A 56,676-nucleotide genomic window follows, 5' to 3' on the forward strand; every position below is an offset into this window, starting at 1 on the left:
GGTGCAGATGCCGGCGCTGTCCGTGCGCCCCGTGCGCGAATCGACGAGCACGTAGCGGAAATGCTGGGCCAGGGTATCGGCAAAGCAGCGGAACAGGGCCGGGCAGCTGTCGAACAGCTGATCCCAGCGCATCTGCGCCAGACGTTCGCTGTAGCTGGCGTCGAAGCGCCCCGCGCGCATCAGGTACAGCGGACTGCCCTGGTCGACGCGCACCACGTACTGCTGCCAGTCGATGGCGTCGAGCACGCGCTGGGCCAGCGCAACGTCCTCGCGGCCCCCATCTTCGCGCCCACCGGCCTGCCCGCCGGCGCGCGCGCCCGCCGTTTCCAGGCTGATGCGCTCGATCTGCTGGCGGCACGCCTCGAAGAACTCGAGCACGCCGGGCCGCTCCTCGTGCTGCTCGAAATAATGGTGCAGGCCCGGCGCTTCCATGTCCCAGTCCAGCATCAGCACGGGCACGCTGGCGTTTTCACGGCGCGCCAGCAGGACGGCGATGTTCGACAGGGCCATGGTGCGGCCGGTGCCGCCCTTGTAGGAATAGAAGGTGACGACTTCGCCAGGGGCGCTCAAAGGTGGCAGGGAGAGGCGTTGGCATTCCATGACGGGACCTTTTACGTGATTAACGTGGAAAGTGGGGAGGCGGAATGGCGCGCCATTCCGGTGGAATATCGGGCAACACGAAACGGCTGCAATCGTGGCCGGGCGGTGTTGACCGCTTGAGCAAGTGGTAATGCGTGGCGATGCGCTGCACGATGCGTTCGATATCGGGCAGGTATTGCGGATTCGACTTCAGGTCGCCGCTGGCCAGCGTATAGCCGGAAAAATCGACGTACAGACCCGACTCCGTGATTTGCGGCGGCAAGCCGTCCGGATGGCGCGTCATGATGATGGGAATGATCAGGTGGCTGGGCAGCTCATACCAGGCGCGGCGCTCCTGTTCGATCAGCTGCATGGCGGCAAATTCGCGCCGCGTGTAGCCATGCGCTTCATATTTGGGCGTGTACAGCACGATCATGCAGACGCTCTGGCACATGGCGCGCGCCACGCGCTGGTCGATATCGTCGCCGCCGCCCAGTTGCTCGCTGTCGATGAACAGGACTTCCTCGCGGTCGAGGTGCGGCTCCAGATAGCACGCCAGCGCCTCGATGAGGTCATTCTTGAACTTGTTCATGAACGCATATTGGCCGTGTGCATAACTCAAGAAACAGCCGTAGCGGATCTCCATGGCATCCCCCTGTTCCCCGTGCGGCCCTGCCATCGCCGCGCCTCATCCTGCAAGGCATGAGCTCACTGTAGACTGCCCGGCAACAAGACTGTTTGCGCTGGCACAAAGATGTGTCTGGCGTCCTGGACACGCGTCACAATGCCAGAAAATGGCGTGATCGCGCCGCTTTCTGGCATGCCGGGCGCGCAGGCACGCAGCGCGCGAAAAACGCTACTCGCTTGATAACAAAGGGAAATAAGCCGGCGCGCGGATGGCGCCGGCAAGCAAGGCTAGGCGCCCTTGGCGGGCAGGTTGCGGAAGAACTCCACCACTTCAGCCGTGTCGCGCGTGCGCTTGAACGGCGGCAGGCTTTGCCAGATGCGCTTGCCGTATGGCTTGGAGATGAGGCGCGGATCGCAAATCATCAGCACGCCCCGGTCGCCCTCGTCGCGGATCAGCCGGCCCGCGCCCTGCTTCAGGTTGATGATGGCTTCCGGCAGCGAGTGGTGCATGAAGCCATTCTTGCCCTGCTTTTCCATCACTTCGATGCGCGCGGCCAGCACCGGGTCGTCCGGCGGCGCGAACGGCAGCTTGTCGATGATGACCAGGGACAAGGCATCGCCGCGCACGTCGACGCCTTCCCAGAAGCTCTGGCTCCCGATCAGCACGCCGTTGCCGGCCGCGCGGAACTGGTCGAGCAATTCCGTGCGGCCCCTTTCTCCCTGCACGAACAAAGGGAAGTTCAGGCCACGCTGCCTGAATTCGTCGGCCAGGCGCTCGGCGGCCCGCTTGACGGCGCGCAAGGTAGTGCACAGGAAGAAAGTGCGCCCGCCCGCCGCCTCGATGATGGGCAGGGCGCAGTCGATGACGGCGTCCGTGTAGCCCAGCGAATTGGGTTGCGGCAGGTTTTGCGGCACGAACAGCAAGCCCTGCTGGCCATAGTCGAACGGGCTCGGCCACGTGTGCGACGGTTCGCCCGTCAAGCCCATCTGCTCGGAAAAATGCTTGAAATCGTTCTTCACGGCCAGGGTGGCCGACGTGAAAATCCAGCTGCGCGGCGTGCCTTCGCGCTGGTTGTTGAAGATGGGCGCGATCGACAATGGCGTTTTATGCAACTGCAAAGAGCTGGAAAACGCTTCCACCCAGAACACGGCTTCTTCGCCTGCCGCCACTTTCGCCTTCGGGTCAAACTTCCAGCCGCTCAGCTGCTGCGCCAGTTCGACGCCGCGCACACGGCACTGCTCCAGCGTCTCCGCCCGTTCCGCCTGCGTTTCCAGCACGGCCACCATGCCGTCAAGCTCATCTTTGAGGGTGTCGAGCGCGGGGAAAAAGTCGCTCGACGGGGCGATCTGCGGCAGGGACAGGCGCACGATATCCTGCGGGAACGTCAAACGCAGGTCGCGCGCCGCCTTTTCCACCACGGTGACGGTCTTGGCCCAGTCGATGCCGCGCGCGTGCGCGAGCCCCTCGGCCAGCACGTCGCGGCACAGTTCCAGGATTTGCGAGGTCGACACCGTGTTACCGAAGAACAAGGTGGCCGTATCGGGCAGCTGGTGCGCCTCATCGAAGATGATGGTATTGGCCGAAGGCAGCAATTCCGCCACGCCCGTGTCCTTCAGGGCCACGTCGGCAAAGAACAAATGGTGGTTGACCACCACCACGTCGGCCTGCTGCGCTTCCTTGCGGGCCTTCATGACGAAGCAATCCTGGTAATACTGGCATTCGGCGCCCATGCAGGTGTCGCGCGTGGACGTCACCAGGTTCCAGATCATGGCGTTTTCCGGTACCTTGGTCAGCTCGGCCTTGTCGCCGGAACTGGTCATCTTGATGAAACGCGAGATTTCACGCAGATGGCCCACGTCGTCGCGCGAGGTCATGCGCCCGTTCTGCAGCGTGCGTTCCAGGTGATAATGGCAGACGTAGTTCGAGCGGCCCTTCAGCAGGGCGACGGAGACGGGCGCCTGCAGCGCGGCGCGCACGGTGGGGATATCGCGCAGGAACAATTGATCCTGCAAGTTCTTGGTGCCGGTGGAAACAATAGTCTTGCCGCCCCACATCAGGGCCGGTACCAGGTAGGCGAAGGTCTTGCCGGTGCCCGTGCCCGCCTCGGCGATCAGGGTCGTCTGGCTGTCGATGGCGCTGGCGATGGCCTTGGCCATGTCCGTTTGCGAACGGCGCGGCTTGTAGCTGCCCACGGCCGGACCGAGCGGGCCGCCGGCGCCAAACAGGCGCTCGATGTCGGCATCGTGCTTGCCAGGCGCCGCCTGTGGTTCGGCCGGCGGACTGGCTTGCAGATCGGTCGGCTGGCCATCCGGGTTTACTGGCAATAAATTGTGATCGGTCAAAATATACTTAGGTGAAGGCTGGACTGGACGCTACTGGCGCCCCTCAGGCGGGAACGTCGGGCACCAACTGCATTTTCAGCAAGGTGATGTGATCCTTCAATTGCAATTTGCGCTTTTTCAGGCGGCGCAGCTGCAGCTCATCATGGTGGCCATCGAGTATCAGCAACTCGATGACGGCATCGAGGTCGCGGTGCTCCACGTTGAGTTCAATCAGGCGCCGCTCTATTTGCTGTGCATCGCTCATGTGTTGCGTTCCAGGCAGTGTTGGTAACAGTGTTGGGAAACCGGCGCGGCGCGCGCAGGCAGCCATGGTGCATAGTTTAACCTGCCGCGCGCGTTAGGGCACGCCATTTCCGGCGTGCCCCTGCGCGGCGGTGTTATTTGACCGGCGGCACAGGCACGGCAGCCGCCGGCGCGCTGGCAGCGGCGGCTGCCTTGGCGGCCTTGGCATCGGCTTCGGCCTGGCGCTCGGCCAGGCGCTGGGCCACGCGTTTCTGGCGCGCCACGGCATCAGCCTGTTTCTTCGCATAGGCTGCTTCGCGGGCGGCGCGGCGCGGCGCCTCGGCCGCATCGTCGGCGGCTTGTTTCGCCACCTTCGCCGCTTGCTCAGCCTCGCGCTCGGCAACGCTCTTGCCTTGCGGCTTGGGCGGCGCCGGATCGGGCGTGACCACTTTCACGGGCTTGGGCACGGCCGCGGCCCGCTGCTCGGCATCGAGGCGCGCGCTTTCCTGCGTCCTGGCCAGGTCGATATCGCGCAGGCGCACGGACTCGGCACGCTTGAAATAATTCGCTTCCGCGTCGATGGCGCGCAGGCGCACGAGGATCAGGCGGCGCTTTTCCTTGGCCTTGTCGAGGCAATTATTCACGAAAAACTTGTTGTAGCACTCGATTTCGCGCGCGGCAAACTCGTTTTCCGCCGCTTCGCGCTCGCTGGCCGACTGCTTCAGCTTGGCGTCCGCCTCTTCCACGGACAAGGTGGCGGGCACCTGCGGTGCGCCGACCTCATCCAATGCCGCGGCACCCTTGTGCGCGCAGGCGGACAACGCCAGAACCAGGCCCAGCACCGCACCCAGCTTGTATAGTGTATTTGCCATCATGTTCCTTATCCCTGCCTCAAACGATCGCGTCGGCCGCGCCGCGCTGTTCTTTTTCCATGTATTCGCGCGATTGCATCTCGATGATACGCGAAACGGTGCGGTGAAACTCGTTGGCCAGCATGCCGTTCGTGTACAGCTCATCAGGCGGCACTTCGGCCGACATGATCAGCTTGACCTTCTGATCGTAAAACACGTCGATCAGCCAGGTGAAGCGGCGCGCCTCGGACGACTGCGCCGCCGACATGGCCGGTATGCCGGACAATATCACCGTATGGAAGCGGCTGGCGATTTCCAGGTAGTCATTTTGCGAGCGGGGCCCGCCGCACAGGGTGGCGAAATCGAACCAGATGATGCCGCCGGCGCGGCGCAGGCAGTGGATTTCGCGGCTTTCGATGCGGATGCGCGCATCTTCGTCGGCCGTCTCGGCGATGCGCGTGTAGGCGTCGCGCAGGGCCCGGTCCGTGTCCGCGCCCAGCGGCGTGTAGTAACTCTCCACCTGCTCCAGCGCGCGGCCGCGGTAATCGACGCCGGCGTCGACGTTGATCACGTCGAGCTTGTCCTTGAGCAGCGCGATGGTCGGCAGCATGCGGTCGCGGTGCAGGCCGTCCGGATACAGCAGGTCGGGGTCGTAATTCGAGGTCATGATGAAGGACACGCCATTGGCGAACAGGGCCGACAGCAGGTTGTACAGGATCATCGCGTCGGCGATGTCCGAGACGTGGAATTCATCGAAACAGATGAGGCGGTATTTCTTGGCGATGCGCTTGGCCACCTCGTCGAGCGGATCGGCCACGCCTTTCAATTCATCGAGCTGCTGGTGCACGCCGCGCATGAATTCGTGGAAGTGCAATCGCGTCTTGCGCACCAGGGGCACGACCGAGTAAAAACTGTCCATCAGGAACGATTTGCCGCGCCCCACCCCGCCCCACATGTACACGCCCTTCGGCACGGCGGGACGGTTGATCAGACGCTTGAAGGTGCTCGAGCGCTGGCCCTTGTAGGCCACCCACTCGTCATAGCACAGCTGCAGGCGGTCGACCGCGCGCCGCTGGGCGGCGTCGGCCTTGAAATCACGCTTCTGCAACGCGTGCTGGTAAAACTCTTCTACGTTCATGGGATTCGCTTTAACGCACAAGGGCGCCGGCGGAAAAAATCCGCGAGCGCCCCTGCTGGACTAACTACAATTAGAAGTTCAAGGTACGCTTGTCAACCGCCAGTGCCGCTTCCTTGGTCGCTTCGGACAGCGATGGGTGAGCGTGGCAGATGCGCGCGATGTCTTCGGCCGAGGCCTTGAATTCCATCGCCACGACGGCTTCGGAAATCAGTTCGGACGCCATCGGGCCGACGATGTGCACGCCGAGGATTTCATCGGTGGTCGCATCGGCCAGGAATTTCACCATGCCCGAGGTGTCGCCCAGCGCACGCGCACGGCCGTTGGCCATGAACGGGAAGGTGCCGGCCTTGTAGGCGATGCCTTCCGCCTTCAGGGTTTGCTCGGTCTTGCCGACCCACGCGATTTCCGGCGAGGTGTAGATTACCCAAGGAATCGTGTTGAAGTTGGTGTGGCCATGCTGGCCGGCGATACGCTCGGCCACGGCAACGCCTTCTTCTTCGGCCTTGTGCGCCAGCATCGGGCCGCGCACGACGTCGCCCACTGCCCACACGTTCGGCAGGTTGGTCTTGCAGTCGCCGTCGACGGCGATGAAGCCGCGCTCGTCCAGCTGCAGGCCGACCTTGTCGGCGCCCAGGCCGTTCGTGTTCGGCGTGCGGCCGATCGAGATGATCAGCTTGTCGAACACGGCTTTTTGCGCTTCGCCCTTGGCGTCCACGAATTCCACGGTGACGTCTTTCTTGCCTGGCGTGATCGTACCGATCTTGCAACCGAGGTTGATCTTCAAGCCTTGCTTGGTAAACAGCTTCGACGCTTCCTTGGCGATCTGCTCGTCCACGGCGCCCAGGAAGACCGGCAGGCCTTCGAGCACGGTGACGTCGGAACCCAGGCGGCGCCAGACGCTGCCCATTTCCAGGCCGATCACGCCGGCGCCGATGACGCCCAGCTTGGCGGGTACGGCGTCGATGGCCAGTGCGCCCGTGTTCGACAGGATCAGTTTCTCGTCGAATGGCGCGCCCGGCAGTTCGCGCGCGTTCGAGCCCGTGGCGATGACCACGTGCTTGGCCGACAAGGTTTCGTTGGCTTCGCCCGTCACGCTGATTTCATACGCGCCAGCGGCGGCGGCAGCGAAAGCGGCGCGGCCGTGGAAGAAGGCGATCTTGTTCTTCTTGAACAGGTACAGGATGCCGTCGTTGTTCTGCTTGACGACGGTGTCTTTGCGCTTGAGCATCTGGCCCAGGTTCAGCTTCAGGCCGGCGACGTCGATGCCGTGCTCGGCGAAGCTGTGGCCCGCGTGTTCGAAATGCTCGGACGATTGCAGCAGCGCTTTCGACGGGATGCAGCCGACGTTGGTGCAGGTACCGCCAGGAGCGGCGCCGCCCTTGGCGTTCGACCACTCGTCGACGCAAGCGACGGAAAAGCCCAGCTGCGCTGCGCGGATGGCGGCGATGTAGCCGCCAGGGCCCGCACCGATGACAACTACGTCAAATTGTTTAGTACTCATGTTTTGTTATTCCAATCTCTTCGTCTGGTACGAAAATCCACAATAGAAGGTAAATCACCACGCCGAAGCCGAAGGTCAATGTAAACAGGACGAAGACGAGGCGCCAGATCCACGCTTCCATGCCGGAAGCGCGGCCCAGGCCGCCGCAGACGCCGCCAAGCCAGCGGTCGTCGCGCGAACGGCGCAGGCGGTTGAATTCCTGCACCAGGTCGTTCGCCGGGCCGGAAGCGGCACCGGCGCCGGACGTGCTGTCCGGCTTGTCCAGATTGATATTGCTCAGAAGCTTGGCTTTCGCTTGCGCGAATTCCGCGTCGCTCAGGGCGCCCGCCAGGTGCAACTCGTGCAGACGCTTGATTTCTTCAGAGATGTTCATAGGAATCCTCTTTCATTGAGATCAGCCAGCTGCGTCTTCTGGCAAGGGGTATCAGCTACATTGCCCCGGCGGCTACGCCGGGGGACTACAGTGCTTACAGGTCCAGCAGCAGGCGTGCAGGATCTTCCAGCGCTTCTTTCATCGCCACCAGGCCCAGGACGGCTTCGCGGCCGTCGATGATGCGGTGGTCGTAGGACATGGCCAGGTAGTTCATCGGACGCACCACGATCTGGCCGTTTTCCACGACAGCGCGGTCCTTGGTCGCATGCACGCCCAGGATGGCCGATTGCGGCGGGTTGATGATCGGGGTCGACAGCATGGAGCCGAAGGTACCGCCGTTCGAGATCGAGAACGTACCGCCCGTCAGGTCGTCCAGGGTCAGCTTGCCTTCCTTGGCTTTCGCGCCGAATTCACCGATTTTTTTCTCGATGTCGGCGATCGACAGCTGGTCCGCGTTGCGGATGATAGGCACGACCAGGCCGCGCGGCGAACCGACGGCGATACCGATGTCGAAGTAGCCGTGGTAGACGATATCGTTGCCGTCAACGGAAGCATTGATGATCGGGTACTTTTTCAGGGCGGCGACGGCGGCCTTGACGAAGAAGGACATGAAGCCCAGCTTGACGCCGTGCTCTTTCTCGAACTTGTCCTTGTACTTGTTGCGCAGGTCGATGACCGGCTGCATGTTCACTTCGTTGAACGTGGTCAGGATGGCGTTCGTCGATTGCGATTGCAGCAGGCGCTCGGCGATACGTGCGCGCAGGCGGCTCATCGGCACGCGCTCTTCAGGGCGGTCGCCCAGATTGGCGGCCGACGGCGTGGCAACTTGTTGCAGCGCCGGCTTGGCAGCGGCTGGCGCCAGCGGCGCAACGGCTGGCTTGGCGGAAGCGGCCAGGGCGTCGCCCTTGGTCACGCGGCCGTCTTTGCCCGAACCGGCGACGTCGCCGGCGGACAGGCCTTTTTCGGACAGGATCTTGGCGGCGGCAGGCATGGCGACATCGCCTTTGGTCGCAGCAGCTGGCGCCGAAGCACTGGCGGTATCTTGGGCAGCGGCAGCCAGGGCTGGCGCAGGCACGGCGGAGACTTCCATCGGGCTGACCTTGGCCGAGCCGTCGGTATCGATGATGGCGATGACTTCGCCGGCAACCACGGTGGCGCCGTTATCCTTGATGATTTGCACGATCACGCCAGCGGCCGGCGCCGGCAGTTCCAGCACTACTTTATCGGTTTCGATGTCGATCATGTTTTCGTCGCGCGCGACTGCTTCGCCGACTTTCTTGTGCCATGCCAGCAGGGTCGCTTCTGCAACCGATTCCGACAACTGGGGAACTTTGACTTCGATTTGTGCCATGTAAAACTCCGTTTATTTTGTTATTGCGGCGCCGCCCCTGCGTAGCAAGGGCGGCGCTCCGTCATGATGTATGCGAGCAGGCGCCATGCACTCGCATGGCGCCCCTTATCGAGCCACTTACTTGGTCAGGATAAAACCTTTCAGCTTCGAGAATGCCGTTTCCAGCAGGTCTTTTTGCTGGGCGTAGTGCTTGTCATAGTAACCGACAGCAGGCGACGCCGAAGCAGGACGGCCGGCGTAGGCCAGACGCTGACCCGATTCCAGGCCTTCGAAGATGTTGTGCTGGATCTGGAACCAGGCGCCCTGGTTTTGCGGCTCGTCCTGTGCCCAGACGACTTCGACCAGGTTCGGGAACTTCTTCAGTTCAGCAGCGAACGACTTGTGCGGGAACGGATACAGCTGTTCCAGGCGCACGATGGCCGTGTCGGTCTGGCCACGGGTCTTGCGTGCGTTGACCAGGTCGTAGTAGACCTTGCCCGAGCAGGCGACCACGCGCTTGACTTTCTTGGCGTCGATTTTGTCGTCGACTTCGCCGATGACGGTCTGGAAACCGCCCTTGGCCAGGTCGGTCAGCGGCGAACCGGCATCCTTGTTGCGCAGCAGCGACTTCGGCGTCAGGATGACCAGCGGCTTGCGGAACTGGCGCACCATCTGGCGGCGCAGCAAATGGAAGATCTGCGAAGCCGTCGTCGGCTGCACCACTTGCATGTTGTTGTCTGCGCACAGCTGCAGGAAACGCTCGGGACGCGCGGACGAGTGCTCAGGACCCTGGCCTTCGTAACCGTGCGGCAGCATCATGACCAGGCCCGAAGCGCGGCCCCACTTCACTTCGCCGGAGCTGATGAATTGGTCGATCACCACTTGCGCGCCGTTGGCGAAGTCGCCGAACTGGGCTTCCCAGATCGTCAGGGTGTTCGGTTCAGCGGTCGAGTAGCCGTATTCGAAGGCCAGTACGGCTTCTTCGGACAGCACCGAGTCGATGACGGTGAACGGCGCCTGGTTGTCCGACACGTTTTGCAGCGGAATGTAGGTACCTGCATCCCAACGCTCGCGGTTCTGGTCATGCAGCACGGCGTGGCGGTGCACGAAGGTGCCGCGGCCGGCATCCTGGCCCGTCAGGCGGATGGCGTAGCCGGACGATACCAGCGATGCGTAGGCCAGGTGTTCGCCCATGCCCCAGTCCAGGTTCATTTCGCCGCGGCCCATGGTGGCACGGTCGCCCAGCACTTTTTCCACCAGCGAGTGGACCTTGAAGTCTTCCGGCACGGTGGTGATGCGGGTGGCCAGGCGTTTCAGTTCCGTCATCGGCACGGCGGTGTCGGCCGAATCGGTCCATTTCTTGTTCAGGAACGGCAGCCAGTCGACGGCGTACTTGTTCTTGAAGTTCGAGATGACGGGATCGACGGTGTGCTTGCCGGCGTCCATGGCGTCGCGGAACGCGGCCACCATCTTGTCGCCGCCATCGGCAGGGATCACGCCTTGCGCTACCAGCTTGTCCGCGTACAGCTTGCGGGTGCCTGGATGCTGGCCGATCTTCTTGTACATCAGCGGCTGCGTCAGTGCCGGCGTATCTTGCTCGTTGTGGCCAAGCTTGCGGTAGCAGATGATGTCGAGGACGATGTCCTTCTTGAATTCCATGCGGTAGTCGAGCGCGATCTGCGTCGCCAGTACCACGGCTTCCGGATCATCGGCGTTGATGTGCAGGACCGGTGCTTCGATCATCTTGACGACGTCCGAGCAGTACAGGGTCGAGCGTGCATCGCGCGGATCCGAGGTGGTGAAACCGATCTGGTTGTTGATCACGATATGCACCGTGCCGCCGGTATGGTAGCCACGGGTTTGCGCCAGATTCAGCGTTTCCATGACCACGCCCTGGCCGGCGAAAGCGGCATCGCCGTGCACCAGGATAGGCAGCACTTGCGCGCCCTGCGCGTCGCCGCGGCGGTCCATGCGGGCCTTGACGGAACCTTCGACCACAGGGTTGACGATTTCCAGGTGCGACGGGTTGAACGCCAGCGACAGGTGGACCGGGCCGCCTGCGGTGGAGATGTCCGACGAGAAGCCCTGATGGTATTTCACGTCGCCGGCAGGCAGGTCATCGCCATGCTTGCCTTCGAATTCTTCGAACAGTTCCTGCGGCGCCTTGCCCAGGGTGTTCACCAGCACGTTCAGGCGGCCGCGGTGGGCCATGCCGATCACGATTTCCTGCACGCCTTTTTCGCCGGCGCGCTGGATGGTCTCATCCATCGAGGCGATGAAGGTTTCGCCGCCTTCCAGGGAGAAGCGCTTCTGGCCCACGTAGCGGGTGTGCAGATAGCGTTCCAGGCCTTCAGCCGCGGTCAGGCGGTCGAGGATGTGGATTTTTTTCTCTGGGGTGAAATTCGGGGTGGAGCGGATCGATTCCAGTTTCTCTTGCAGCCAGCGCTTTTCGGCCGGATCGGAGATGTACATGAATTCGGCGCCGATCGAACGCGTGTAGGTATCGCGCAGATAGTTGAGCAGATCGCGCAGGGTGGCGGTCTCGGGGCCAAAATAGGTATTGCTGATGTTGAACACGGTGTCCATGTCCGCATCGGTGAAACCGTAGAAGCTCGGCTCGAGCTCAGGGATCATCGGACGTTCCTGGCGTTGCAGCGGATCCAGGTTGGCCCAGTGCGAACCAAGGTAGCGGTAAGCGGCGATCAACTGCGTGGCGGCGACGCGCTTGCGGCCCATTTCAGCATCGAAGGAAGCGGTCACTGTGCGGATCGGACCTGCTTTTGCGCGCTCGGCGAACGAGGCGACGACGGAGGCATGCGCCACGTCAGGCTTGTTGGTGCCATCGACGGCAGGCACGTGCTGCATTGCGTCGAAGTAGGAACGCCAGTTATCGGGTACCGAGCCTGGATTGTTCAGATACGCCTCGTACAGGTCTTCCACGTACGGAGCATTCCCACCGAACAGGTAGGAGTTGGTCGTTAATTGCTGCATATATTGCTCACCTTTCTTCGCGCTTCGCGAGGAATTAGCGGGTTAATCTAACCTTCCGCGACACGGCCTGACCGGTTAGCGGATTGCACATCAAGTTGTGGGGAAGGGCTTTTTTATTGCACCAGCATTCTGCATACCGTCATTTAGAATAGCACGCGGTATTGTAACGCAACAACTGCAAGTTGAATTTTATTTGGCAAGCAAATGTAAGCTGTGTTGTTGATTTTCCCGGGCTTGCAAGCCTGTCACTGTTGTGCTTACGGCACATCGGCGGCCCTGCCGGCATGCCGCTTGCGCCCGACTGGTCTGCCCGGCAACGGCCCCGCCGCGATGGCCGCCAGCCAATCGGGATCGCCGGCAAACCACTCGACCAGGAAGTCGAGCATGGTGCGCAGCAGCGGCGACATGTGCTGGCGCGAAGTGTAGACACCATAGATGCCCATGTCCTGCGGCACGTAAGCGGGCAGCAGTTCCACCAGCTGTCCGCTGGCGATCAGCGGCGCGGCCGAATAGCGCGGCTGCATGGCGATGCCCGCCCCCGCCACCGTGGCCACCAGCAGGACCAGCGACTCATTCGCCGACAGGCGGCCGCTGACGGGGACAGTGAGCGCTTCCCCGTCGTGCGTAAATTGCCACAGGCTCTTGCCGAAATACGTGTACGTCAGACAGTTGTGCAGGGCCAGGTCTTGCGCCCGGCGCGGCGTGCCGTGCACGGCCAGATACGATGGTGCGGCGCACACCACCGACGCGCAGCTGGCCAGCTGGCGCGCGATCAGGTTCGGTTCGAGTGCGTTCGTGATGCGGATCGCCAGGTCGATGCGCTGCTCCACCAGGTTGACGGCGCGGTTCTCCATCTGCAGGTCGACGGCGGCGCGCGGGTAGCGCCGCAGGTAAGCGGTCACTGCGCCAGCGAGCGCCGTCTGCGCCAAGGATTGCGAGCAGGTGATGCGCAGCAAGCCGTGCGGCGTGTCGAGACCCTCGGGCGACGTGACGGCCATGGCGCCGGCCACGTCCAGCATCTGCCGGCAGCGCGCCAGGGTAGCCTCGCCCGCATCCGTCAGGCTCAGGCGGCGCGTGGTGCGATGCAACAGGCGCGCCCCCGCCCACTCTTCCATCTCGGCCAGGTAGCGCGTCACCATGGCGCGCGACATGTCGAGCGCCTCGCTGGCGGCCACCATGCTGCCCCGCTCGGCGATGGCGACGAATACTTGTGCGGCGGTGATACGGTCCATGCGCTACTCCTTGATTCATCCGATCCATGCAACTAAGTATTGCAATCTACCCTATTTGTCGCGCCTGGTCGAAAGGATAATATGCGACATGAGCACCTAATGCAGAAAGAATAATATGTTTGCACGCGCCGCCCTTCCCTCCCGTACCTTGGAAACCTTCCAGCTCGATGTACTGGGCCGCGCACCGTCCACTTCGCTGCTGCTGAGCGGCGTGGCCGACGCCATCCTCGTCAATGCCCAGTTCCTGCGCGACGATGCGGCGCAGTTAGCGCACACCATCGCCGCCAGCGGCAAGCGCCTGATCACCATCTATATCAGCGCGGCCGAACCGCAAGCGTACTTCGGCCTGGGCGTGCTGCGGCTAGCCTTTCCGCAAGCCCGCATCCTCGCCAGCGGCGCCACGGTCGAGGCGATCCGCCGCCAGGCCGGCGCCAGGGTCGCCCACTGGGGCGGCATCCTCAAGCACAACGCGCCGCGCTGCATCGTCATGCCCCAGCCCTATGAGGGCAGCAGCCTGCAGCTGGAAGGAAGACGGGTCGCGCTGCGCCAGCTGGAAGCGGCCTTGAACTGAGGCCGCACCAGCAGCCTTACAAGGCGGCCAGGAAGCGCTCATACTCTTGCGCGCTGCGCGCCAGCCGCTCGGCATAGCCCGTTTCCTTCGGCCCGTCTTCCGCGCCATAGAAGGCAAAGAAGCGGCCATTGTCGGCGCCGATATACGCCAGGGTGACATCGAACGGCGCCAGCAGCTGCGCCAGGGTGACGTTCCACTTGCCTTGCGGCGTGAAGTCTTCCTCGCGGATGCCTGCCGTGACGGCCAGCGCCACCTTGCGGCCCCTGAAGGCGTCGCCGCCCGAGCCATAGGCCCAGCCATACTCCAGCACCTCGTCGAGCCACCGCTTCAGCAGGGGCGGGCAGTTGAACCAGTACACGGGGAACTGCAAGACCACGTGGGCGTGCGACTCCACCAGCGCTTGCTCGCGCGCCACATCGATCTTTCCGTCAGGATAAGCCTGGTGCACGTCGTGGATGGTATAGCGGTCCGGATACCGCGCCAGCTCCTGCAGCCAGCGCTTGTTGGCCACCGACGTGGCGATGGACGGATGGAAGACGATCACAAGGGTTTTCATCATGCTGCTTTCCTGAAAATGAAAGGGATGCACCGGCCCCGCCTTTTCAAAAAAGCAGGCAAGCCGATGCCCTGCCCCGTGGCGTGCAGCACGTGGCCGCACGCCTCCAAGGGCAGAAACAGCATAGCCATGCCGGGTACTTTTCACAAGTACGCACATTAACTACCCATACCATACAAAAAGTAAGCTAATAGACTATGGAAAAGCGCCTTGCCAGGTGCATCCGCATCAGACTGGCTGGTGCCGCTCGCCCCACTCGCACAGGGTATGCAGCACAGGGATCAGCGAGCCCCCCTTGCTGGAGAGCGAGTATTCCACCTTGGGCGGCACTTGCGGATACTCCTTGCGGACGATCAGCGCGTCCGCTTCCAGCTCCTTGAGCACGACGCTGAGGGTCTTGAAGGCGATGCCGCCCAGATGGCGCTTGAGTTCGTTATGCCGCAGCACCTTGTTTTCCGCCAGCGCGTACAGGATCAGCATCTTGTATTTCCCGCCGATCAGCGACAAGGTATAGCCAAATGCAGTATCGCCGAGGGCCACGCCGCCGGGGGCGCAGGTTTCTTCATTCATCGCGTTGTGCTTCCTGTTGATCAGAGTACGAGCATAACAGCCCGGCGGCCCCGGCTTGCGTCGAACACGCGCATAAAAAAACGGGCCGAAGCCCGTTTTTTTGTTTGCTCGATACCGCTCTGGATTAACGCTTGTCCAGTGGCAGCACTTCACGCGTGGTCGAACCGACGAACAGCTGGCGCGGACGGCCGATCTTTTGCTCTGGGTCGGCGATCATTTCGTTCCACTGGGCGATCCAGCCGATCGTACGGGCCATAGCGAAGATACCGGTGAACAGCGATACAGGGATGCCCAGCGCCGATTGCACGATGCCCGAGTAGAAGTCGACGTTCGGGTACAGTTTGCGCGACACGAAGTATTCGTCGTTCAGTGCAATCTTTTCCAGTTCCATCGCCAGCTTGAACAGCGGATCGTCTTGCAGACCCAGTTCTTGCAGCACTTCGTAGCAGGTTTCACGCATCAGCTTGGCGCGTGGATCGAAGTTCTTGTACACGCGGTGGCCAAAGCCCATCAGCTTGACGCCCGAGTTCTTGTCCTTGACTTGCGCGATGAAGGCAGGGATGTTCTCGACGGTGCCGATTTCTTTCAGCATGTTCAGTGCCGCTTCGTTGGCGCCGCCGTGGGCAGGGCCCCACAGGCAGGCGATACCGGCAGCGATACAGGCGAACGGGTTGGCGCCCGACGAACCGGCCAGACGGACGGTCGAAGTCGATGCGTTTTGCTCGTGGTCCGCATGCAGGATCAGGATGCGGTCCAGGGCGCGCACCAGCACGTCGTTGACCTTGTACTCTTCGCACGGGTTGGCGAACATCATGTGCATGAAGTTGGCGCTGTACGACAGGTCGTTACGTGGGTACACGAACGGCTGGCCGACCGAGTACTTGTAGGTCATGGCGACCAGGGTTGGCATCTTCGCGATCAGGCGGATGGCCGACACTTCGCGGTGACGCGGGTCGTTGATGTCCAGCGAGTCATGGTAGAACGATGCCAGCGCGCCGACGGTGCCCACCAGGACCGACATCGGATGCGCGTCGCGGCGGAAGCCGCGGAAGAAGAATTGCATCTGTTCGTGCACCATCGTGTGCTTGGTGACGGTGTCGACGAACTTCGCCTTCTGCGCCGCGTTCGGCAGTTCGCCGTTCAGCAGCAGGTAGCACGATTCCATGAAGTCGGCGTTGACGGCCAACTGCTCGATCGGGTAACCACGGTACAGCAGCTCGCCCTTGTCGCCGTCGATGTAGGTGATCGACGAGTTGCAGGCGGCCGTCGACATAAAGCCTGGGTCGTAGGTGAACTTGCCGCTACCGGCGTACAGTTTGCGGATGTCGATGACGTCCGGGCCAACTGTGCCTTTGTAGATTGGAAATTCAAGCGATGGGCTGCCATCGGAGAACGACAGGGTAGCTTTTGTGTCAGAGATATTCATGGGCTCTTCCTTCTCGGGAGTGAGTCGAAATTAAAATCAAAAATTCTGGCTGCAATTCGCACCGCATTCGGCAGTGCTACAGCGCGCCACTCGCACCGTTTGCAATATATCGCCCAGGCGTCTAGGCAATGCGCAGTCGTTGCAGCAGTGCGCGCACATGCGGCAGATCGACTTCGCCTTCCGGCTCTTTACGGGCCAGTACCAGATCCATTAACGCATTGTCCGATAAATCCAGCAAACGCGTCAGCGCGTCAACTTCTTCATCGGTCAATTCGGTTTCATACGCATCGAGAAAACGGGTCAGGATAATGTCGTTTTCCAGCAGGCCACGGCGTGAACGCCAGCGCAGGCGGGCGCGGTTGGCCGGGTCGGCCTGATGCGAGGACAAAATTGATTCTGTCATTTGGTTTACCACTTTACGTGTGCCTTGCGGCACGGTGCTGCTTTGCAGGCGCCGCCTGCAGGCAAGAGAGGATACCCTCTTCCGGCAAACGGCGCCCGGCGGACGCGATCAGGAGGATCAGATCGCGCGGCGGACCATCAATTCCTTGATCTTGCCGATCGCCTTGTTCGGGTTCAACCCTTTCGGGCAGACGTCGACGCAGTTCATGATCGAATGGCAGCGGAACAGGCGGTACGGGTCTTCCAGGTTGTCCAGACGCGCGCCCGTGGCTTCGTCGCGCGAATCGGCGATGAAGCGGTAGGCTTGCAGCAGGCCGGCAGGACCGACGAACTTGTCCGGATTCCACCAGAACGACGGGCACGACGTGGAGCAGCATGCGCACAGGATGCACTCGTACAGGCCATCGAGTTCTTCGCGCTGTTCCGGCGATTGCAGGCGCTCTTTTTCAGGCGGGATCGAATCGTTGATCAGGAAAGGCTTGATCGAATCGTACTGCTTGAAAAATTGCGTCATGTCGACGATCAGGTCGCGGATGACCGGCAAGCCTGGCAACGGACGCAGCACGATAGGCTCCGACAGTTCGTTCAGGTTGGTGGTGCATGCCAGGCCGTTCTTGCCGTTGATGTTCATCGCGTCCGAACCGCACACGCCTTCGCGGCACGAGCGGCGCAGGGCCAGCGAGTCATCGACGTCCGCCTTGATGCGCTGCAGTGCGTCGAGCAGCATCTTGTCGGTGTCTTTCAGTTCGACCGTCAGGTCTTGCATGTACGGCTTGGCATCCTGGTCAGGATCGTAGCGGTAGATTTTGAATTTAAGAGTGCGTGCCATGGTATAGCCTTAGAAAGTACGTGGTTTCGGTTTGAAGGTATCAACCGTCAGCGGCTTGGTCACGACCGGCTTGTATTCCAGTCGGTTGCCTTCCGAATACCACAGAGTGTGCTTCATCCAGTTCTCGTCGTCGCGTTGCGGATGGTCGTCCTGGGCGTGCGCGCCGCGCGATTCCTTGCGGGCCGCTGCCGAAACGATGGTCGCTTTCGCCGTTTCGATCAGGTTGTCCAGCTCCAGCGCTTCCACGCGGGCCGTGTTGAAGACCATCGATTTATCCTTGAAGGAGACGTGCTTGCGGCGCTCGTCGAGCTTCATGATTTCTTCGACGCCCTTGTTCAGCATCTCGTCGGTACGGAACACGCCGCAGTACTTCTGCATCGTTGCGCGGATGTCGTTGGCCACGCCCTGCACGGTTTCCGTGCCGGTCGAGTTTTCCAGGCGCGCCAGGCGGCCCATGGCGAAATCGGCAGCGTCGGCTGGCAAAGGCTTGTTTTCCTTGGCTTTCAGGCCGCTGTTGACGATGTGGTTGCCGGCCGCGCGACCGAAGACCACCAGGTCGAGCAGCGAGTTCGTGCCCAGGCGGTTGGCGCCGTGCACGGAAACGCAGGCGCATTCGCCGATCGCGTACAGACCGTTGACGACCTTCGCCGAATTGTCCGGACCGGTCGGGGTGACGACCTGGCCGTGGATGTTCGTCGGGATGCCGCCCATCTGGTAGTGAATCGTCGGCACGACAGGAATCGGTTCCTTGGTGGCGTCGACGTTGGCGAACTTGTGGCCGATTTCCAGGATTGACGGCAGGCGCTTGGCGATGGTGTCGGCGCCGATATGGCGCAGGTCCAGCATCACGTGGTCCTTGTTCGGACCGCAGCCGCGGCCTTCCTTGATTTCCTGGTCCATCGAACGCGAAACGAAGTCGCGCGGCGCCAGATCCTTCAGGGTCGGCGCATAGCGCTCCATGAAGCGTTCGCCTTCGCTATTGATCAGGATGCCGCCTTCGCCGCGCACGCCTTCGGTGATCAATACGCCCGCACCGGCCACGCCGGTCGGGTGGAACTGCCAGAATTCCATGTCCTGCAGCGGCAGGCCGGCGCGTGCCGCCATGCCCATGCCGTCGCCGGTATTAATGAACGCATTCGTCGACGCGGCGAAGATGCGGCCTGCGCCGCCCGTTGCCATGACCGTGGTCTTTGCTTCCAGGATCATGCATTCGCCGGTTTCCATTTCCAGCGCGACGACACCGATCACGTCGCCTTCGGCGTCACGGATCAGGTCGAGCGCCATCCATTCGACGAAGAAGTGCGTACGCGCGCGCACGTTGCGCTGGTACAGCGTGTGCAACAGGGCGTGACCGGTACGGTCGGCTGCCGCGCAAGCGCGCTGCACCGGCTTTTCGCCGAAGTGGGCCGTGTGGCCGCCGAACGGACGCTGATAAATGGTGCCGTCAGGGTTGCGGTCGAACGGCATGCCGAAGTGTTCCAGTTCGTACACGACCTTCGGTGCTTCGCGGCACATGAATTCGATGGCATCCTGGTCGCCCAGATAGTCGCCGCCCTTGACGGTGTCGAACATGTGCCAGAACCAGTTGTCTTCGGCCATGTTGCCGAGCGACGCGCCGATACCGCCCTGCGCTGCCACGGTGTGCGAGCGGGTCGGGAAGACTTTCGACAGAACTGCGACGTTCAGACCGGCTTCAGCCAGCTGCAACGACGCGCGCATGCCGGAACCGCCGGCACCAACGATGACCGCATCAAAGCGGCGGGTAGGGATTGCAGATTTATATGCTGCCACGATTACACACTCCAGAGTATCTGTACCGTCCAGCCGGCACAAGCGATCAACCACAGCATGGTGGCAATTTGCAGGGTCAGACGGAGGCCAGCGCTTTTCACGTAGTCCATCCAGATGTCGCGTACGCCGACCCATGCGTGGTAGAACAGGGCGACGAAGGTCACCAGGCTGAACAATTTAAACCACTGCTGTGCGAACAGACCGGCCCAGCCTTCATAGCTGAAGTTGCTGCCAGTCAAGAAAGAAATAAGCAGGATGGCCACATAAGCCACCATGACGATGGCGGTGACGCGTTGCGCCAGCCAGTCGCGCAAGCCGTAATGGGCACCGACGACGAGGCGTTTCGGTCCGATATTATTGTCTGCCATGTTTAAAATACTCCAAACAGTTTCAAAGCAACCAAAGCCGTCAACACCAGGCTCACGACCAGCACGGACGACGCGGTCTTGCGGGCCGAATCTTTTTCGATGGCAACGTGCACATCCATGAACAGGTGACGGATACCGGCGCAGAAGTGGTGCAGGAAGGCCCAGACCAGACCCAGGGTGATCAGCTTGACGAACCAGTGCGAGGCGATGCCCTGGAAGTAGGCATAGGACATTTCGGAACGCAGGCTCAGTTCCAGCATGTACAGTATGCATGGCAGCAAGGCGAAAATGATGAAACCGCTGATGCGATGCAGGATCGATACGATGGCGCCGACAGCCATACGGTAGTTCGACAATTCGGTAACATGAATGTTACGGAATTGCGGCCGTTCTTTTTTTGGTACTTCTCTTACGGCTTCAGACATAACAAAAACCTCCCCTTTGAATTTCAACTAAATATTGAAGCCGCGATTTTCGCCGATTTTCGCAACCCATACCAATATCTATTGTTACATATAACCAAAATGGTTTTTTACTACAAAATACCGCGCTACTTTCCGTAGTTCACGTAATTTAATTACAGAATCGCTGGCAAAACACGGCCCGCCGGGGGCGGGCCATGTTGTCGCTGCGCTTTCCGTTGTCTCCGTAGCCCGCCTTGCGGCAGGCATCTTGCAAGCGATGCACTTCAGCCTTGCCGCTTGTGCGGACACCCGCAGGCGCCCCGCAGCTTCAGCTGAGTTCATTCTGATAATGGTGGCGACTGGTCAGGTACAAGCCCCGGCGCAGTTCGACCGGCTTGTCGCCGTAGGTAAACGACACGCGCTCGGAACTGAGCAAGGGCGTGCCGAGGTCGATATTCAACAGTTGCGCGGCACCCGCGTCGGCGCACACGGCGCGGATCTGCTCGGACGCGCGTATCATGCGCGTGCCGAATTCCGTTTCGAACAGGCCGTACATGGGCCCCTTGTATTCCACCAGGCGCTCGGCCGTCAGGCCCTTGAAGATCAGGCCGGGCAGCCACAGCTCTTCGACGATGGTCGGCACGCCGTCGAAATACTGGACACGCTTGATGAAGATGACGGCGTCGCCGGACTTCAGGTCCATCAGGCGCGCCACGTCGGCCGGCGCGCGCACGCGCTTGACTTCGATGAATTTGCTTTCGGGATAATGCGGCACGCCTTCGTCCGGCACCAGGCGCAGGAAGCGGAAATGCGCGCGCGCCTCATGGTGGGTGGAAACGAAAGTGCCCTTGCCCTGGCGGCGCATGACGAGATTCTCGGCGGCCAGCTCATCGATGGCCTTGCGCACCGTGCCCTGGCTGACCTTGAAGCGGCCGGCCAGCTCGACCTCGCTGGGAATGAGCTCGCCCGGTTTCCATTCGCCCGATTGCAGGCTTTGCGTGATGAGCGCCTTGATCTGCTGGTACAGGGGACTGAAGGTGGGCGAAGCAGTGACTGCAGGCACGGCGGACGCAGTGGTATTGCTGGCGGCCGTCACGGTGACTGGGGTACTGGCCGCCGCGGGGACGGGCGTGGCCGGGGTGCCCGCGGTCGGACTGACCGCCCCGCTTGCAGCAGTGGCATTGTTGGTCAGATTGGACGAGGCGGAATTCATAGTCCGACATTTCAACACAAATCACTGCCCGCGTCCAGTAAAACAGACGCGGTTATCTGTCTTATATAAGACATAAGATATGATTGACAGATAGAGATCGGAGGCCTAAACTGCCCTCGATAAAACATGTGAGCCCGCGTTTTATGTTGTCGGCCAGCCACTCTGGCTTCGTGCAGCACGAGCGTGACGGCAGCGTACACCAGCAATTCGGTGGCGCGGGCCGGTTTTGGTATCATTATAGTTTTTCCGGATAAGCGTAAGCCCAGCTTCAAGCCCGTTTTCTTTCCCATTTTTGGAGATTCATCATGGCTAAAACCCCAATGCGTGTTGCAGTGACCGGCGCCGCCGGCCAGATCGGCTACGCCCTGTTGTTCCGCATCGCCAATGGCGACATGCTCGGCAAAGACCAGCCTGTCATCTTGCAACTGCTTGAAATCCCGGACGAAAAAGCCCAGAAGGCGCTCAAGGGCGTGATGATGGAAATCGACGACTGCGCCTTCCCGCTGCTGACGGAAATGACCGCCCACTCCGATCCGCTGACCGCCTTCAAGGATGTCGACGTGGCCGTACTGGTTGGCGCGCGTCCACGCGGCCCAGGCATGGAACGCAAGGACCTGCTGGAAGCGAACGCCCAGATCTTCACGGTGCAAGGCAAGGCGCTCGACGCCGTCGCTTCGCGCAACGTCAAAGTGCTGGTGGTCGGCAACCCTGCCAACACCAACGCCTACATCGCCATGAAATCGGCGCCATCGCTGCCGGCGAAAAACTTCACCGCCATGCTGCGCCTGGACCACAACCGCGCGCTGTCGCAAGTCGCTGCCAAGACCGGCACCGCCGTGAAAGACATCGAAAAGCTGACCGTGTGGGGCAACCACTCGCCAACGATGTACGCCGACTACCGCTTCGCCACCGTCAACGGCAAGGCTGTGAAAGACCTGATCAACGACCAGGAATGGAACGCCAACGTGTTCCTGCCAACCGTCGGCAAGCGCGGCGCGGCCATCATCGAAGCGCGCGGCCTGTCGTCGGCAGCGTCGGCAGCGAACGCCGCCATCGACCACATCCATGACTGGATGCTGGGCACGAACGGCAAGTGGACCACCATGGGCGTTCCTTCGGATGGCTCGTATGGCATCCCGGAAGGTACCGTGTTCGGCTTCCCGGTCACCACCGACAACGGTGAGTACACGATCGTTCAAGGTCTGGAAATCGATGCATTCTCGCAAGAGCGCATCAACCTGACCCTGAAAGAACTGACCGAAGAGCGCGAAGGCGTGAAACACCTGCTGGCCTAAGTCCAGTTCTGGCGGCGCGGCGCAAACGTGCCGCCCGCCATGAAGGCCGCCCCGCGAGATTCGCGGCGCGGCTGTTTTATCAAGTAGTCTTTACCTGCAGAAATGCCTTAAGCATGCACCCTTCCGAGGTTTTATTCCAAGGCAAACGCCAGCCGCTGTTGCTCGCCGCTTGCGACCACTACGCCGGCTCTGAAAAGCTGATGCGTAAATCGATTGCTTTGCAACAAGAGCTTGGTCCCCTGTTCGACATCACGTTCGACTGCGAAGACGGCGCCAGCGCCGGCAATGAAGAATCCCACGCCCTGATGATCGTCGGCCTGCTGGCCAGCGACGACAACCAGTTCAACCGCATCGGCGTGCGCGTGCACGACGTCGACAGCGCGTTTTTCGCGCGCGACGTGGAAATCATCTGCACCGCCGCATCCCGCCTGGCCTACATCGCCGTGCCCAAGGTGGCCGGCGTGCAGGACGCCATGCTGGCCATCGACCTGATCAACCTGCACGCGCGCCGCGCCGGCCGCGACAACCTGCCCGTGCACATCCTGATCGAGACGCACGGCGCGCTGCGCGACGCCTATGCGATCGCCGCCCTGCCCCAGGTCGAATGCCTGTCCTTCGGCATCATGGATTTCGTCTCGGCCCATTACGGCGCCATTCCCGCCGCCGCCATGCGCACGCCGGGCCAGTTCACGCACCCGCTGGTGGTGCGCGCCAAGCTCGAAGTGGCGGCCGCCTGCCACGCGCACGGCAAGGTGGCGTCGCATAACGTGACGACGGACGTGCGCGATTCGGCCGTGGTGGCCAACGACGCCCAGCGCGCGACAGCCGAGTTCGGCTACACGCGCATGTGGAGCATCCACCCGGACCAGATCAAGCCCATCATCAAGGCCTTTACGCCGCGCCTGTCCGAAGTCAACGAGGCCAGCAACATCCTCAACGAAGCGCTGCGCGCCAACTGGGGGCCGATTGCGCAAAATGGCCGCTTGCACGACCGCGCCAGCTACCGATATTATTGGACCGTTTTGCAACGCGCCAAACTGGCGGGCCTCGGCCTGCCCGAGGCGGCTGCTGCATTACTCAACACCCCCTCTTCCAGCCCCACTGAAAACTGACAGGAATTACACGATGTCCCTCTCCAAATTAGCAATTGCCTGCAGCGTCGCGCTGGGCGCCATGACCCTCACGCTGGCGCCAGCCAGCTTCGCCGCCACGGCAGAGGCAAATCCCAAGGCCGTCAAGGCCAAGCCAAAGGCCAAGGCCGCCAAGGCAAAAGCTGCCGCCAAGGAAGCCCATCCGCTGGCCATGTCGGTCGCCGACAAGGAAGAAGCCGATGAGCCGAACACGGCAGGCTCGGCCTCCACCGATTTCAATTGTGAACTTGGTAATAAAATTACCATCTACACCAATGCTACTGACGACAAACACATCGCCCTGCGCTGGAAGAAGCGCCTGCACCGCCTGAGCCGCGTTGGCACCACCACCGGCGCCAACCGCTTCGAGAACCGTCTGTATGGTCTCGTGTGGATCGGCATCCCGGCCAAAGGCATGCTGCTCGACTCCAAGCAGGGCCGCCAGCTGGCCAATGAATGCAAGGATGCGGAGCAAGCCAAGCCGGCGGCAGTGGTGGAAGCCGCGCCATCGCTGGGCGTGCTGCCGGCGACCGGCGGCTGATGTGCGTAGCAAGGGCCTCTTCGGGGGCTCAGTCATGTTTTGTAATTTGAATAATCAATAATAGACGATACCCAACAAGGAGAGGTCATGTCCCGCAACACTCTGAACACGCTCAAGGACTTTAATATTTCGGACAGCAAGAAGGGCAAGCTGTATTCCCTGCCTGCGCTGGAAAAAAGCCTGGGCATCAATGTCTCCCGCCTGCCAGTGTCGATTCGCATCGTGCTCGAATCGGTATTGCGCAACTGCGACGGCAAAAAAGTCACCGAAGAACACGTCAAGCAATTGGCGAGCTGGGGCCCGACCGCCGAGCGCACCGACGAGATCCCGTTCGTAGTGGCGCGCGTCGTGCTGCAAGACTTCACCGGCGTACCGCTGCTGGCCGACCTGGCAGCAATGCGCAACGTGGCCGCCAAGATGGGCATCAACGCCAAGAAGATCGAACCGCTGGTACCGGTCGACCTGGTGGTCGACCACTCGGTGACCATCGATCACTACCGCGAAAAGAAAGCGCTGGACCTGAACATGAAGCTGGAATTCTCGCGTAACAACGAGCGTTACCAGTTCATGAAATGGGGCATGCAGGCATTCGACACCTTCGGCGTCGTGCCGCCAGGCTTCGGCATCGTCCACCAGGTCAACCTGGAATACCTGGCACGCGGCGTGCACCACGCAGGCAAGAAAGCCGGCGACGTGTACTACCCTGACACCCTGGTCGGCACCGACTCGCACACCACCATGATCAACGGCATCGGCGTAGTCGGCTGGGGCGTGGGCGGCATCGAGGCGGAAGCCGGCATGCTGGGCCAGCCGGTCTACTTCCTGACGCCTGACGTCATCGGCGTAAACCTGTCCGGCGCGCTGCGCGAAGGCTGCACCGCCACCGATCTGGTACTGACGATTACCGAATTGCTGCGCAAAGAGAAAGTCGTCGGCAAGTTCGTCGAATTCTTCGGCGAAGGCACTGAGTCCTTGACCCTGACGGACCGCGCGACGATCGCCAACATGGCACCGGAATACGGCGCGACCATGGGCTTCTTCCCCGTCGACGAAGCGACCATCGACTACTTCAAGGGCACCGGCCGCAGCAAGGCTGAAATCGCCGCGTTCGAAGGCTACTTCAAGGCGCAGAACCTGTTCGGCGTGCCAAAAGCGGGCGACATCGACTACACCCGCGTGGTGGAACTGAACCTGGCATCGGTCGCTCCGTCGCTGGCCGGCCCGAAACGCCCGCAAGACCGTATCGAAATCGGCAACGTCAAGGCCAACTTCGCCGAGCTGTTCGCCAAGCCGACGACCGAAAACGGCTTCAACAAGAATCCGGCCGACCTGGCTGCCGTGTACGAAACGACGAACGGCGTGAAAGTGTCGAACGGCGACGTGCTGATCGCCGCGATCACCTCGTGCACCAACACCTCGAACCCGAGCGTGATGCTGGCTGCCGGCCTGCTGGCCAAGAAAGCCGTGGAAGCCGGCCTGAAGGTCGCTCCGCACATCAAGACCTCGCTGGCTCCCGGCTCGCGCGTCGTGACCGAATACCTGACCGCCGCCGGCCTGCTGCCCTACCTGGAAAAACTGGGCTTCGGCGTGACCGCCTACGGCTGCACCACCTGTATCGGCAATGCGGGCGACCTGACGCCCGAGCTGAACGCCGCGATTGCCACGCATGACATCGTCGCGTCGGCCGTGCTGTCGGGCAACCGCAACTTCGAAGCGCGTATCCACCCGAACATCCGCTCGAACTTCCTCGCTTCGCCACCGCTGGTCGTCGCTTACGCCATCGCCGGCAACATGACGCGCGACCTGATGACGGAACCTGTCGGCAAGGGCAAGGGCGGCAAGGACGTCTACCTGGGCGACATCTGGCCGACCTCGGCTGAAGTGTCGGCCATGATGAAGTTCGCCATGAACGCCAAGGTATTCAAGGACAACTACGCCGACGTCAAGGGCGCGCCAGGCAAGCTGTGGGAAAAAGTCACCACCGTGTCCGGTCAAGTCTACAACTGGCCGAAATCGACCTACATCGCGGAACCGCCGTTCTTCGACAACTTCTCGATGACACCAGCGGCTGTGGCCACCGGCATCGAAGGCGCGCGCGCACTGGGCGTGTTCGGCGATTCCATCACCACCGACCACATCTCGCCAGCCGGCTCGATCCAGGAAAACGGTCCTGCAGGCAAATGGCTGAAGGAAAACGGCGTCCTGAAAGCGGACTTCAACTCCTACGGCTCGCGCCGCGGCAACCATGAAATCATGATGCGCGGCACGTTCGCCAACGTGCGTATCAAAAACCGCATGATCCCTGCCAAGGCGGACGGTTCGGCGGTCGAAGGCGGCATCACGATCCACCAGCCTTCCGGTGAAGAAATGTCGATCTACGACGCAGCGATGAAATATGTTGCTGAAGGCACGCCAACCATGGTCTTCGGCGGCGAAGAGTACGGTACGGGCTCGTCGCGCGACTGGGCAGCCAAGGGCACCCAGCTGCTGGGCGTGAAAGCCGTGATCACCCGTTCGTTCGAGCGCATCCACCGCTCGAACCTGGTGGGCATGGGCGTGCTGCCGCTGCAATTCATCGGCGACGACAGCGTGCAGACGCTGGGCATCACCGGCAATGAAACCTTCGACCTGAAAGGCCTCGAAGGCGAAATCAAGCCACAGCAACTGGCTACCCTGGTGATCCACCGCGCCGACGGCAGCAGCCAGGAAGTCAAAGTCCTGCTGCGCATCGATACGCCGATCGAAGTCGATTACTACAAGCATGGCGGTATCCTGCCATTCGTGCTGCGTCAACTGCTGGCAGAGTAAGCAGCCCAGCTGTGAGGTAAGATCAAAGCGCCGGTTTCGACCGGCGCTTTTTTTCGCCCCTGCGCCCCGTTCCGACTTGAAATTTCGACTATTGGCATGATCTAAGGACAGCTTACGTATTGCGTGCGGCTGAATCCTCTACAATACGGTTATAAGGGTTTATCATTGTTTGACTGATCCATTTTTTTCACTTTCCGAGACTCTTATCCCGCTATGCGTCGTCCTTCCAAAGATTCATCCCATAAACTGACTGCCGACAGCCAGCGCCTGGTCACCTTTGCCCAGGCGATCGTACAGGCAGCCAGCCGTCTCGAAGAGCGGTCCTGGGAACACAGCCTGGATACGCAGCTCCAGAAATTACTCAAAACCGGCCACCAGGACACCATCGACAACACCCTGGGCAGCCTGTTCAAGGAAGACTTGAACGCCTACGACGTGCTGATGGACTGCGTTGAAGCCATCAGCGAATCGACCGTCGTCACGCATGAAGACGTGCGCTACGACGCCCTGCTCGTCGCCGTGCCCATCCTTGCGTGGACGCGCTTTTCCATCGCCTCCGGCCCCATGGCCGGCGACGCGCACGGCGTGCTGTCCGCACATTTCGCCGCCCACCTGCTGGCCGATGGCACGAAGATGGCCATGGCGCCAACCCTGTACTCGATCGATCAGTTGCCGCGCAGCCACGTCGAGACCTATGCCAAGACGCAAAAGCTGGCCCTGGCCGCCCTGAAGGGCACGGCCGTCAAGCCCTCCAGCAAAGAGGCGGAAACGGCGCCCTTCCTGGCCGACACGCGCTACCTGCTGGTGGCCGTGGTGGCGCCTGCCGGCGCGCCGCTGTTCCGCTGGCAGACGCCTTCGAGCCAGCTCGACTTCATCGCCGAGCGCAGCGCCGCCCTGGAACAATGGCGTACGCAGGCCACGCCGACCATCGCCCGCCTGCTGCCTGGCTGCGGCCTGGAATTGCTGCTGCCGGAAGCCTACTACGTGGCCTGCCGCGAAGCGGACAAGCTGATACGCCCCGTCTCCGTGCGCGCCGCCGTGCACTACCTGACGCACACGCTGGCCATCGAACCGTCGGAACTGCGCGCCGTGATCGCCGGCTTCGGCGAAGAGGCGGCCGACGGTCAGGTCGACGAGTACCGCATCGCCTTCACCCTGCGCCAGGCGCCGGACGTCATCTACGGCATCGTCTGGCCCCTGTACGGCCAGGAAGACGAGGATGGCACGCCGATCGAAGGCCTGATCCAGGTCGGCATCGCCGCACTGGACAAGCAAAAGACGCCCGTCGATGAAATCATCGAACACCTGAACGCCGCCGGCGTGACGCAGATCAAGCGCCACGCGGAACGTTTTGTCGGAGAGTATTGCGACGACTGCGGCGCCCCCCTGTTTGCCGACCCGGTCGGCGAGCTGGCGCATGCGGAAATGCCGGAAGATACGCCGCAGGGTACCGAGCATTTCCATTGATGCGGGCTTGTCGGATTACGCGCGCAGCGCTAATCCGACCTACAATGCCGGCATAGGCCGTAGGCCAGATTAGCCGGAACGGCGTAATCCGACTACGGTTTGAAGAGGTGTCGATGCAATAGGTGTCGATATAATGGTTGAAAGGCAGGCCGTAGGTCGGATTAGCCGGAACGGCGTAATCCGACAACAGCGTTGGCGCATAAAAAAGGCGGAACCCCGGTTCCGCCTTTTTCATTTCAACGTCATTTAAAACACTATCACCACTGCGAGAACGGGTGGCGGATCAGGTTGGCATTGTAGTAGCGCGCATCGCCCGACACTTCCGCGCCTATCCATTCCGGCTTCTCGAAGGGCTGGTCTTCCGAGGCCAGTTCGATCTCGGCCACGAGCAAGCCCGCATTGACGCCCAGGAACTCATCGACTTCCCATACCATGCCCGCGTGTTCGATGCGGTGGCGGTACTTTTCGATCAGCGGCTGTTCGCACAGGCCGTCGAGCAGTTCGACGGCGTCGGCCAGCGGGATCGGATACTCCCACTCGCCACGCGTCGCCCCCACATTGGCGCCCTTGATGGTCAGCATCGCCTGTTCGCCCTCGATGCGCACCCGCACCACGCGCTCGCGCGCGGACGACAGGTAGCCCTGGCGCAGCAGTACTGTCTGCCCCAGGCCGCGCCAGGCATCGCCTTGCAGCAGGAATTTACGCTCGATCTCGACGCCCATGATCAACGCCGCTCAATCCAGCGACAGCAGGATAGGCTGCAGCATGGCCGCACCCAGGGCCGCGCTGCGCGCGCCGTTCCAGCCCACGGCCGGATCCGGCAAGTCGGCATTTTCCTTGAACGGCATTTCCAGCGTCAGCGCCAGGCAGCCGAAGTGGTGGCCGATGTATTTCGACGCAAGGGTCAGCATGTCCGACTTGTACTTGCTGGCCGCATAGCCGAACTTGTCCTGGAAATCGGGGCTGGCCTGCTTGTAGCGCTCGATAAAGGCTTTCTGGTGCGCCGCTTGCGCCGGCGTGAAGTTTTCCAGCATTTCGTTGCCGGCCACAAAGTTGTACGGCAGCGCTTCATCGCCGTGGATGTCGAAGAACATGTCGACGCCCGTTTCGTGGATCTTGTTTTTCACGCACAGCACTTCCGGGCTCGATTCCAGCGATGGCGTCATCCATTCGCGGTTCAGGTTGGCGCCAGCCGCATTCGTGCGCAGGTTGCCGCGAATCGAGCCGTCCGGGTTCATGTTCGGCACGATGTGGAACACGGCGCGCTGCAAGAGTTTGCGTGCGATCGGGTTGGCGTCGTCGAGCAGCGAGTCGATCAAGCCTTCGACGAACCATTCGGCCATCGATTCGCCCGGATGCTGGCGCGCGATGACCCAGATTTTCTTTTCCGCCTGCGGATTGCCGATGGTAACCATGTTCATGTCGCGGCCATCGACAGTGCTGCCCAGGTCCGATACGCGCGCCAGCGGATGCTCGGCCACTTCGCCCAGCAGGCGCAAATGGCGTTCCCACGAGTACGGTTCGAAGTAGGCGTAGTACACGCTGTCAAGTTCCGGCGTGTGCGAGATCGTCATGACCTGGCCGTCGAACGTCGTCGGCACGCGGAACCAGTTTTCGCTGTCGTAGCTGGCCACGGCCTGGTAGTCTTCATAGCCGGCCGGATAGGTGGCCTGGCCCGCGTTCAGGAAGCGCATCGTGCATGCCTGGCCGCGCGCGCCCTGCAGGCGGAAGTGGAACCACTGGTGGATGTCGGCGTGGCTATCCTTGCGCAAGTTCAGGTCGATGGCGCCGGCGCTGGTGGCGCTCACCACGTCGATGGCGCCCGAGTCGAAGTTCTGGCTGATTTTAATGGTCATGTAATGATCCCGTCCGAATGTAAGTGTGCCGGCGTCGCCTCGCGGGCGGCCGCCGTTGCGCTAAACGCAGTGTAAGCTATACCTCTATTTTCCGCCCTTTGTCCCCGTTCGCAAAGCCTGGCCGGCCGATTCGTGCACCATTCCGGGGCATCGATGGAAAAGCGGGGGTCAAAAGCGCGAAAAATCGGTCTACTGTCGCATCCACCGGACAAAAAACTGAATTGTAACAATGCCAGACACATTAGCGGGCCATCGCGCCCCTATAATTCCTGCTTTCATAGAGTCGCCAGGAAAGAGTCGTGGACAAGAAGTTGACCAATATTCAGGAAAGAAAGTTGCGCGAGGCGCAGGCGCGGCGCGAACACATCATCGACGTCGTCAAAGACCTCATCAAAAAGGGTGGCGCGCGCGCCGTCTCCATCCGCAAGGTGGCCGAGGCGGCAGGATTTTCCACCACCGTCGTGTACGCCCTGTTCCGCGACAAGGCCACCCTGATCGCCCAGGCCATGGACAAGGATTTGCTGGAACTGGTACGCGCCATGCGCACCGCCTGCGCCAACAGCATGGACCCATGGGAACGCATCAGCCTGGTCGGCCGCGCCTACATCGAGTACGGCTTCCAGCATCCGGACGAGTATTCGCTGATCTTCATGGAGCTGCGTCCGCACGCGGAAGTCGACGCCGTCGAAGTGGAACACGGCAATATCGAGCAAGACCCGTATGCCTACGCGCTGCACCTGTTCGGCGAACTGGCGCAGGCGGGTCAGGTACGCCAGGAAGAGCCGGCGCTGCACACGATGACGCAAATCTTTTGGCAGTCTCTGCACGGCCTCGTTTCCCTGCGCATCGTCATGGATGCGGGCGACCCATGGACGCCGCACCTGGAAATGAACGCACATATCGACGACCTGCTGGCTGTCGTCACGGCAGGCATCCGCCTGCGCTTTGCACCGTCCTCGTGACGTTTGACCCAGCGCAAACCGCCCGGACGGAAAAGGCGGACAGTGGGGTGACGCCGCCTGCGCTGGTGCAGCGCGGCTCGCGCGAAGGAGTGCGAGATGAACGAAGCCTATGCCACGGACCGGCTTGACAAACAGCAAAGCGCGAACAATGCTGTACGCATGGAAGCGCGCCTGACAAAACTGGAAACGGACCGGGAACATGACCGGCTATGGTTCAAGACCCTGGAACAGCGTCTTGGCGAAGGCCTGGACAACGTGCGTGCGGAATTGCGCGACGAGTCGCAGCTGCTGCGGGCCGACCTGACGCAATTTCGCGGCGACCTGCGCGGCGACTGCCACGCCTTGCGCACGGAACTGGGCGACATCCGCAAACACATGCACACTCACTTCCTGTGGTTCATGGGCATCCAGGCCACCACCACGTTTGCCCTGCTGGGCCTGGGCGCCAAGGCGCTGCATATGTATTGAATTGTGAAAAAGGCAGGCGCGGTGCCGCACCGCCCTGCCCTGTGTTTACGCTGACGCAAACTACTGCGCTGCCAGCATGCTCTGCGTTTCCTGATAGCGCGTATGCCACGACAGCGCCTGTTCCAGGATGTGCGGCGTATGGCCACCGCGCTGGCATGCCGCGTCGTAATACGCGCGCAATTGATCGCGGTAAGCGGGATGCGTGCAGCGCTCGATGATCAAGGGCGCCCGTTCGCGCGGCGCCAGGCCGCGCAAGTCTGCATAGCCCCACTCCGTCACCAGCACGTCGACGTCATGCTCCGTATGGTCGACATGCGAGACCATCGGCACGACGCTGGAAATGCGCCCGCCCTTGGCCGCCGATTTCGACACAAACATCGACACTTGCCCGTTGCGCGCGAAGTCGCCCGAGCCGCCGATGCCGTTCATCATGTGCGTGCCGCACACGTGCGTGGAATTGACGTTGCCATAGATATCGAACTCCAGCGCCGTGTTCAGGGCGATGATGCCCAGGCGGCGCACGATTTCCGGGTGGTTGCTGATCTCTTGCGGGCGCAGCACGATTTTCGAGCGGTAGTGGTCGATATTGTCCATCAGCTTCTGGTGCACGGCGGCCGACAGGGTGATCGACGAAGCCGAGGCAAACGCCAGCTGGCCCGAATCGAGCAGTTCGATGGCGCTGTCCTGCAGCACTTCCGAATACATCGTCATGTTCTGGAAGGGCGAACCGATCAGGCCGTGCAGCACGGCGTTGGCGATGGTGCCGATGCCCGCCTGCAGCGGCAGCAATTCCGGCCCCATGCGCCCGGCCGCCACTTCGCCTTCGAGGAAGGCAATCACATGGCCGGCGATCGCTTGCGTTTCCGCGTCGGGGGGCAAGGCGTTCGACGGGCTGTCGGGGCTGTCCGTGATGACGATGGCGGCAATGCGGGCCGGGTCGATGGCGATGGCTGTGCTGCCCAGGCGCTGGTCGACACGCGTGAGAGGAATCGGTTCCCGGCCCGGCAAGGTATGCGGAATATAGATGTCGTGCAAGCCTTCCAGCGCCAGCGGCGTGGACAGGTTGATTTCGATGATGACTTGCTTCGCCTGCTGGGCGAAGGCGGCGGAGTTGCCCACCGACATGGTCGGGATGATGGCGCCGGCCGCCGTGATGGCCGTCGCTTCGATGACGGCGATGTCGACGGCAGCCAGGTTGCCCGAGCGCAGCTGCTCAGCCGTTTCCGACAGATGCTGGTCGATGAACATGACTTCGCCCTTGTTGATCTTGCCGCGCAAGACAGGGTCGACCTGGAACGGCATGCGGCGCGCCAGCACGCCCGCTTCGGCCATCAGGCCGTCGCTGCCATTGCCCAGCGAAGCGCCCGTGATCAGGGTCAGGCTCAAGGGGCCTTGCAGGGCACGCTCGGCCAGGGCGCGCGGCAAGGCCTTGGCGTCGCCGGCACGGGTAAAGCCGCTCATGCCTACACGCATGCCGCTGTGGAACAATTTGGCTGCCTCATCGGCGCTCATGATTTTGCTGAGCAAGCCTGGGTGGCGGATACGGTCCTCGTACATCGTGATGCTCCTGATATTCTTAATATTCTCAAACTGGATGGCTGTCATACACCAACCCCATAAGTGGTTTCAGTATAAAATCCCGCTTACATGCATGGCATGAATTAATTTCGCCACATCCAGTCGATATTTTCATGTCGCGCCACTGCCGAGCACCCTCTTGGATATCCGTTCCCTGCGCTATTTCGTCGAAACCGTGCGCCTGTCGAGCTTTACGCAGGCGGCCGAATCGCTGCACCTGACCCAGTCGACCATCAGCAAGATGGTGCGCCAGCTGGAAGACGAGGTGGGCGCGCAGCTGCTGGTGCGCGACGGGCGCAAGCTGACCTTGACGGACACGGGCCGCATCGTCTACCAGCACGGCCAGGAAATGCTGGCAAACATGCGCCAGCTGACCCTGGAAGTGCGCGACACCCAGGCCTTGCAGCGCGGCAGCCTGACGGTGGGCATCCCGCCCATGATCAATGTGCTGTTTACCCCTGTATTAAAAGCCTTCCGCGCGCGCCATCCGCACATCAGCCTGACCCTGCAGGAAGACACGGGCCAGCAGATCGAACGCAAGGTGGCGGCCGGCGAGCTGGAAATCGGCATGACGGTGCTGCCGGCAGACCCGGAACTCGACCTCGTGGCCGTGGAAGTGGCCAGCTACCCGATCTGGGCCCTGGCCGAGCCGGGCACGTTCCAGAAAAACCGCACGACGCTGCCCTTCAAGGCGCTGGCAGACTTGCCGCTGGTGTTATTGAAAGATGATTTCGCCCTGACGCGCAGCCTGCGCCAGCATTTCGCGCAGGCGGGCTTCGCGCCAACCATCGCCGCGCAGAGCGGCCAGTGGGACTGGCTGGTGGCGATGGCGTCGGCCGGCCTGGGCGTGGCCCTGCTGCCCGAGCCGTTCATCCACCGCCTGGCCGGCGAACCGTTGGAGACGGTGCGCATCGTCGAGCCGGAAGTGGCGTGGCAGGTGGCGCACGTCTGGAGCGGGCGCTATCTGTCGCACGCGGCGCGCGCCTGGCTCGAGGTGTGCCAGGACGTGCTGGGCACGCAATTCGCGCACTGACGTAAAAAAGGGTGGCCGAGGCCACCCTTTATGTTGATAACGCTACCTTGTTTACTTGGCGTCGTCGCTGTACATGCTGGCGTACTTCCAGCCGAAGTACAAAATAAACGTGTAGCACAGGGCCGGCACGAGGAACGACAGTTGCAGGTTGATGTGGTCGGCCAGGAAGCCCTGGATGAACGGCACGATGGCGCCGCCGACGATGGCCATGCACAGGATGCCCGAACCTTGCCCCGTTTGCGCGCCCAGCTTGTTCAAGGCCATGCTGAAGATGGTCGGGAACATGATGGAGTTGAACAGGCCGACGGCGATCAATGCCCACATGGCCGTGTGACCGCTGGAGAACACGGCGACGAGGATCAGCGCGATGACGACGGCGGCGTTGAAGGCCAGGGTCTTGCCCGGGCTGACATAGCGCATCACGGCAAAGCCGACGAAGCGGCCCAGCATGGCGCCGCCCCAGTAATAGCTGACGAAATAGGCGGCGTCGGCGTGGCTGAGGCCCGCGATGTGGCTCTCGCCCAGGAAGTTGATCAGGAAGCTGCCGATGCTCACTTCACCGCCCACGTACAGGAAGATGGCCAGCGCGCCCAGCACCAGGTGGCGGTGCGACCAGATCGAGACCTTGTTGCCGTCCTGCGCCAGGGCGGCCGCATCGTCGGCATGCGAAATCTTCGGCAGTTTGGCCAGCGCGAACAGCACGGCCAGGATCACCAGGGTGGCGGCCAGTACTAGGTACGGGCCTTGCACGGAAGCGGCTTCCTTGGCGCGGTAGGCCAGTTGCTCGGCCGCCGGCAGCAGGTCGAACTGCTGCACCGTCAGCACGGTGCCGGACAAAATCAGCATGCCGCCCAGCGCAGGCGCCACGGTGGTCCCCAGCGCATTGAACGCCTGCGTCAGGGTCAATCGGCTCGACGCCGTCTGCGGGTCGCCCAGTTCCGTCACATACGGGTTGGCGGCCACCTGCAGCACGGTGATGCCGGCCGCCAGGATGAAGAAGGACAACAGGAACAGCGCATAGCTGCCGGTCGAAGCCGGGTAGAACATGGCGCAGCCGGCGGCGGCGATCAGCAGGCCGGCGACGACGCCGCGCTGGTAGCCGATTTTCTTGATCAGCATGCCGGCGGGCAGCGAAACGATGGCGTAGGCGCCAAAGAAGCAGAACTGCACCAGCATCGCCTGGACATAGGTCAAGGTGTAGATCGAGCGCAGATGGGGAATCAGCACATCATTGAGCGAGGTCAGCAGTCCCCACATGAAAAACAGGACCGTGACAATGATCAGGGCGCCTGTATTGTTTTGCGTGCCGGCCTGCGCGGACTGGACGCCCTGGCCTTGCTTTACGTATTCCATACCTTCTCCATTTTTCAATTCCAAGTTGATCTTGCCAGGCATGGAAGCGTTTCCACCCGGGCAGCACCAGGACGCGCAAGCGCCACGCAGATATCAGCGTGGGCCATGACTGCCATCAACGAAATGGGGCAGGCTTGGCGCTTCTTGCGCGCGGCAGGCGCACGGCCGACCGTTTCTCGCCAGAATGACGTCTTGTAGGCGCGGCATGCCTGCGGGCTGCGTCTGAAAACAACATTCGGGGCAAAACAGTCTTGTAGTAAAACTACGATACTGCGCCCGCATTATGCCTTAAAGCCCCGTATTGCGCAGCTTTCCCGGCTGTTATTTCAAAATTGAATAGCTGACATTTGAAATCAAAAGTAGCCTTATAACTTGGAGTCGCTATACTTATATTGCAGTGCAGCACAACGCGGCACGCCACATAAGGAGTCTGCCATGTCTACCGCATTTACTTACCACACCACGCAAAACAGCAATATAGTCGCCACCCTGGTCCACGCCGCAAAACGCGTCGGTGCCTGGCTGAACCAAAGCAGCGACCGCCGCGAGCGCGCTTACGAAGAAGCCTACCTGGCCGAATCGACCGACCGTTACGATCTGGAATACCGCATGCGCGAACTGGCCCGTGCCAACCCGCAGCCAAGCTGGATGAGCGGTCTGAGCCGTTAAGAGTGCCGTAATACCCAGCCACTCATCACAGCCCGTCATCGGCTGTTGCAACATCGATAGCGCCATCCTGCTCGCCTTGCGCTTGAGCACAGGATGGGCTATACAGGCGGGATGCAAACGCCCATTACCATCCTCGCCATCGCCGGCAGCCTGCGCGCCGCCTCCCTGAACACCGCCCTGCTGCGCGCCATTGCCGGACTTGCTCCAGCGCCATTCGACGTCCGCATCTATCCGGGACTCGGTGAACTGCCGCTGTTCAATCCCGACCTCGACGCCGACAGCCTGCCCGCCGTGACGGGTCTGCGCGACGCCATCCTGGCGGCCGACGTGCTGATGCTGGCCAGCCCCGAGTATGCGCACGGCGTGAGCGGACCCATGAAGAATGCGCTGGACTGGATGGTGGGAAATGAATCGTTCATCGACAAGCCGCTGGTGCTGCTGAACGCCTCGCCGCGCGCCACGCACGCGCAGGCGGCCCTGCGCGAAACGGTGCGCACCATGTCGGCGCGCCTGATCGACGAGGCCTGCATCAGCCTGCCCCTGCTGGGGTCGGGACTCGATGCGGAAGGCATCGCCGCAGACCCGGCATTGCGCCGGGCCCTGCTCGCTATGTTGCAATGCATCAGGTCATTTTCATGACCGTCTGCACGTTTTACTATCAATTCATCTAGTTTTACTACGTACTTCTACGGACCGCTCAATGCGGGATCATGCCGGTGAACACGTACGCTTGCAGCATGGTGATGATGCCGATGATGATGGCAAACAACAGGCTGTGCTTCAAGGTGAAGCGGAACAGGTCCGATTCCTTGCCCACCAGGCCCGTTGCCGCGCAGGCGACGGCGATCGACTGGGGCGAGATCATCTTCGCCGTCACGCCGCCCGTCGTATTGGCCGCCACCATCAAGGTGTCGGACACGCCGATCTGGTGCGCCGTCGTGTTTTGCAGGGAGCAGAACAAGGCGTTCGACGACGTGTCGGAACCCGTCAGGAAGACGCCCAGCCAGCCCAGGAATGGCGAGAAGAACGGGAAGGCGGCGCCGCTGCCGGCCAGCAGCAGGGCCAGCGTGGACGACATGCCCGAGTAATTGGCAACGAAGGCAAACGCCAGCACCAGGCCGATCGACAGCACGGGACGGCGCAACTCCGCCACGGTTTCCACGAACGCCTTGACGCCATCGCGCGGCTTCATGCGCAGCATCAGCATCGACAATACGGCCGTCAGCAAGATCGCCGTGCCCACGGCCGACAGCAGATCGAGCTTGAACACGGCGTCATACGCCTTCGGTTCCGCCACGATGGGCATGGTCTTCATCACCAGTTTATCGAGATAGGGCACGTGGATCTTGATGACCAGGCCAGACAGCGCGCCGCCGGCGGCAAACAGGGCCTTGAAGCCGGGCAGGCTCCACACGGTGACGATGGCCGTCAACAGGCCGAACGGCGCCCAGGCACGCATGGTCTGCGCCGTCGTGTAAGGGGAAGCGGCGCGGTTGCCGCCGCCGCGCAGGTCCGCAGCACCGCCCGCGCCGCCAAAACCGGACAGCGCGGCCGTGCCGCCGCCGACGGCATGCGCCACTTTCGCATTCTTCGGCTGCCACACTTTCAGGAACAGGGTCAGCGAGACCAGGCTGACGAGGGCCGAGGTGATGTCCGGCAGTTCAGGGCCGATATGGTTCGACGTGAAGTACTGGGTCACGGCAAAACTCAAACCCGTCACCAGGGCGGCTGGCCATACTTCGCGCACGCCGCGCAAGCCATCCATCATGAAGACCAGCCAGAACGGCACCAGCAGCGACAGCAGCGGCAACTGGCGGCCCGCCATGGCGCCGATCAGGAAGGGGTCGATGCCCGTCACCTGGCCCGCCACGATGATGGGAATGCCCATGGCGCCGAAGGCCACGGGCGCCGTATTGGCGATCAGGCACAGGCCCGCCGCATACAGCGGATTGAAGCCCAGGCCCACCAGCAAGGCCGAGGTGATGGCGACGGGCGCGCCGAAGCCGGCCGCCCCTTCCAGGAAGGCGCCGAAGGCAAAGCCGATCAAGAGCACCTGCAAACGCTGGTCGTCCGTTACCGACAGCACGGAGGCGCGGATGATCTCGATCTGACCTGTCTTGACGACGATTTTATACAAGAAGACGGCCGTGACGATGATCCAGGCGATGGGCCACAAGCCATACGCAAAACCGTAACCGGCCGCCGCCAGCGCCTGCGGCACGGGCATGCCATACGCGAAGATGGCCACCGCCAGCGCCAGCGCCAGGGTGACGGCGGCCGCCACGTGGCCCTTGATGCGCAGCGCCGCCAGGGCGATGAAGAAGAAAATAATGGGCACGGCTGCCGCCAGCGACGACAGCCACAAGCTGCCGAGCGGTGTATAAAGTTGGGTCCAGGTTTGCATGTCGGGTCTCCTCCGGTGGATGCGGGTTGAATGAAAAAACGGCTTTTGATGTAATTGTGTGCAGCGTGTTTTTTGCGGTATGGGGGGGGCGTCGCTATTCTTCCTGCCCCCGTGCGTTGAGCAGGTCGGCCAGGCTGCGCGGCGCCGGTTGTAAAGGCTTGCGGTGCTGCGTCCAGCCCAGTTGCGCGCGCGGCGTCAGCAGCCGCAACCGCGTGGCGACCCAGCGGAACAGGCGGTAGCTGGCGGGGCGCGCGAAGGCGCCGCTCCAGAAGCGCCAGATCAGGCTTTCGCCGCGGCTGAACTTGGCCCCCTGCCCGCGCAGCGGATGCGCCACCTGTTCGTCAGGATTGCGGTTCGCCTCCGTGCGCAGGCGCACCAGCAGCTGCGGAATCGGGATGCGCACGGGGCACACTTCGCCGCAGGCGCCGCACAGGCTCGATGCGGTGGCCAGGTCCGCCGTCGCGGCGAGTCCCAGCAAGTGGGGCGAAATGATCTTGCCGATCGGTCCCGGATACGTGGTGCCGTAAGCGTGGCCGCCGATGCGCGTATAGACGGGGCAGTGGTTCATGCAGGCGCCGCAGCGGATGCATTGCAGGGTGGCGCGCAGCTGCTCGTCGGCATAGGCCTGGCTGCGGCCGTTGTCGAGCAAAACCAGATGCACTTCGCGCGGGCCATCTAGTTCACCGGCGCGGCGCGGGCCGGAAATCAGGTTGAAATACGTGGTGATGGCCTGGCCCGTCGCCGAACGCGTCAGCAGGCTGGCCAGCGGCACGATGTGTTCGAGCCTGGCCACCACTTTTTCCATGCCCATGATGGCGATGTGCACCTCCGGCACGGACGTCGTCAACCGGCCATTGCCCTCGTTTTCCACCAGCCACAGGGTGCCCGTGTCGGCCGCCGCGAAGTTCACGCCCGACAGGCCGATATCCGCCTCGACGAAGGCCTGGCGCAGGGCGCGCCGCCCCGTCTGGATCAGGCTGTCGACGTCTTCCGTGTAGGGCGCATCGGGGATGTGCTCGGCGAACAGGCCGGCGATGTCGGCCTTGGTCTTGTGGATGGCCGGCATGACGATGTGCGACGGCTTTTCGCCTGCCAGCTGGACGATGTACTCGCCCATGTCCGACTCCAGGCAGCGCATGCCGCGCGCTTCCAGGTAGTGATTGAGCTCGATTTCCTCGCTGGCCATCGACTTGCCCTTGATGAAGCGCGTCGCCTGGTTGCGCTGTGCGATGGCGTGGATGATGGCGTTGGCCTGCTCGCCATCCTCGGCCCAGTGCACCTGCACGCCGGCCGCTGTCAGCCGCTCCTCCAGCTGCACCAGCAAATCGGGCAGACGCGCCAGCGCGTGCCGGCGCACGGCTTCGCCGATGTCGCGCAGGCGTTCCAGCTCGTCGCCGTCGGGAAATTGGGCGCTGCGCTTGTCCTGTAAAAAATCCATGGCGCCGCGAAAGCTCTGGCGCAGTTTCGGGTCGTCCAGCGCGGCGCGGGCGCGCGCATGAAAGTCCGCCGGCTTGACGAATTGCAGGGGCTTGGCGTTCATGGCTGGCCTCCTTCGTGGGCTGGCAAGTCGTCGATGATCAATACCCACAGCCAGCGCGGGCCGTGCGCGCCATACGCGAGCGTTTGCTGGATATCCGACGTTTTCGAGGGGCCCGACACCAGCACCAGGTTGGCCGGCATGCCGTCCGCCCAGCGCTCGGCGCGCGCCGCCGCGTGCAAGTCCACGTGCAGGCTGCTCGCATACACGAGGCAGACGTGCAGCGGAGGCGCCAAGGACACCGTGCGCGGCGTGGCCGCATCGGGCGCGATGACCAGGGTACCGGTGGCGGCGATGCCGGAGCGCGCGACGGTCAACCCCGCGTCGACGGTGTCGAACAGCTCTCCCTTCCACTGCACCAGCGGACGGTCAAACGACAGCGCTGCCACGCCCTGCGGCAAGGCGGCGCGCAAGGCCTGCCCTTCGGCGCTGCCGGTATCGAGCAGCAAACGGCGCACGCCGTGTTCACCGAGGCGCTGCGCCAGCAGGGCTGGCCAGGCGTCCGCGCTCACGCAGTCGACCTGCGCGTGCGCAGCGCGCAAGGCTGCCTGCATGGCGGCTATCCTGTACCGTGCCGACAGCGGCGCGGCAGCGCGACGCGCCTGGTAGTGATTGTCGATGGCGGTATCGATGAACTCCACCGCTTCGGGCGCGGAGGGCGCGGCGGCGCGCAAACGCCCCAGCATGCGTTCGCGGGCGGTCAATGCCGTACTCATGCCACGCCTCCCGTGCGGCGCCATAAAAAGCTGGCCAGGTGCTCGACGGGCAGCGGTGCACCCTGGTGCTGCGCGGCGTGGCCGATATTGAGCAGGCAGCCGCAGTCGGCCGAAACGAGCCGGTCGCAGCCCGTGGCGCAGGCCGAGGCGATCTTGTCGCTGACCATGGCGCCGGAAATATCGGGGTGTTTCAAGGAGAACGTGCCGCCGAAGCCGCAGCATTCCGATTCGCGCTGGTGTTCGATGCGCGTCACGCCGGGCAAGGCGTCGACCAGTGCCACGCCGTGGGTGCGCGTGCCCATTTCGCGGCGCGCGCCGCACGAGGTATGCAATACCACGTTTTCATCGGCCTGGCCGGGGTTGGCCAGGGCCAGGCCGGCCAGGTCGAGCCGCAGCACGCAGACGAGAAATTCGCTCAGTTCATACACGCGTCCGGCCAGTTCGGCCGCCTTCGGGCCGGCCACCGGGTCGTCCTGGAACAGCTGCGGCCAGTGGTGACGCATCATGCCGGCACAGGAACCGGACGGCACGATCACGGGCCAGGGCTGCGCAAACAGGTCGAGCTGGGCGCGCGCCACGGCACGCGCCTGTTCCGGATTGCCGCTGCTGTAGGCGGGCTGGCCACAGCAGCTCTGGCCGCGCGGATAGTGCACCAGCAAGCCTTCCCGTTCCAGCAGGCGCACCGCGTCGAGCCCCGCCTGCGGCACGAACAGGTCGACCAGGCAGGTGGCGAACAGGTACACCTCGTGTGGTGATGGCGGATAGTGACGCGGCTGGCGCGGGTCTGGCTGCATGAGTGTGTCTCCCCGGCGCTCTGTGTGTTGCTGCGGCGCCGCTGTGTGTTGTTAAGAATGACCGGTTCACGCATAATTCCAGCTTCCGCAAGCCACTTCAAATTGCTCGGACCACTTTAAAACAACACCGGAAGACAGTGATGGCGACAGGCATGCAAACGCGGGGCAGGGTCGAGATGGTCATGCGCAGGCTGGAGACGGCCCTGCTGGACGGCAGCTTGCCGGCGGGCGCGCAATTGCCGGCCGAACGCCTGCTGGCGCTGCAATATGGGGTCTCGCGCAACACCGTGCGTGAAGCGGTGCAGCGGCTGGCGGCGCGCGGCCTCGTGCGCAGCCGGCGCGGGGCCGGCGTGTTCGTGACGGATCAATTGCGCACGGGCATGGCGTCACCGTGGAGCCAGCTGGTGGCCGACCACCCCGCCCTGCGCGACGACATCCTGGAATTTCGCCGCGTGCTGGAAGGGGCGACGGCCTATTTCGCGGCGCAGCGGGCCAACGGCGACGAGCGCGCGCAGATCATGGCGCTGCTGGCCGAACTGGAGCAGGCACGCGCCAGCGACGACAAGCACGGCGAGGCGCAGGCCGACGCGCGCCTGCATGAAGTCATCGCGCAGGCGTCGCACAACACCATGTTCTTGCACTTGCACACCAGCATCATCGGCATGCTGCGCGAACACATCACCATCAACGGCACGGGCTTGCGCCAGCAGGACGACGCGACCTCGCTGCAGCTGCTGTCGCAGCACCGCACGCTGTGCGAGGCCATCTGCGCCAGCCAGCCCGAGGAAGCGCGCACGGCCATGCAAAGCCACATCGATTTCGTGCGCACGCGCGTCACCAGCGATGACGACTGACGCCACTGGTAGGACCACAGTCCATGGCCACAGCGGCGGCGAAAGCTGCTAACATCGCGCGCCGCCATTGACTTCCTCCTGCCATGACCGTCCTCGTCCACACCCACCCGCTGGTGCTCCAGCTGGAAAACGACTTGCTGCCCCTGTTCCGCGCCGCCCTGCCCGCACTCGCGGCGGCGGCCCCACGGGCGCTCGCCTCCGTATTCGCCTTTTCCAGCGGCACGGCCAGCGCCTTCCACGATTATCATTTCGGCATTTCCTGCCTGCTCGAGGACGTGCCCGACGATGCCCCGGAAGAAGTCGCCCTGCTGGTCAGCGTCACGGGACTCGAATCGGGCGCCCGGCTCAGCGCACAGGTCGTCTGGGGCCAGCCTTCGGGCCGGGTGGAAACGCAGGCCGACCTGTCGGCGGGCGACCTGCCTGCCTTGCACGCGGCCCTGCCCGGCTTGCTGGCCAGCCTGCAGGAGGCAGCCAGCCGTGGCGGGCCGCGAATGTAACAAGCGCATGTGACAGGCACATGAAAAAGTGCCGGGAAACAACAACTTACGTTTTCCGTAGCGCAACTTTGTTGACTTCCACTAGTCCCAACCCCTATCCTTTCAGTTAAGTTTGGCGAGAATATCTGCCCGTTCATGCGAGCCTGCAGGCAGGGTCCGCCTTGCCTCCACAAAAGTCCATTCCGCATTTTTATTGCAACCATCAGGGCAACGTGCCTGGACGGCCGCTGCCAGCAAATACGGAGCTGACTGCCATGCCATCGCACCACTATTTTCCTGGAACATCCTTGCTCGGCTGCCTCTTCCTGCTGGCCGCCCTGCCCGTGCAGGCGCAAAACACGGACAGCCCTGCCGCCACCTTCAGCGCCAATGCCAGCCTCACTTCCCAGTACATTTCGCGCGGCTTTCGCCAGACCTGGGGCAAGCCGGCGCTGCAGGCGGGGGCCGACTACGCGCACCCGAGCGGCTGGTCGCTCGGCACCTGGGCTTCCACCGTCAGCGACCGCTACATTCAAGACGCCACGGTCGAATGGGATCTGTACGGCGGCTACAGCGGCACGGTGGGTGAACTGGGCTACAGCGTGCTCGCGTATTACTACAAGTATCCGGGCGCCGTCTACCGCGCCACAGGCGTCAAGTATGACTATGGCGAACTGTCGCTGGGCCTCAGCTACAAGATGCTGTACGCCAAGTACAACCATACGGTCACGCCGGACTTCTTCGGCATCACGCATGCGCGCGGCACGGGCTACCTGGACGTGGGTGCGAATGTCGACCTGGGCAATGCCTGGACCTTGAACCTGCACGCCGGCAATGGGCGGGTGGCGGGCACGGGCAATGCCATCTGGAACTGGCGTGACGCCAAGGTGGGCGTCACCCGGGCCTTCGACGGCGGCTGGAGCGCCAGCGCGGCCGTGACGCGCGCCTGGGGCGCCACCGACGCCTACGACCATTACACCTTGGGCATCCCGAATGCGGCCGGCCAGTTCGACACGTCGAACCCGGCCGCGGCCACGCTGGTCGTGGCCATCAGCAAGACGTTCTAGGCGCGCCACCCGCGACGCCCATGGCACCGATACCCCTCCCCATCAAGGAACAGCATCATGCAACTCTCACTGAACAGTAAAATCTGCGTCGCCGCCACCGCGCTCGCCGTCCTCAGCCTCGGCGTCACGGCGGCGGTGATCGGCTACAAGAGCAGCGCCAGCGCGGAAGCGGCCGCGCTGGACCTGGCGCGCACGTCGGCGCGCGAAGTGGCCGGCGCGCTGCAGGCGCGCATCGCCAGCAACCTGTCCAGCGTTTCCAGCCTGGCCGGCGCCATGCGCGGCACCAAGAGCGCCAGCCTGCCCCTGCAGCGCGAGCAGATCAATGAAATGACCAAGGCCACCCTGACCAGCTCGGAAGACTTGCTGGGCGCGGCCGTGACGTGGGAGCCGAACGCGCTCGACGGCAAGGATGCGGATTTCGCCAACCAGAAGCCGTACTACGACGCCAGCGGCCGCTTCATGCCCTACTGGACGCGGGGCGCCGGCGGCAAGCTGCAAGTCGAACCCATCGTCTTCGACCCGAAACCGGGCGCCAACGACTGGTATGACGTGCCCAAGCGCACGGGCAAGACTTACTTTACGGAACCGTACATCTACCCCGTCGACGGCAAGAATGTGCTGATGGCCTCGCTGGTGGCCCCCATCATGATCGACGGCGGCTTCAAGGGCGTGGCCAGCGCCGACTTCATGCTCACGCGCTTGGCGAAAATCCTGGCCGACCTGAAAGTGATCGAGGGCGGCAAGCTGGCCCTGATCTCGAACGGCGGCCTGTACGCGAGCCATCCCGTGCCCGAGCGGCTGGGCAAAAAGGCCGACGACGTGCCTGCTGCCGGCCTGGAAAAAGTGCGCCAGGGCCAGCCGTACGAATATGAAGACGGCCAGGGCTACATCCATTTGCTGCAGCCGCTGCAGATCCACCCCGATATCGCGCCCTGGAGCGTGGAACTGAACTTCCCGAAAAGCGTGGCCATCGCCTCGGCGCGCGACCTGATGATCTACACACTGATCGTCGCCCTGCTGTGCGCGGCGGCCACGGCCGGTATTTTGATCCTCGTCGTCAACCAGCTGACGCGCCCCCTGCGCACCCTGGGCCGCACCATGACGGACCTGTCGAGCGGCGACGCCGACCTGCGCGTCAAGCTGGAAGTCAAGGGGACCGACGAGCTGGCCGTCATCGGCAAGGGTTTCAACGCCTTCGTGGAAAAGATCCACGCCGTGCTGCTGCAAGTGCAAGCCAGCGCCGACAACGTGGCCCGCGCCAGCGCGGAAATTGCGCAAGGCAATAACGACCTGTCGGCCCGCACGGAGCAGCAAGCCAGTTCGCTCGAAGAAACGGCCGCTTCGGTGGAAGAACTGACGGGCACCGTCAAGGAAAACGCCGACCATGCGCGCCAGGCGAATCAGCTGGCCGCTTCCGCATCGAGCGTGGCACAGAAGAGCGGCGAAGTGGTCGGCAAGGTCATCGAAACGATGACCTCGATCAACGACTCGTCGAACAAGATCGTCGACATCATCAGCGTGATCGACGGCATCGCCTTCCAGACGAATATCCTGGCCCTGAATGCGGCCGTGGAAGCAGCGCGCGCGGGCGAACAGGGCCGCGGTTTCGCCGTCGTCGCCACGGAAGTGCGCAACCTGGCGCAACGCTCGGCGGCCGCGGCCAAGGAAATCAAGCTGCTGATCGACGATTCGGTGGGCAAGGTCGCGGCCGGCAGCAAGCTCGTCGATGAAGCGGGCGCCACCATGGAACAGGTGGTCGACAGCGTGCGCAAGGTGACCGCCATCATGGCCGACATCAGCGTCGCCACCAACGAACAAAGCGACGGCATCGCCCAGGTCAACCAGGCGCTGGCGCAGATGGATGGCGTGACGCAGCAGAACGCGGCCCTGGTCGAGGAAGCGGCGGCGGCCGCCGAAAGCCTGCAAGACCAGGCCAGCCATCTGGCCGAGGTGGTCAGCGTGTTCAAGCTGGGCGAGCAGGTGCGCCAGACGGCGCCGGCAGCAACACCGGCGGCAGCCGTGGCAACACCGCGCGCCGAGCCGCCAAAGACAGCATCACCGGCCAAGCGCCTGGCCGTTGCCAAGCCGCCAGCGGCACAGCACGCGCCGGCCAAGGCACCGGCAGGAGATGACTGGGAAGAGTTTTAAGCCTGCCTTGCCTGGTCATTGCACGCTATCCTTGATGTAAATCAAGTGGCAAATACATTCGGTGAGAATTGCCCCTGAGCCATCCTTTTATACTGTTGCCGCGTCTACGGCACGCATGTTTGCCGGAATAAAAGGATGGGCATGAAAAAAATCGTAGCAGTATTATTGACATCAAGTACCGCACTGCTGGCTGGCTGCGGCGGTGGCGGCGGCGGCAGCAGTGATGCAGGCAATGTCAATGCCGGCTCGACGCTGGCGCCCTACGTCGGCACCTGGCAAGCGCCATGCGACGAGCATGAACGCCAGACCATGGTCGTCGCAGCCAAAGCCGACGGCAGCGGCGCGATGGAACTGACCTCCACCACCGAAACCTATCTCAAGACCGGCTGCAGCGGTACCTTGCTGGGCACGGAAACCATGACCGCGAAAATCACGGCGACACCGGATGGCGTGGCTGACGTTCTCGTCAAACTGACGGAGAATGGGGCCGCGAGCAACGTGCGCATCGACAAACTGAACCTGTCCATCCCCGCCTATAGCTTCAACGTCACGGGGCCCGGCGTGCAATACGTGAAGAAAGATGGCAAACAGCAATGGTGCATCGAATATGAAGGCGGCTCCACTTGCCTGCTCGACGAAGGCACGCTCCCCGCGCAAACCATCAAAGGCGGCATCGTCTTGCGTGACAACACCCTCTACACCTTCTCGCACAACGGCAGCAGTTACGTGCCCGACATGCTGTATGTAAAAAAATAGGCTCAGTCATCGGCAAGTAGGGGAAATGACGGAATCTTCCCTTGGCGGTGCTGTCTGACTCTGCATATTCACCATGCGACTGGCTGCGGCCGTTTCACGGCGTGGCCACGCGCTACCTGCCGAACTACCTGGGCTGGCGCTGGATACCCGACGCCAGGCGCATCCGCTCACCGGCAACGTTATTGAAGGCGGCGCTGGGAGCATTCCCACACTTGACGGTGACATAGCCAAAAATAAACGCACGAGTAGCCGTGGGGCCGCCCGGCCCCGCAGCTTGGCGCGACGGCGCCATCTCGCCCACCGCCTCGTAGACTCGAGTCCGTTAGCGAGCGTATGTGTAGAATCGAACATACTTTGCGTAAATAGAAAGCTATTCTGTTGAAAAACAGGAGCTTGCCATGTCGTCCCACGCTTTCCCCCTGCCGTCCCACGCTGCACTGAGCGCCCTGCTGCAGCAGCAGGACAGCGCCTTTCTCCCCATCGAAGGCTTGCGGCGCCTGCGCGATGCGGGCTTGGACCAGCTGCCCCTGCCCGGCCACGGCGCCACCCTGCTGCGCTGGCAAATGCTGGCCGCCATCGCCGCCATCGACCTGTCCCTGCTCAAGCTGTATGAGGGCCATACCGATGCGCTGGCCATCCTGGCTGAAATCGACGGCCCCGGCGTGCCGGCCGGCAGCAGCTGGGGCGTATGGTGCGCGGAAATGCCGGGCGCGCGCGTGCAATTACAGCAGGCGGCCGATGGCCGCTATGTGCTCGATGGACGCAAGGCCTGGTGCTCCGGTGCGCATGGCCTCAGCCATGCCTTGGTCAGCTGCTGGAATGAGGACGGCCAGGCTTGCCTGGCCTCGATAGCCCTGTCGCAGCCGGGCGTGCACGTCACGGACCAGGGCTGGCAAGCCGTCGGCATGGCCGCCTGCGCCAGCGTCGAGGTGACCTTTTCCGCCGCGCGCGCCTTTCCCGTGGGCGCGCCGGGCGCATATCTGGCCCGTCCCGGCTTCTGGCATGGCGGCGCCGGCATCGCGGCCGCCTGGTACGGCGCCGCCTGCGCCATCGCCAGCCACCTGCACGCACGCGCGCAGCACGCCGCCCCCGATGCCGTGCGCCTGGCGCAGCTGGGCCAGATCGACTGTGCGCTGCGCGCCGCTGGCGCCCTGCTGCGCGAAGGCGCGGCGGAAATCGACGCCCATCCGCAGCGCGACGCCATGGGAATGGCCCTGCGCCTGCGACTGGCCGTGGAAGATGCCGCCACGCTGGCCCTGCTGCTGACCACGCGCGCGCTGGGCGCCGGGCCCCTGTGCCGCGACGCCCGTTTCGCGCGATTGGCGGCCGACCTGCCCGTGTTCCTGCGCCAGAGCCATGCCGAGCGCGATCAGGCCGTGCTCGGCGGTATCGTCGCCGGCGCCGAAGACCATCCGTGGGCGCTATGACATGCTGACCCTTGCCGATACGCATACGCGCCGCATCGAAGGTTGCGGCACGCCGGACCAGGTGTGGCAATCCTGGCCGGGGCTCAACGAGCTACCCGCAATCAGCGCCCACGCCCTGGTGCCGCCGGGGGCGCGTGCCGTCATCGTCGCGCCCCATCCCGACGATGAAGTCCTCGCCTGTGGCGGCTTGCTGCAACTGCTGGCGGCGCAGGGCAGCGAACTGCTGTTCGTCGCCGTCACCGACGGCGACGCCAGCCACCCGGGCTCGCCACTCTGGCCGCAGGAACGCCTGCGCCAGGTGCGTCCGCAGGAATCGGCGCTAGCGCTGCAGGCACTGGGACTGGCGCTGCCCGCGTGGCTGCGCCTGCACCTGCCCGATGGCGGCGTGGCCGGCAGGACGCCGCAGCTGAGCGCCACATTGGCAGCGCAGCTGCGGCCCGGCGACATCGTCTTCACCACCTGGCGCCTGGATGGCCACCCGGACCATGAAGCGTGCGGCTGGGCCTGCGCTTCGGCCTGCTCGGCCAGCGGCGCCACCCTGGTGGAAATGCCCGTCTGGGGCTGGCACTGGGCCGTGCCGGGCGACGCGCGCGTACCCTGGCACCGCGCGCGCCGGCTGCCATTGCCGGCCCCCCTCCTGCAGCGCAAACGCGCCGCCCTGCGTTGCTTCGCCAGCCAGATGCAGGATGACCCGTCGACGGGCAGCCCCGCCATCGTGGCAGGCGACGCCTTGCAGCGCCTGTTGCACGCGTGGGAGGTGTATTTTCTATGAGCGCCATTTCCACGCCCGACGACCAGCGCCGCAGCTATTTCGAACAACTGTATCGCCAGGATGCCGACCCGTGGCTGGTGCGCCAGCGCTGGTACGAGGAGCGCAAGCGCGCCCTGTTGCTGGCCAGCCTGCCGCAGCAACGCTACCGCCACGCATATGAACCGGGATGCGGCAATGGCGAGCTGACACTGGCGCTGGCACGGCGCTGCGAGCGCCTGCTGGCGGCCGACCTTTCGGCCGAAGCGCTGGGGCTCACGCAGCAGCGGCTGCTCGACGCCGGAGACGGCGGCAACGTCAGCCTCGCGCAGCACCGGCTGCCGCAGGACTGGCCGCGCATCGTGCCCGGCGCCGACAAGTTTGACTTGATCGTCCTCAGCGAGATCGCCTATTACCTGTCGCCGGAAGAGCTGGCGCGCGTGGTCGAACACTGCATCGCCAGCCTGGCGCCGGGCGGCAGCATCGCCCTGTGCCACTGGCGCGCGCCATTCGCGCAACGCATCATCTCGACCGTGCGCGTGCATGCGGCGTTCGAGGATGCGCCCGGCCTGCACCGCGTGCTGCGCCACGAAGAGACCGACTTCCTGCTGGGGATCTGGTCGAACGATGCGCGCTCGGTGGCGCAGCGCGAGGGCTTTGCATGATCGGCGTCGTGGTGCCCGTACATGACGAGGAAGCGTGCCTGGATGCCTGCCTGGAGGCATTGCGCCTTGCCGTCACCTGCCCCCGACTGTCCGGAGAAGCGGTGTGCATCGTCATCGTGCTCGACGCCTGCAGCGACCAGTCGCAACGCATCGTGCTGACGCACGCCATGCAGACGGACCTGCGCTGGCGCCTCGACTGTATCGCCGTCAATGTGCGTAACGTGGGCAGCGCGCGCGCCGCGGGCGCGCAGGAACTGCTGCAACGCGGTGCCCGCTGGCTGGCCTTCACGGATGCGGATACGCGCGTCTCGCCATCGTGGCTGAGTACACAGCTGGGCCTGAATGCCGATGCCGTCTGCGGCACGGTGGCCGTGGACGACTGGTCGCCGCACGGCGACAACGCCGGGGCGCTGCTTGCCCACTTCAGCCGCACCTATACCGATGCCGACGGCCACCGCCACATCCATGGCGCCAACTTCGGCGTGTGCGCCAGCGCCTACCTGCGCGCCGGCGGCTTCGCGCCACTGGCTTGCAGCGAAGACGTGGCCATGGTGGCCGCGCTGCAAGCGTGCGGCGCGCACATCGCCTGGAGCGCCGCGCCGCGCGTCACCACCAGCGCCCGCCGCCATGCCAGGGCACGGGGCGGCTTTGGCGATACCTTGCAGCAGGTGGTGGCGGAGATGGAAGCGTCACCACACCTGACTTAGAACCTGTCCCAGCGGATGCATACATCCCCTGGGACAGGCTCTTAGCGCATCGCCTCCTGCAAGCCCGGCGCAAACTCGGCGCCATGCTTGACCTGCGCGGTGGATGCCTTCAGGGTGGCCCCGATCGGCTCGGCGCGGCCCGCCAGGCATTGCCCCAGGAAGTTTTCCGTCACGGCATTGAAGGCGATGTTGTTGACGGGCCGGGCAAAGCCATGGCCCTCATCGGGGAACAGCACATAGGTGACGGGAATATTCTTCGCCGCCATGGCCGCCACGATCTGGTCCGATTCAGCCACGTTGACTCTCGGGTCGTTCGCTCCCTGGCCGATCAGCAGCGGGCGCTGGATATTCTGCGCAAAGTTCAGCGGCGAGCGTTCCTTGAGCAGCGCCCTGCCCTCTTCCGTAGTCGGGTCGCCCATGCGCTTGTAGAACTGCTGCTTGCCCGCTTCCCAGTACGGCGGGATGGTTTGCAGCAAGGTAAACAGGTTCGACGGGCCGACGATGTCGACGCCGCAGGCAAACGTCGTCGGCGTGAACGCCATGCCGGCCAGGGTGGCGTAGCCGCCGTAGGAGCCGCCCATGATGGCGACCTTGTCGGCGCTCGTCACGCCGCTTTTCACCGCCCATTGCACCGCATCGAGCAAGTCGTCATGCATCTTGCGGCCCCACTGCAAGTCGCCGGCCGAAATGAACTGCTTGCCGAAGCCCGTCGAGCCCCGGAAGTTCACCGACAGCACGGCATAGCCGCGGTTGGCCAGCCACTGGTGGTAACCGTTGTAGCCATAGGTGTCGCGCGCCCACGGGCCGCCGTGCACCAGCAGCACCATCGGCACCGCCTGCGTGGCCTTGCCGCCGGCGCCCGCCTTCGACGCCTGCGGCAGGGTCAGGTAAGACACGAGGTTCAGGCCGTCGCGCGCCTTGATTTGCTGCGGATACATGGGCACCAGCGGCGCGCCTTCCAGTTCCGGACGCGTCACGTACAGCCGCGTGAGCTTTTTGGTCTTGCGCTCGTACAGCCAGCTCGATGGGGGCGCCGTGACGGCATCGACACTCACCAGCCATTTATCGTCGGCATCCGTGCGCGAGGTCACCGTGAACTGGCCCTGGGTATTTTTCTTCAGGAACTCCAGGTCGGCTTTCAGATCGTCCGCCAACGGCAGATATTCCTGCTGCAGGTAATTGACCGTATAGGCCTGCACCCGGCCCGTGCGCGTGTCGTACAGCGCATCGGCGATGTCGGCGCGCGGATCTTGCGCCATGACCGTGGTCTTGCCGCTGGCCACGTCCTGCGCCAGCAGCGCCGAGGTATTGCGGCCGCGCGAATCGGTCCAGTACAAGGTCTTGCCGTCCACCGTAAACGCCAGCGGCGCCGTCGTCTGCGAGTCTTCCAGGCCCACTTCGGTCAGCGGCGTGCTCTCGACCTTGCCGTCCGTCAGGCGGAAATACTGCATGCCGCCATCGGCGCGCGCCTTGCTGGCGATACGCAGATTGAGCAATTCATCGGCCAGGTAGCCGCCATAGCCATCGTTCTGCTGCACCAGGGTCAGCTTGCCGCTGGCCAGGTCCAGGCTGTACACGTCGTGCCAGCGCGCATCGCGGTTATTGATGCCGACGAGGATGCGGTCCTTGACCTTGCTGCTGATCTGGACGATGCGCACGCGCGTCTTCTCGAACGGCGTGTAATTGACCTGCTTGCCGGTCGCCACGTTCACGCCGTACAGCAGGAAATTCTCGTCGCCGCCCTTGTCCTGGATGAACAGCAGGGTTGTCGAATCGGGCGACCAGAAGCTGCCGCGGATGGGACGCACCTTTTCTTCCGTCAGCGGCCGCGCCTGCGCCAGATCGCCGGCCGGCGCCACCCACACATTGAGCACGCCATCGCGCGGCGCGATCCACGACAGCCACCGTCCATCGGGGCTGAGCTTGCCACCGGACTTGCTGGGATTGCCGAACAGCTTGGTGCGCTCGATCAGCGGCGTTTCCTTGACAGGGGCTTGGGCATGCGCCGGCAGGGCGCTGGCGAACAACAGGGCAGGCAGGACATAGCGAATCATGGACACCTCATGGTTGTGGGATGAAGGAAAACATAATCATGGTGCATGTGCCAGCAAATCATAGGTCAAAGCCGTGCTGCCAGGTTGATGACAGAAACAGGGGACGAAAATCGGGGCACAGGATGGTGGAAACGAGGGATGAACTGCATAGCAGATGATGCATGTCCGCATGGCGACGGCGGACAGTTCGGATGTGGCTTACGTTCAACCGTGCAGCACCGGGGCAGCGGTCGCACCGTGCTGCGGCAGTTCCACGCGAACTTTTAAAGCGATAACGAGAGCGGCGAACAGCATCACAACGCCAGCAATCATGAAAACGCCTGTCACTCCACTAAAGCCGAACATAATGCCACCCAATGCAGCGCCGGCAGCTATTGACGATTGCACCGCAGCGACGACCATGCCGCCTGCTGTCTCCGCTTGATCCGGGACAGCACGGGCTACCCAGTTGGACCAGGCGACAGGTACGCCGCCGAACGCCAGGCCCCACAGAGCGACCAAAAACATCAGGCCTGTTCCCTGGACTGGCAGCAGGATCATGCCGAATGCCGCCAAGCCCACCAGCGCAGGCATGAGCACTAAAGTGGCACGCAGGCTACGCTCCATTAGCCAGCCGGCCAGCAGCGTGCCAACGAAGTTGGCGACACCAAAACCCAGGAGCATCAGAGACAAACCGTTTACATCTATATGGACAACGCTTTCAAGAGCGGGGCGAATATAGGTGAACAATGCATATTGCCCGGTATGGGCCAGTACGCAGCCCAACATCCCGATTCCAATCCCCGGGCGACGGAGCAATCGCAGTACCGATGTGGTGCGCATCATCGTGCGCGGCGCCATACGGGGCAGCGTGAACAATTGAAACAAAAGTGTCAGCCCTCCGACAGCCGCGGCTGCTATAAATGCACTGCGCCAGCCATATATGCCCCCTAAGTAGCTGCCCAACGGTACGGAAACGACCGTCCCGATGGCGATGCCGCTGAATATGATGGATAGCGCTCGCGGCACCAGCTTTGCCGGCACCAGTCGCATGGCCACGGCTGCCGCCATGCTCCAGAAGCCTCCTAACGCGACGCCCAGAAGAATGCGCATCACCAATAATACTGTCAAGCTTGAGGACAACGCCACCAGCAAGTTGGAGGCGATCATCAGCACCGTGAAAGCCAACAAGACGACACGCCGGTCAAAATTACGCGTTAGAACTGGCACCGACAGCCCGGCGAACATGGCCACTACGGCCGTCACCGTCACTGCCTGACCAGCTAGTGCCTCCGATACGCCAAGATCGAAGGCCATCGGGGTCAGCAGACTGGCTGGCAGGTACTCCGCCGTCAGTAAACCGAAAACCCCCATGGCCAGTGAAAACACTGCCATCCATGCCGCTGTCGCTGGCTCTGGAACAGACACATCGTTCGCGTTGGGCGTTTGCTCGGTAGCAAAAACATCGTTGTTCATCTCTAAAATCCCTAAAACAATCGGAGTCGAAAGTCTAGAGGTAAAATGCAGGATGATCTATGATGGCAAGTCCGGATGTTTTGATCGAAACACCTAAAATGAGCAAGCAAAATCAAATTTTTCCATTATCTAATCTCGTCAATGAACTATTGACAGGCATGCGCCTGCGTGGAGTCCAGTACCGGCGTATTCAGACCGGTCCAGCTTTCGGCATAGGCTTTGAAGACAGGCCAGGCCACGCCTACTTCCACTTCCTCGCTGTTGGCACTGCCTTCCTGTGTACCGATGATGGTGAGTTGCATAAGCTGTCCGCCGGTAGCGCGGTGTTCATGCCTCACGGCAGGAGACATCAGCTTCTATCGGATGCGGGTATTGCATTTCAGGACATCGAAAAGTTCGATGTCGCGCCCCTGGGTGAATCCGTTAGCGGAGTAGACACATGTCCCAGTACGCACCCCGTGCCCAGTGCCGTTATTTTTTACGGCTGCATGGAATTCGATCTCGGCGGGATGCAAGGGATCGGCAAGCTGATGCCAACTGTCATGGTGGCCGACACGCAAGCGCAAGGCTATCCCGGGTTGCTGCCTGTTCTTGATTCAATGAAGCGTGAAATCTGTGCCGGCCGTATTGGCTTTGCAGGCATTCTGGCTCGCCTGGCGGAGGTCGCGGCAGCAATGATCGTGCGCGGCTGGATTGAATGCGGTTGTGAAAACGCTTCCGGTCTCCTCGCCGCCTTGCGTGATCCGCGCCTTGCTCGCGCCATATTGGCGCTGCACCGCCAGCCTGGTCGTGAATGGACAGTTGCGCAGTTGGCTGCGGAGTGCCATATCTCTCGCTCTGTTTTCGCCCAACGCTTTGAAACCACCATCGGAGTGCCGCCCTTGCGCTATGCCACGGAATTGAGAATGCGCCTTGCGAGACAATTGCTCACTCACGAAAGCGTGTCCATCGACGTCGTCGCCCGACGCCTTGGCTATACATCGCAAGCCGCGTTCAGTCGTGCTTTTAAGCGCGTCATCGGCACGCCGCCGGGTGCCTGTCGGCAAATGCTTTGAGGAGAATAGCGGAGGGAAGCGCTGATCAATCCATTTTTCAGCGACATAACCGCACGGTGCGTTACGACTGGTTGGCCCATTATTTGTTTGAAACGCTCGAGGATATCCAGGATTTGGCAACCCGCTGGCTGTGGACTGGCAATCACGACCGGCCGAACACGGCACTTGACGCCATCACGCCAAAACAGAAGCTTGCGATGGCCGCTCAAGCTCTACTTTTAACGCGCTCAAAAAAATAGGGGGATTACCATCCATGCCTGCGAAGGGAAATGGCCGAATAGACGGCACACCTCTTCAGGAATGAGGTCGTCGCCAAATAATCGTAGCGACGCTTCACATCTGTTGATGAGGCCCATCTGTCTCCCTGTTCACGACTGACCGCTTGTGGCCGGAGGCTGCTTAAAAGGCATCACCTAAGCATAGCGGACGCGCAGCGTCTCACTTTACAAGCGCTCGTCGTTAGAACCATGGATCGAAGTACTCGGGAGCAGAAGCCTTGCCTCCCTCATTGGCGCACCAAACCGTAACACGGCGCCTGACGTTGACAGCACCAACACCAAGCCGCCCTTGATTGTTATTTGATCAAATGGATTGGATTGATCCGAAACAAACGTCCAAACAGGTTCATGATTTTGCAGCGATTCCAAAACGACTACGCCGATTGAGCCGTGTTCCGCAGCCTCTCCGCACTTAACCATGTACTGTCCACCATACAACTCTTCTTGCGCCAGAATCGCGACATTGAGCCAACCGCCAAGTTCCCGTTTTTCACGTACCCTGGCCATTCTGGTTGCGTGCACGTCGTAGAGATCACCATTGCTGCACAGAAGGCCATTGCAGCTTCGCACCTCCTGGCTCTTCCACTTTGTTGCCATCACCGTCATTGATTCCATACTTAGAAATGGGCAACTGCATGCCCTGAATTAAACAAGCTCTATTCTATCGGGCGGCTGCTCTTGCAGTCGTTAGCGTCGCTGAAAGCAGGCCGGGGGAAATTCGACGCAGAATCGACTTGCGTTCAGAATCGTTGAAGACGATTGTGTTCTTGCCCGTAAAGGCAGGCAAGCAGCAGCGCATGCCTGTTCAACGGACATCGGCATGCTGCAACGAAAATCATACGTCATATAAACGGAAAAACCCAGCACCGATATTATACAAACGTATAATAAACAGTACTGGGTTTCTATACAGCTTGCGCTGTAACTCCTTGAATCTAATGGTCGGGGCGAGAAGATTCGAACTTCCGACCCCATGCACCCCATGCATGTACGCTACCAGGCTGCGCTACGCCCCGACGAGGTGGGAATTATAGCAGACGCTTTTAGGTTTTTGCCAT

The 56,676-nt window shown here is 62.6% G+C and carries 52 protein-coding genes, 1 tRNA gene and 2 pseudogenes (1 of these 55 cut by a window edge); 23 read left to right on the top strand and 32 right to left on the bottom strand.

The window, feature by feature from the left end; all coding sequences use genetic code 11:
- From AC3RCG_RS20960 to AC3RCG_RS21010, 11 genes are all read right to left on the bottom strand, one after another.
- Positions 1-600, bottom strand: partial view of a tetratricopeptide repeat protein gene (locus AC3RCG_RS20960; protein ID WP_492404666.1) — the start only. Its footprint begins 1,881 nt before the window's first position; the window shows 600 of its 2,481 coding nt (coding positions 1-600); its start codon is at positions 598-600; its stop codon lies beyond the left edge, outside the window.
- A gap of 19 nt (positions 601-619) precedes the next feature.
- The gene (locus AC3RCG_RS20965; protein ID WP_070219201.1) at positions 620-1,225 is read right to left on the bottom strand and encodes a toll/interleukin-1 receptor domain-containing protein; all 606 of its coding nucleotides are present in this window, start codon (positions 1,223-1,225) and stop codon (positions 620-622) included.
- Between the two features lie 269 nt (positions 1,226-1,494).
- The gene (yoaA, locus tag AC3RCG_RS20970; RefSeq protein WP_492404668.1) at positions 1,495-3,549 is read right to left on the bottom strand and encodes a DNA repair helicase YoaA; all 2,055 of its coding nucleotides are present in this window, start codon (positions 3,547-3,549) and stop codon (positions 1,495-1,497) included.
- 43 nt (positions 3,550-3,592) lie between these two features.
- The gene (locus AC3RCG_RS20975) at positions 3,593-3,793 is read right to left on the bottom strand and encodes a YdcH family protein (protein WP_034752051.1); all 201 of its coding nucleotides are present in this window, start codon (positions 3,791-3,793) and stop codon (positions 3,593-3,595) included.
- A 133-nt stretch (positions 3,794-3,926) separates the two neighbouring features.
- Positions 3,927-4,646: a hypothetical protein gene (locus AC3RCG_RS20980; RefSeq protein WP_492404670.1), complete on the bottom strand. Its 720-nt coding sequence runs from the start codon at positions 4,644-4,646 to the stop codon at positions 3,927-3,929.
- Positions 4,647-4,662: 16 nt separating this feature from the next.
- The gene (gene zapE, locus AC3RCG_RS20985; protein ID WP_070219199.1) at positions 4,663-5,760 is read right to left on the bottom strand and encodes a cell division protein ZapE; all 1,098 of its coding nucleotides are present in this window, start codon (positions 5,758-5,760) and stop codon (positions 4,663-4,665) included.
- A 70-nt stretch (positions 5,761-5,830) separates the two neighbouring features.
- A complete protein-coding gene (lpdA, locus tag AC3RCG_RS20990; RefSeq protein WP_121670126.1) occupies positions 5,831-7,261 on the bottom strand; it encodes a dihydrolipoyl dehydrogenase in 1,431 nt (476 codons plus the stop codon).
- On the bottom strand, positions 7,251-7,634 hold the full coding sequence (locus tag AC3RCG_RS20995; protein WP_492404673.1) for a PspC domain-containing protein: 384 nt from the start codon (positions 7,632-7,634) through the stop codon (positions 7,251-7,253). The genes lpdA and AC3RCG_RS20995 overlap by 11 nt, the downstream gene beginning before the upstream one ends.
- A 94-nt stretch (positions 7,635-7,728) precedes the next feature.
- Positions 7,729-8,985 carry a 2-oxoglutarate dehydrogenase complex dihydrolipoyllysine-residue succinyltransferase gene (gene odhB, locus AC3RCG_RS21000; RefSeq protein ID WP_070219196.1) on the bottom strand — a complete coding sequence of 419 codons (1,257 nt, stop codon included), beginning with the start codon at positions 8,983-8,985 and terminating at the stop codon, positions 7,729-7,731.
- 117 nt (positions 8,986-9,102) lie between these two features.
- Positions 9,103-11,955 carry a 2-oxoglutarate dehydrogenase E1 component gene (locus AC3RCG_RS21005; protein ID WP_046685725.1) on the bottom strand — a complete coding sequence of 951 codons (2,853 nt, stop codon included), beginning with the start codon at positions 11,953-11,955 and terminating at the stop codon, positions 9,103-9,105.
- A gap of 257 nt (positions 11,956-12,212) precedes the next feature.
- Positions 12,213-13,187 carry a LysR family transcriptional regulator gene (locus AC3RCG_RS21010; RefSeq protein WP_492404675.1) on the bottom strand — a complete coding sequence of 325 codons (975 nt, stop codon included), beginning with the start codon at positions 13,185-13,187 and terminating at the stop codon, positions 12,213-12,215.
- A gap of 115 nt (positions 13,188-13,302) precedes the next feature.
- Here AC3RCG_RS21010 and AC3RCG_RS21015 point away from each other — a divergent pair, with 115 nt between their 5' ends.
- Positions 13,303-13,758: an MBL fold metallo-hydrolase gene (locus tag AC3RCG_RS21015; RefSeq protein WP_492404677.1), complete on the top strand. Its 456-nt coding sequence runs from the start codon at positions 13,303-13,305 to the stop codon at positions 13,756-13,758.
- Between the two features lie 16 nt (positions 13,759-13,774).
- Here AC3RCG_RS21015 and AC3RCG_RS21020 read toward each other — a convergent pair whose 3' ends face one another.
- The 9 genes from AC3RCG_RS21020 to AC3RCG_RS21060 all read right to left on the bottom strand — a co-directional run bounded on the left by AC3RCG_RS21020 (position 13,775) and on the right by AC3RCG_RS21060 (position 21,317).
- The gene (locus AC3RCG_RS21020; RefSeq protein ID WP_492404679.1) at positions 13,775-14,317 is read right to left on the bottom strand and encodes an NAD(P)H-dependent oxidoreductase; all 543 of its coding nucleotides are present in this window, start codon (positions 14,315-14,317) and stop codon (positions 13,775-13,777) included.
- A 225-nt stretch (positions 14,318-14,542) separates the two neighbouring features.
- Positions 14,543-14,884: a winged helix-turn-helix transcriptional regulator gene (locus tag AC3RCG_RS21025; RefSeq protein ID WP_230504981.1), complete on the bottom strand. Its 342-nt coding sequence runs from the start codon at positions 14,882-14,884 to the stop codon at positions 14,543-14,545.
- Between the two features lie 124 nt (positions 14,885-15,008).
- Positions 15,009-16,310: a citrate synthase gene (gltA, locus tag AC3RCG_RS21030; protein ID WP_034752071.1), complete on the bottom strand. Its 1,302-nt coding sequence runs from the start codon at positions 16,308-16,310 to the stop codon at positions 15,009-15,011.
- 121 nt (positions 16,311-16,431) lie between these two features.
- Positions 16,432-16,713, bottom strand: coding sequence for an FAD assembly factor SdhE (locus AC3RCG_RS21035; protein WP_034752073.1), 282 nt, complete (start codon positions 16,711-16,713; stop codon positions 16,432-16,434).
- A 117-nt stretch (positions 16,714-16,830) separates the two neighbouring features.
- The gene (locus tag AC3RCG_RS21040; RefSeq protein WP_034752075.1) at positions 16,831-17,541 is read right to left on the bottom strand and encodes a succinate dehydrogenase iron-sulfur subunit; all 711 of its coding nucleotides are present in this window, start codon (positions 17,539-17,541) and stop codon (positions 16,831-16,833) included.
- A 9-nt stretch (positions 17,542-17,550) separates the two neighbouring features.
- The gene (gene sdhA / locus AC3RCG_RS21045) at positions 17,551-19,332 is read right to left on the bottom strand and encodes a succinate dehydrogenase flavoprotein subunit (RefSeq protein WP_070219191.1); all 1,782 of its coding nucleotides are present in this window, start codon (positions 19,330-19,332) and stop codon (positions 17,551-17,553) included.
- Positions 19,333-19,334: 2 nt separating this feature from the next.
- On the bottom strand, positions 19,335-19,700 hold the full coding sequence (gene sdhD / locus AC3RCG_RS21050) for a succinate dehydrogenase, hydrophobic membrane anchor protein (RefSeq protein WP_034752078.1): 366 nt from the start codon (positions 19,698-19,700) through the stop codon (positions 19,335-19,337).
- 2 nt (positions 19,701-19,702) lie between these two features.
- Complete coding sequence (gene sdhC / locus AC3RCG_RS21055; protein ID WP_034752080.1) at positions 19,703-20,125, bottom strand: succinate dehydrogenase, cytochrome b556 subunit; 423 nt, start codon at positions 20,123-20,125, stop codon at positions 19,703-19,705.
- A 307-nt stretch (positions 20,126-20,432) separates the two neighbouring features.
- Entirely contained in the window at positions 20,433-21,317 is an 885-nt protein-coding gene (locus tag AC3RCG_RS21060) for a GntR family transcriptional regulator (protein WP_083286946.1), read from the bottom strand.
- Between the two features lie 305 nt (positions 21,318-21,622).
- Here AC3RCG_RS21060 and AC3RCG_RS21065 point away from each other — a divergent pair, with 305 nt between their 5' ends.
- The 5 genes from AC3RCG_RS21065 (at position 21,623) to AC3RCG_RS21085 (ending at position 28,558) form a co-directional block, all read left to right on the top strand.
- Positions 21,623-22,612, top strand: coding sequence for a malate dehydrogenase (locus AC3RCG_RS21065; RefSeq protein WP_070219190.1), 990 nt, complete (start codon positions 21,623-21,625; stop codon positions 22,610-22,612).
- Positions 22,613-22,725: 113 nt separating this feature from the next.
- Complete coding sequence (locus tag AC3RCG_RS21070) at positions 22,726-23,724, top strand: HpcH/HpaI aldolase/citrate lyase family protein (RefSeq protein WP_492404684.1); 999 nt, start codon at positions 22,726-22,728, stop codon at positions 23,722-23,724.
- 13 nt (positions 23,725-23,737) lie between these two features.
- Positions 23,738-24,283 (top strand): hypothetical protein, encoded by a 546-nt coding sequence (locus tag AC3RCG_RS21075; RefSeq protein ID WP_070219188.1) that lies wholly within the window; start codon positions 23,738-23,740, stop codon positions 24,281-24,283.
- Between the two features lie 87 nt (positions 24,284-24,370).
- Positions 24,371-27,091, top strand: coding sequence for an aconitate hydratase AcnA (gene acnA / locus AC3RCG_RS21080; protein WP_070310013.1), 2,721 nt, complete (start codon positions 24,371-24,373; stop codon positions 27,089-27,091).
- A gap of 213 nt (positions 27,092-27,304) precedes the next feature.
- Positions 27,305-28,558 carry a DUF2863 family protein gene (locus AC3RCG_RS21085; protein WP_070219186.1) on the top strand — a complete coding sequence of 418 codons (1,254 nt, stop codon included), beginning with the start codon at positions 27,305-27,307 and terminating at the stop codon, positions 28,556-28,558.
- A gap of 257 nt (positions 28,559-28,815) precedes the next feature.
- On the opposite strand, the gene AC3RCG_RS21090 is transcribed toward AC3RCG_RS21085, so the two are convergent.
- Both AC3RCG_RS21090 and AC3RCG_RS21095 read right to left on the bottom strand, forming a co-directional pair.
- Positions 28,816-29,280: a CYTH domain-containing protein gene (locus AC3RCG_RS21090; protein ID WP_070219211.1), complete on the bottom strand. Its 465-nt coding sequence runs from the start codon at positions 29,278-29,280 to the stop codon at positions 28,816-28,818.
- Between the two features lie 12 nt (positions 29,281-29,292).
- Positions 29,293-30,414 (bottom strand): M14 family metallopeptidase, encoded by a 1,122-nt coding sequence (locus tag AC3RCG_RS21095; protein ID WP_070219185.1) that lies wholly within the window; start codon positions 30,412-30,414, stop codon positions 29,293-29,295.
- 299 nt (positions 30,415-30,713) lie between these two features.
- Between AC3RCG_RS21095 and AC3RCG_RS21100 the strand changes: the two genes are divergently transcribed.
- Together AC3RCG_RS21100 and AC3RCG_RS21105 are read left to right on the top strand one after the other, a co-directional pair.
- A complete protein-coding gene (locus AC3RCG_RS21100; RefSeq protein WP_230505801.1) occupies positions 30,714-31,376 on the top strand; it encodes a TetR/AcrR family transcriptional regulator in 663 nt (220 codons plus the stop codon).
- Between the two features lie 96 nt (positions 31,377-31,472).
- Complete coding sequence (locus AC3RCG_RS21105; protein ID WP_070219183.1) at positions 31,473-31,844, top strand: hypothetical protein; 372 nt, start codon at positions 31,473-31,475, stop codon at positions 31,842-31,844.
- A gap of 60 nt (positions 31,845-31,904) precedes the next feature.
- Here AC3RCG_RS21105 and scpC read toward each other — a convergent pair whose 3' ends face one another.
- Positions 31,905-33,401: a succinyl-CoA:acetate CoA-transferase ScpC gene (gene scpC, locus AC3RCG_RS21110; RefSeq protein ID WP_070290606.1), complete on the bottom strand. Its 1,497-nt coding sequence runs from the start codon at positions 33,399-33,401 to the stop codon at positions 31,905-31,907.
- A 160-nt stretch (positions 33,402-33,561) separates the two neighbouring features.
- Here scpC and AC3RCG_RS21115 point away from each other — a divergent pair, with 160 nt between their 5' ends.
- A complete protein-coding gene (locus AC3RCG_RS21115) occupies positions 33,562-34,455 on the top strand; it encodes a LysR substrate-binding domain-containing protein (RefSeq protein ID WP_230542190.1) in 894 nt (297 codons plus the stop codon).
- A 51-nt stretch (positions 34,456-34,506) separates the two neighbouring features.
- On the opposite strand, the gene fucP is transcribed toward AC3RCG_RS21115, so the two are convergent.
- Entirely contained in the window at positions 34,507-35,808 is a 1,302-nt protein-coding gene (fucP, locus tag AC3RCG_RS21120) for an L-fucose:H+ symporter permease (protein WP_070290605.1), read from the bottom strand.
- A gap of 435 nt (positions 35,809-36,243) precedes the next feature.
- Here fucP and AC3RCG_RS21125 point away from each other — a divergent pair, with 435 nt between their 5' ends.
- On the top strand, positions 36,244-36,477 hold the full coding sequence (locus tag AC3RCG_RS21125; protein ID WP_080698581.1) for a DUF3563 family protein: 234 nt from the start codon (positions 36,244-36,246) through the stop codon (positions 36,475-36,477).
- A 111-nt stretch (positions 36,478-36,588) separates the two neighbouring features.
- Positions 36,589-37,116, top strand: coding sequence for an NADPH-dependent FMN reductase (locus AC3RCG_RS21130; RefSeq protein WP_492404689.1), 528 nt, complete (start codon positions 36,589-36,591; stop codon positions 37,114-37,116).
- Positions 37,117-37,174: 58 nt separating this feature from the next.
- Here AC3RCG_RS21130 and AC3RCG_RS21135 read toward each other — a convergent pair whose 3' ends face one another.
- The 4 genes from AC3RCG_RS21135 to AC3RCG_RS21150 form a co-directional block, all read right to left on the bottom strand.
- Positions 37,175-38,881 (bottom strand): lactate permease LctP family transporter, encoded by a 1,707-nt coding sequence (locus tag AC3RCG_RS21135; RefSeq protein WP_492404691.1) that lies wholly within the window; start codon positions 38,879-38,881, stop codon positions 37,175-37,177.
- Between the two features lie 94 nt (positions 38,882-38,975).
- Positions 38,976-40,421 carry a LutB/LldF family L-lactate oxidation iron-sulfur protein gene (locus tag AC3RCG_RS21140; RefSeq protein WP_492404693.1) on the bottom strand — a complete coding sequence of 482 codons (1,446 nt, stop codon included), beginning with the start codon at positions 40,419-40,421 and terminating at the stop codon, positions 38,976-38,978.
- Positions 40,418-41,134 carry a LutC/YkgG family protein gene (locus AC3RCG_RS21145; RefSeq protein ID WP_492404695.1) on the bottom strand — a complete coding sequence of 239 codons (717 nt, stop codon included), beginning with the start codon at positions 41,132-41,134 and terminating at the stop codon, positions 40,418-40,420. The genes AC3RCG_RS21140 and AC3RCG_RS21145 overlap by 4 nt, the downstream gene beginning before the upstream one ends.
- Positions 41,131-41,928, bottom strand: a complete 798-nt coding sequence (locus tag AC3RCG_RS21150; RefSeq protein WP_492404697.1) for a (Fe-S)-binding protein — start codon at positions 41,926-41,928, stop codon at positions 41,131-41,133. Before AC3RCG_RS21150 ends, AC3RCG_RS21145 begins: the two co-directional genes overlap by 4 nt.
- Before the next feature lie 140 nt (positions 41,929-42,068).
- Here AC3RCG_RS21150 and AC3RCG_RS21155 point away from each other — a divergent pair, with 140 nt between their 5' ends.
- From AC3RCG_RS21155 to AC3RCG_RS21200, 10 genes and pseudogenes are all read left to right on the top strand, one after another.
- Complete coding sequence (locus AC3RCG_RS21155; protein ID WP_070219177.1) at positions 42,069-42,782, top strand: FadR/GntR family transcriptional regulator; 714 nt, start codon at positions 42,069-42,071, stop codon at positions 42,780-42,782.
- 83 nt (positions 42,783-42,865) lie between these two features.
- Positions 42,866-43,279, top strand: coding sequence for a hypothetical protein (locus AC3RCG_RS21160; protein WP_230505794.1), 414 nt, complete (start codon positions 42,866-42,868; stop codon positions 43,277-43,279).
- A 287-nt stretch (positions 43,280-43,566) separates the two neighbouring features.
- Positions 43,567-44,325, top strand: coding sequence for a TorF family putative porin (locus AC3RCG_RS21165; RefSeq protein WP_230505793.1), 759 nt, complete (start codon positions 43,567-43,569; stop codon positions 44,323-44,325).
- A gap of 57 nt (positions 44,326-44,382) precedes the next feature.
- Positions 44,383-46,473, top strand: a complete 2,091-nt coding sequence (locus AC3RCG_RS21170) for a methyl-accepting chemotaxis protein (RefSeq protein ID WP_492404700.1) — start codon at positions 44,383-44,385, stop codon at positions 46,471-46,473.
- A gap of 141 nt (positions 46,474-46,614) precedes the next feature.
- Positions 46,615-47,229, top strand: coding sequence for a hypothetical protein (locus tag AC3RCG_RS21175; protein WP_121670141.1), 615 nt, complete (start codon positions 46,615-46,617; stop codon positions 47,227-47,229).
- 80 nt (positions 47,230-47,309) lie between these two features.
- Positions 47,310-47,456, top strand: a pseudogene (locus AC3RCG_RS21180) (IS1595 family transposase); the annotation flags it as partial.
- Positions 47,457-47,627: 171 nt separating this feature from the next.
- The gene (locus AC3RCG_RS21185; RefSeq protein WP_070310289.1) at positions 47,628-48,656 is read left to right on the top strand and encodes an acyl-CoA dehydrogenase family protein; all 1,029 of its coding nucleotides are present in this window, start codon (positions 47,628-47,630) and stop codon (positions 48,654-48,656) included.
- A 1-nt stretch (position 48,657) separates the two neighbouring features.
- Positions 48,658-49,428 (top strand): PIG-L deacetylase family protein, encoded by a 771-nt coding sequence (locus AC3RCG_RS21190; protein WP_121670142.1) that lies wholly within the window; start codon positions 48,658-48,660, stop codon positions 49,426-49,428.
- Positions 49,425-50,069, top strand: a complete 645-nt coding sequence (locus tag AC3RCG_RS21195) for a class I SAM-dependent DNA methyltransferase (protein ID WP_121670143.1) — start codon at positions 49,425-49,427, stop codon at positions 50,067-50,069. The genes AC3RCG_RS21190 and AC3RCG_RS21195 overlap by 4 nt, the downstream gene beginning before the upstream one ends.
- Positions 50,066-50,776 carry a glycosyltransferase family 2 protein gene (locus tag AC3RCG_RS21200; protein ID WP_070219169.1) on the top strand — a complete coding sequence of 237 codons (711 nt, stop codon included), beginning with the start codon at positions 50,066-50,068 and terminating at the stop codon, positions 50,774-50,776. The genes AC3RCG_RS21195 and AC3RCG_RS21200 overlap by 4 nt, the downstream gene beginning before the upstream one ends.
- A 41-nt stretch (positions 50,777-50,817) precedes the next feature.
- On the opposite strand, the gene AC3RCG_RS21205 is transcribed toward AC3RCG_RS21200, so the two are convergent.
- Together AC3RCG_RS21205 and AC3RCG_RS21210 are read right to left on the bottom strand one after the other, a co-directional pair.
- Positions 50,818-52,830 (bottom strand): S9 family peptidase, encoded by a 2,013-nt coding sequence (locus AC3RCG_RS21205; protein ID WP_492404704.1) that lies wholly within the window; start codon positions 52,828-52,830, stop codon positions 50,818-50,820.
- Positions 52,831-53,034: 204 nt separating this feature from the next.
- Entirely contained in the window at positions 53,035-54,285 is a 1,251-nt protein-coding gene (locus AC3RCG_RS21210) for an MFS transporter (RefSeq protein WP_492404706.1), read from the bottom strand.
- Between the two features lie 59 nt (positions 54,286-54,344).
- On the opposite strand from AC3RCG_RS21210, the gene AC3RCG_RS21215 reads away from it, so the two are divergent.
- Together AC3RCG_RS21215 and AC3RCG_RS21220 are read left to right on the top strand one after the other, a co-directional pair.
- Complete coding sequence (locus AC3RCG_RS21215) at positions 54,345-55,340, top strand: AraC family transcriptional regulator (protein ID WP_121670146.1); 996 nt, start codon at positions 54,345-54,347, stop codon at positions 55,338-55,340.
- A pseudogene (locus AC3RCG_RS21220) lies at positions 55,334-55,579 on the top strand (integrase core domain-containing protein); the annotation flags it as partial. The gene AC3RCG_RS21215 and the pseudogene AC3RCG_RS21220, both read left to right, overlap by 7 nt.
- A gap of 204 nt (positions 55,580-55,783) precedes the next feature.
- Here the strand turns inward: AC3RCG_RS21220 and AC3RCG_RS21225 are convergent.
- Entirely contained in the window at positions 55,784-56,224 is a 441-nt protein-coding gene (locus AC3RCG_RS21225; protein ID WP_492404708.1) for a hypothetical protein, read from the bottom strand.
- Positions 56,225-56,557: 333 nt separating this feature from the next.
- Positions 56,558-56,634, bottom strand: a tRNA-Pro gene (locus AC3RCG_RS21230).
- Between the last annotated feature and the right edge of the window lie 42 nt (positions 56,635-56,676).

Source organism: Janthinobacterium sp. GW823-FHT01H08, assembly GCF_058797855.1.

Excerpts from the sequence above, each read along its gene's own strand:
- sdhD (WP_034752078.1), bottom strand. The coding sequence starts at position 19,700 with ATGGCAGACAATAATATCGGACCGAAACGCCTCGTCGTCGGTGCCCAT.
- AC3RCG_RS21170 (WP_492404700.1), top strand. The coding sequence starts at position 44,383 with ATGCAACTCTCACTGAACAGTAAAATCTGCGTCGCCGCCACCGCGCTC.
- AC3RCG_RS21010 (WP_492404675.1), bottom strand. The coding sequence starts at position 13,187 with ATGGACCGTATCACCGCCGCACAAGTATTCGTCGCCATCGCCGAGCGG.
- AC3RCG_RS21185 (WP_070310289.1), top strand. The coding sequence starts at position 47,628 with ATGTCGTCCCACGCTTTCCCCCTGCCGTCCCACGCTGCACTGAGCGCC.
- AC3RCG_RS21225 (WP_492404708.1), bottom strand. The coding sequence starts at position 56,224 with ATGACGGTGATGGCAACAAAGTGGAAGAGCCAGGAGGTGCGAAGCTGC.
- AC3RCG_RS21095 (WP_070219185.1), bottom strand. The coding sequence starts at position 30,414 with ATGACCATTAAAATCAGCCAGAACTTCGACTCGGGCGCCATCGACGTG.
- AC3RCG_RS21125 (WP_080698581.1), top strand. The coding sequence starts at position 36,244 with ATGTCTACCGCATTTACTTACCACACCACGCAAAACAGCAATATAGTC.
- AC3RCG_RS21135 (WP_492404691.1), bottom strand. The coding sequence starts at position 38,881 with ATGCAAACCTGGACCCAACTTTATACACCGCTCGGCAGCTTGTGGCTG.
- AC3RCG_RS21205 (WP_492404704.1), bottom strand. The coding sequence starts at position 52,830 with ATGATTCGCTATGTCCTGCCTGCCCTGTTGTTCGCCAGCGCCCTGCCG.
- AC3RCG_RS21140 (WP_492404693.1), bottom strand. The coding sequence starts at position 40,421 with ATGAACGCCAAGCCCCTGCAATTCGTCAAGCCGGCGGACTTTCATGCG.
- AC3RCG_RS21075 (WP_070219188.1), top strand. The coding sequence starts at position 23,738 with ATGTCCCTCTCCAAATTAGCAATTGCCTGCAGCGTCGCGCTGGGCGCC.
- gltA (WP_034752071.1), bottom strand. The coding sequence starts at position 16,310 with ATGAATATCTCTGACACAAAAGCTACCCTGTCGTTCTCCGATGGCAGC.
- AC3RCG_RS21195 (WP_121670143.1), top strand. The coding sequence starts at position 49,425 with ATGAGCGCCATTTCCACGCCCGACGACCAGCGCCGCAGCTATTTCGAA.
- acnA (WP_070310013.1), top strand. The coding sequence starts at position 24,371 with ATGTCCCGCAACACTCTGAACACGCTCAAGGACTTTAATATTTCGGAC.
- AC3RCG_RS21090 (WP_070219211.1), bottom strand. The coding sequence starts at position 29,280 with ATGGGCGTCGAGATCGAGCGTAAATTCCTGCTGCAAGGCGATGCCTGG.
- AC3RCG_RS21155 (WP_070219177.1), top strand. The coding sequence starts at position 42,069 with ATGGCGACAGGCATGCAAACGCGGGGCAGGGTCGAGATGGTCATGCGC.
- lpdA (WP_121670126.1), bottom strand. The coding sequence starts at position 7,261 with ATGAGTACTAAACAATTTGACGTAGTTGTCATCGGTGCGGGCCCTGGC.
- AC3RCG_RS21105 (WP_070219183.1), top strand. The coding sequence starts at position 31,473 with ATGAACGAAGCCTATGCCACGGACCGGCTTGACAAACAGCAAAGCGCG.
- AC3RCG_RS20980 (WP_492404670.1), bottom strand. The coding sequence starts at position 4,646 with ATGATGGCAAATACACTATACAAGCTGGGTGCGGTGCTGGGCCTGGTT.
- AC3RCG_RS21005 (WP_046685725.1), bottom strand. The coding sequence starts at position 11,955 with ATGCAGCAATTAACGACCAACTCCTACCTGTTCGGTGGGAATGCTCCG.
- AC3RCG_RS21145 (WP_492404695.1), bottom strand. The coding sequence starts at position 41,134 with ATGAGTACGGCATTGACCGCCCGCGAACGCATGCTGGGGCGTTTGCGC.
- scpC (WP_070290606.1), bottom strand. The coding sequence starts at position 33,401 with ATGTACGAGGACCGTATCCGCCACCCAGGCTTGCTCAGCAAAATCATG.
- odhB (WP_070219196.1), bottom strand. The coding sequence starts at position 8,985 with ATGGCACAAATCGAAGTCAAAGTTCCCCAGTTGTCGGAATCGGTTGCA.
- AC3RCG_RS21060 (WP_083286946.1), bottom strand. The coding sequence starts at position 21,317 with ATGAATTCCGCCTCGTCCAATCTGACCAACAATGCCACTGCTGCAAGC.
- AC3RCG_RS20995 (WP_492404673.1), bottom strand. The coding sequence starts at position 7,634 with ATGAACATCTCTGAAGAAATCAAGCGTCTGCACGAGTTGCACCTGGCG.
- AC3RCG_RS21070 (WP_492404684.1), top strand. The coding sequence starts at position 22,726 with ATGCACCCTTCCGAGGTTTTATTCCAAGGCAAACGCCAGCCGCTGTTG.
- AC3RCG_RS21150 (WP_492404697.1), bottom strand. The coding sequence starts at position 41,928 with ATGCAGCCAGACCCGCGCCAGCCGCGTCACTATCCGCCATCACCACAC.
- AC3RCG_RS21190 (WP_121670142.1), top strand. The coding sequence starts at position 48,658 with ATGCTGACCCTTGCCGATACGCATACGCGCCGCATCGAAGGTTGCGGC.
- AC3RCG_RS21025 (WP_230504981.1), bottom strand. The coding sequence starts at position 14,884 with ATGAATGAAGAAACCTGCGCCCCCGGCGGCGTGGCCCTCGGCGATACT.
- AC3RCG_RS21130 (WP_492404689.1), top strand. The coding sequence starts at position 36,589 with ATGCAAACGCCCATTACCATCCTCGCCATCGCCGGCAGCCTGCGCGCC.
- AC3RCG_RS21020 (WP_492404679.1), bottom strand. The coding sequence starts at position 14,317 with ATGATGAAAACCCTTGTGATCGTCTTCCATCCGTCCATCGCCACGTCG.
- AC3RCG_RS20965 (WP_070219201.1), bottom strand. The coding sequence starts at position 1,225 with ATGGAGATCCGCTACGGCTGTTTCTTGAGTTATGCACACGGCCAATAT.
- AC3RCG_RS21215 (WP_121670146.1), top strand. The coding sequence starts at position 54,345 with ATGATGGCAAGTCCGGATGTTTTGATCGAAACACCTAAAATGAGCAAG.
- AC3RCG_RS21210 (WP_492404706.1), bottom strand. The coding sequence starts at position 54,285 with ATGAACAACGATGTTTTTGCTACCGAGCAAACGCCCAACGCGAACGAT.
- sdhC (WP_034752080.1), bottom strand. The coding sequence starts at position 20,125 with ATGTCTGAAGCCGTAAGAGAAGTACCAAAAAAAGAACGGCCGCAATTC.
- AC3RCG_RS21085 (WP_070219186.1), top strand. The coding sequence starts at position 27,305 with ATGCGTCGTCCTTCCAAAGATTCATCCCATAAACTGACTGCCGACAGC.
- AC3RCG_RS21200 (WP_070219169.1), top strand. The coding sequence starts at position 50,066 with ATGATCGGCGTCGTGGTGCCCGTACATGACGAGGAAGCGTGCCTGGAT.
- zapE (WP_070219199.1), bottom strand. The coding sequence starts at position 5,760 with ATGAACGTAGAAGAGTTTTACCAGCACGCGTTGCAGAAGCGTGATTTC.
- AC3RCG_RS21040 (WP_034752075.1), bottom strand. The coding sequence starts at position 17,541 with ATGGCACGCACTCTTAAATTCAAAATCTACCGCTACGATCCTGACCAG.
- AC3RCG_RS20975 (WP_034752051.1), bottom strand. The coding sequence starts at position 3,793 with ATGAGCGATGCACAGCAAATAGAGCGGCGCCTGATTGAACTCAACGTG.
- AC3RCG_RS21015 (WP_492404677.1), top strand. The coding sequence starts at position 13,303 with ATGTTTGCACGCGCCGCCCTTCCCTCCCGTACCTTGGAAACCTTCCAG.
- AC3RCG_RS21035 (WP_034752073.1), bottom strand. The coding sequence starts at position 16,713 with ATGACAGAATCAATTTTGTCCTCGCATCAGGCCGACCCGGCCAACCGC.
- AC3RCG_RS21160 (WP_230505794.1), top strand. The coding sequence starts at position 42,866 with ATGACCGTCCTCGTCCACACCCACCCGCTGGTGCTCCAGCTGGAAAAC.
- AC3RCG_RS21065 (WP_070219190.1), top strand. The coding sequence starts at position 21,623 with ATGGCTAAAACCCCAATGCGTGTTGCAGTGACCGGCGCCGCCGGCCAG.
- AC3RCG_RS21175 (WP_121670141.1), top strand. The coding sequence starts at position 46,615 with ATGAAAAAAATCGTAGCAGTATTATTGACATCAAGTACCGCACTGCTG.
- fucP (WP_070290605.1), bottom strand. The coding sequence starts at position 35,808 with ATGGAATACGTAAAGCAAGGCCAGGGCGTCCAGTCCGCGCAGGCCGGC.